This window comes from Neisseria sp. P0021.S006, from assembly GCF_051956895.1.
Genome location: NZ_JBQCWZ010000018.1, coordinates 1 through 42,308 on the forward strand (window position 1 = coordinate 1; position 42,308 = coordinate 42,308).

The following is a 42,308-nucleotide window of genomic DNA, read 5'->3' on the forward strand; positions in this document are numbered from 1 at the left end:
TGCTTCAAGGAGTTTTTATGCGTTTGGTTATTGCCGCGCCGGCCAACGGCGCAATATTGAAAGACGCGCTCAAAGCGCATCTGCAAAACGACCCGCGCGTCAGCAGCTTGGTCGATTTATCCTCGCCCGAAGGGACCTATCCGCAACTCTCGTTTGCCGCGGCCGAAGAAGTCGCGGCAGGACGCGCCGACCGTGCGCTGTTGATTTGCGGCACCGGCGTGGGTACGGCAATCGCCGCCAATAAGGTGCGCGGCATACGGGCGGCAACGGCGCATGATTTACTCACGCTCCACGGCTCGGTGGAAAACTATGATGCGCAGGTTTTATGTATGGGGCAAAACGTGATTGCCGCTCCGGCTGCTTGGGCATTGGTCGATATCTGGTTGGACTTGCGTCACGACACAAACAGCGGCTATGCACCTAAAGTCGGTGAAATTGAAGCATACGAGCGCGGAAAATAAATACATGTTGCTCCATATATTTTCAGACGGCCTTACAATTGCCGCAAGAATGCTTGGATAAACGCAATCTTATCCAATTCCGGTATGGCGTTGAACGCTTCGCGATGTTCGCGGATGTGGTCGATTAAAGGGTAAAACTCTTCGTCGACGTGGCGTTTGTCGAGCTTGCGTCCGATGTTGCCTTCGTTGCTTCGTCCCAGAAACTTGGAAATCAAGTAATACGGCGATTTGAGTTTGAACAGCATTTCGCCGGTTTGGGCATCAAACACCATAAAACCTTCGTGCTCCACATTTTTCAGACGGCCTTTCAGCTCGCCGAACGTGATGTTTTTCAGCGTTTCTGGACGGCGAACGCCGTATTGTTTGCCGATTTCGTCCAATTCCGCTTCAGAAAATTGACGGCCGGTCGCCACATCAATGCAGCCGATTAAGGTTTCGCCCAATGCTTCGCGGATGATGTGCACGTCTTTCGCATCTGTGATTTCAAACAAAAAAGTATGGTTTGGATAAGCGTGGAACAGGGTTTCGTATTGAGCGCAATGTGCGGCGGTCATGTCGGCAAACGCACTATCAAGCGAGCCGGTAGTCGAATACAGCACTTTGCCGTCAAACGTCGCGCCGTGGGACGGATGGTCGTCTGAAAGCGATACGAAAGTACAGCAGCCGAGGAAGCCGTTTACTTTCACCACCGCATCTACCAGTCTCTCGTCGCCGATTATGATCGGATAACGGCTGCATTTGGCAATACGTTCCGAATAATTGAACACTTTTTTAAACGGACGCACGATGATGCGGTTGTGCGCGTCGATAATCAAACCGCGCATTTCCAGCAAAGCATCATCAAAGCAGTTGTTATAGAACACGCTGCGTGCGTATTTCAACACGCGCAATTCAGGATAACGCTTGGATGCTTTGGCAGTAAAGTTACGGCTGCCGTGTTGCAGATAATGATCGGTCACAAAGGTTTGCTGCGCCTCATCAAACAGCAGCGGCTTATGCTCGATAGCCTGCATCTGTTTGATTTTTTCTAACTGCTCTGTATTTGCCGGCTGCACAGCCTCGATATGGATTTCGTTTGCCACACGGTTTTAGTTCAGCTTGATATACGCCGCCAACACATCATGCTCTTTCACGCCGTGCAGATTGGGATAGAAATTGTGCAGTCGATAAATTTCTGTTTCAAAACCGCTTTTCTCCGCCTGATCCAATAAATGACGGCAACGCGAAGCTTTTTGGTTGGTATTGGAATTAATGATCAAAATATTTCGATTCGGATTTTGGCGTCCAAGTCTCAAGGTTTCAGTCATCAAGGCATTGCCGCATTTCTGCGCCTTATCCACCGCTTCGCCCGACCAACGATATTCACCGTATTCATCGGTAATAAACAAATCGTTTTCAATACGGACAACTTCCGCATCCTGATACTGCGCTTTAAATTCGGCGGCTTTTTGTTCGGCAAAAGTCGATTTTCCCGAACCCTGATGACCGCGTATTAAGATAAATTTTTGCATTTTGTTTCCTTATTCTTGTTCTCAGCTTGTCCTGAATAAATAGGCCGTCTGAAAAAATATTTCTACCCTTTTTTCAGACGGCCTTAGCTTCAGTTCACAGCTGCCAGCGGCGTTTTCTCAATCTCATCTACCCAGAAATCTGTACCCATACCTCGTTCGGCAAAGGAACCAATCAGGGCAAACACTTGGTCGGAGAAGCCGCCGATGTTCAAGATATCGTGACGGTTTCGTGCTTGAGCCTTGGTGTAAGGCTGGATATCCAGGCAAACGAGTTTGGCTTCGGGACAGCGTTTTTTCAGGATGTCCCATTCTTTCATCAGACTGGTTTTACCACCCCATCGTTGGCTGTCATCTGCCCAACTTTCGTTGTCTGACACGATGACGACCAAATCCACTTCAGCTTTTTCACGGTTCAACATGGCAAGCGGTGCGCTACATGCTGTTCCGCCTCCACCGATATTGGCGAGTTTTTCGGCGTTGGTCATGATGCTGTCGCGTGGGTTGAGCTTCACGTTTACCGTGATTTGCTCAAACGGTATCACGCGGGCTTGCGGATTAGTACGCAACATGGCAGCGGACACAAGTGCGGCAATGTCGATGCAGCGGGTTTTGGTGGACGCACTGCCGCGATAGCCGGTAACCGGGCTGTGCATGGAGCCGGATACATCCGGGCAAACCACGACTTTGCCTTGGATTGCCGGTACGTTTTGTACGGCAGTTTCCATCGCATCTTGCAGGGCTTCGCGGATTTCAAACGGCATTTGGTCAGATGTTGCCTGATACGCGGTCAGCAATTGGTAAGGCAGGACGCGGGCGCGGGCAATGGCGGTTTCGTCACGCAGTTTTTCTGCCACCATTTTGATGTTTTTGCTTTTGGCAAATACTTCATGGCGCAGGAAAGTGTTCAGGTTTTGGCGAACCTGCTGCCATGAGCCGTTGCGGGCGATTTGCGCCCAGTCACCGCAGTTCAAGTCTAAAGCTGTAAGCATTTGGAAAGGAACGTTGGGCAATTCGCCTTCTCGGCTTTGTTTGTAATCTTCAAAAGCACGGGTAATGGGCGACAATGCTTCGCGATCGTACGGTTTGCCGATCAGCCATGCAAACCATGCGGCACGCCATGCTTCACGCGGTTTTGGGTGCACCATTTTGACCACGTCTGCCAGCGACGGCGAATTTCCGACAGCGGCGTTCAACAGTTGTTTTTCGGTGGCGGTCAAAAGCCAAGTCTGCATCAGTTTTTTCGGACGGTTGCCGAAGGATTTTCTGCCGACTGCGCCGCTGCGGATAATTTGTGCGAAGTTACGCAACATTTTACCGTTGTCCACCACTTGGTCGAATACACGAGCGAGCATGTTCACGTCTTTTTGCGCCAACACGGCAAGCAACAGCGCAGGCATATCTTTCATAAAACCTTTTTGACGGGCATATACGGCAGTTTTGGCAATAAACTCGGCATCCAGGCTTTCTGCCAATTTCAGCACTTGGTCAAGTTGGCTTTGTGCATCAGCATAGAAGGTATTATTCAGACAACCGGTAGCCGCAAGCTGTGCCAGCTGTTGTTTGGGCGTCAGCGTGTAGGCGATGCCGCCGGCTTCATTATGGGTATCGGTTTTAGTAAAACGGTTTTTAATAGATTGAAACAAATTAGTATTAGCCATTTTCATTTTCTTTCATATTGTTGGTTTGAGGCCGTCTGAACTTGTTTTAGCTTTGTTTTTCAGACGGCCTTGAATGGGTGGCAGCGTGGCGGCTAAAGATGAAGAGAAGCGTTTTTAACTGAAAGCTAATGTATTCTCTTCCGGGCATCCGCCTACTGCCGTAGGGCGACCAGTTTAATTAGGATCATTCGGGTTTGTAGCAAGAAAGGAATGTAATCCTAATAGCATTCGCCCATAAGGGGTGGCACATTGGGCAACAAAGAGTGGAGAAATTTTTACGCGCTCTATCCTCTGAGCTACTCTGCCATAGTTGGCGACAGAGACGGGACTCGAACCCGCGACCTCGAGCTTGGTAGGCTGTAATTCCTCCGGTATTTGCCAAATATACCGAAAACGGTTTTTATATCAGCCCGCCTGAATATTTCAGACGGCCTCGAATGGATGGCAGCGTAGCGGATAAACATGAAGAGAAACGGTTTTAACGTGAAAGGTTAATGTACCCTCTCCGAGCATCCGCCTGCTGCCGTAAAAGTAATATGGCACGCAACAAGTTTTTAAGGGAAACATGCCTTTACTCTACCAACTGAGCTACTCTGCTATTTTGGATAACAGAGACAGGACTCGAACCTGCGACACAAGGATATCCATGTTGTAGTTTCCCCAGGCATTTGCCTGCCATATTGAAAAGGGTGAGCGACTAAATAAACAAGACGTTCAACGTCTATCAGACGAGACAGGATTCGAACCTGTTAATCCAAATGTAGTCTTGTTGGCATTCGCCCTGTAACCACACAGCAACTAAATTTACGGAAAATTTTTCTCCGGTAACTGTATTTCCCGAAGCATCTGCTGTATCGTTACATTCACAACATAGCCAACAGCGTGCCAAGAATAAAATTTTTATAAAAATAATTTTTAATTAATTGAATATAAAGAAAATATATTTTAAAGTGGCTTTTATCGCCAAATAGCGTATAATACTAAAAAATATATTTATAGATAGTTATATAGAAAATAAAATATACAAGGATATATGATGCGATTCGATGATTTGGACAAACACTTGCGGCTAAGTAAACGGAAAATTTGTCCTGGAAAAATAATTTAAAGACCCTCTGAAACATGAATACCATCCCCAAAAAACAAGTCGCCGTCAGCTTTCTTGGTACAGTGCTGGACAAAGGTTTCGGTCAGGGCCGTTGGTTGAAATGGCGGCCAAACGTCGCCATGAATCAGCGTCAAGATTTTCATCTCGACCGTATGGAGCTGTTTTATGCGGAGAAATACCGCGAACTGGCGGATCATGTAAAAGCCGATATTCAGCAGGTGTCGCCGCACACAGTCGTCAATCTCGTGCCTATGGAGCTGGCAAACCCGTGGGATTTCTCCGAGGTTTATACCAAACTGCACGATTGGGCAGCAAACTATCCATTTGATACAGAAGAAGAAACCTATCTCACCCACATCACGACAGGTACACACGTTGCCCAAATCTGCCTGTTTTTATTGGTGGAATCACGTCAAATCCCCGGCGTACTGTTGCAAACCGCTCCGCCCAAAAATCAAAGACGCAGTATGGAGGACGGCAATGTCGGTAGTTATGAAATCATCGATTTGGACTTGGCGCGTTACGACGTGCTGGCCGAACGCCTCGCCGCCGTGCGCGATGACGCAGTGCGCTACCTGAAAAGCGGCATTTCTACCCAAAACGCCGCCTTCAACCGCATGATTGCCGAAATTGAACAAGTCGCACTCAACTCTCCTTCCCCCATTCTGCTTTCCGGCCCGACAGGCGCAGGTAAATCCATGCTGGCACGCAGGATTTTTGAATTGAAAAAAGCGCGCCATCTGATTAAAGGCACATTTGTCGATGTAAACTGCGCCACCCTTCGCGGCGACGGCGCAGCATCTGCCCTGTTCGGCCACAAAAAAGGCGCCTTTACCGGTGCTGCAGAAAAGCGTGAAGGCTATTTGAAAACCGCCGACGGCGGTGTATTGTTTTTAGATGAAATTGGCGAATTGGGCTTGGACGAGCAAGCTATGTTGCTCAAAGCCATTGAAGAAAAACACTTTTATCCCGTCGGCAGCGACAGCGAAGTCAAAAGCGACTTCCAACTTATCGCCGGCACCAACCGCGACCTACGCCACGAAATCCGCGCCGGACGCTTCCGCGAAGACCTGTTCGCCCGCATTAATATCTGGAATTACCCACTACCTGCACTCGCCAACCGTCGCGAAGACATCGAGCCCAACGTCGAACACCAGCTCGCCTTAGCCTCGCAAGAACTCGGCCGAACCACCCGCTTCAACAAAGAAGCCCTGGCCACCTACCTCGACTTCGCCCACTCCAACCAAGCACCATGGCGCGGCAACTTCCGCGACCTCGCCGCCAGCATCATGCGCCTGGCCACACTCGCGCCGCAAGGCAGGATACAAGTAGAACAAGTCCAAGCCGAAATCGAACGCCTCAAATGGTTATGGTCGGAAGAACCCTTTTCAGACGGCCTCCTACATAACAGGCCGTCTGAAAAAGCACAAGACTACCCCGATAAAATCGATTGGGACACATTGGATTTATTCGACAAACTACAACTGCAACACGTTATCGACGAATGCCGCAAACATCCCAACATGGCCGCCGCCGGCCGTGCATTGTTCAACGTCTCCCGAACAGAAAGGGCAAAAGTCAATGACAGCGATCGACTGAGAAAGTATTTGCAACGGTTTGGACTGGAATGGGGGGATATTTAAATAGAGTGGGCAGACTAGTTCATTTTGAGAGCATTATTTTTTATCATTTATAAAAAACAAAAGGCATCAATCTGATGCCTTTTTATTTTCGTTAACATAAAAAATTAACGTTCATACCAACGTTTGGTCGATTCACGAATCACTTCTTTGGTTTACTTCAAAAATGCCGCATGATAGGCAATATGCTCGCCAACAAAACTGGCGATGAAGTAATAGCTATGATCATAGCCTTTGTGGAAGCGCACATCGACTGGTTGATTTGCCGCACGACAGGTTTCAATAAAATCTTCGGTACGTAATTGTGTTGGCAAAAACTCATCTTCCAAGCCCTGATCAATGCGCATACCTTGTACTTTATAGCCTTGTTGAATGAGTGAGCTGGCATCATATTGCTGCCATTTTTCGCGATCTTTTCCTAAATAGGCAGAAAAGGCTTTTTCTCCCCAAGGCACGAGGCTAGGCGATAAAATGGGCGAAAAGGCAGAAACACTTTGATAACGTTCTTGGTTTCGCAGCGCCAATACCAATGCGCCATGTCCGCCCATTGAATGTCCCATAATCGAACGTTTGCCGTTGGTAGGGAAATTTTCCTCAATCAGACTAGGCAACTCATTCAAAATATAATCATACATTTGATAATTCGTCGCCCAAGGCTGCTCGGTCGCATTCAAATAAAAGCCCGCACCTTGCCCTAAATCGTAAGCAGCATCATTCGGCACTTGCTCTCCGCGAGGGCTGGTATCGGGAGCAACCACAATTACTTGATGTTCTGCCGCGTAACGCTGAAAGCCTGATTTGGTAATGAAATTTTGTTCCGTACACGTTAAGCCGGAAAGCCAATAAATCACACCAAGCGGTCGATTCTCCGGATTATCCGGCAAATAGACGGCAAATTTCATTTCGCATTGCAGCGTTTGGGCATGGTGTGCCCACACTTGTTGCGAACCACCAAAAATTTGATGTTGTTCAATCAGTTTCATCGCGTACCTTAGTAATGAATAACAGCGCGGATCGATTTACCTTCATGCATTAACTCAAAGGCTTCATTAATTTGATCGAGCGTCATTGTGTGGGTCACAAACGGTTCTAACTCGATATCGCCTTTCATTGAATCTTCCACCATTTTCGGCAGTTCAGAGCGGCCTTTCACGCCACCAAACGCCGTGCCTTTCCAAACACGACCGGTTACCAACTGGAACGGGCGAGTTGAAATTTCTTGCCCTGCACCCGCTACGCCGATGATAATGGATTGTCCCCAACCACGGTGTGCGCTTTCTAATGCTTGACGCATCACGTTTACATTGCCGATACATTCAAAGGTATGGTCAATACCCCATTTATTGATGTCTAACAACACATCTTTGATTGGTTTATCGTAATCGTTAGGATTTAAACAATCCGTTGCACCAAATTGTTTTGCCAGCTCGAATTTTGCAGGATTGGTATCAATAGCAATAATACGACCCGCTTTAGCTTGACGTGCACCTTGCACCACAGCTAAACCAATCGCCCCTAAACCAAACACTGCAACAGAGTCGCCTTCTTGCACTTTTGCCGTATTATGTACCGCACCAATACCTGTGGTAACGCCGCAGCCGAGTAAACATACTTGTTCGTGGTTTGCTTCCGGGTTGATTTTCGCCAGTGAAACTTCGGCAACAACTGAGTATTCACTGAAAGTCGAACAGCCCATATAGTGATAGATCGGCTGACCTTGATAAGAAAAACGCGTCGTGCCATCTGGCATTAAGCCTTTACCTTGTGTATCACGCACTGAAACGCATAAGTTGGTTTTACCTGAACGACAAAACTCACATTCGCCACATTCAGCGGTGTAAAGAGGAATGACGTGATCACCTGGTTTTACGCTTGACACACCTTCGCCCACAGCAACGACCACACCCGCACCTTCGTGTCCAAGCACCACAGGGAATACGCCTTCAGGATCGCTTCCTGACAACGTAAACGCATCAGTATGGCACACACCAGTGTGAGTGTTACGAATTAACACCTCGCCTTTGCGTGGCATTTCTACGTCGATTTCCACAATTTGTAAGGGTTGATTTGGGGAGAATGCCACCGCCGCACGAGATTTGATGGTTGGATTGGTTTGTTTAATTTCCATTATTTTTGCCTTTTAATTCATTAATAAAGTTATCTAGCCTACGAAAGATAACCACAGTTTATACTTTGGAACCCACCCTGAAGCAAGCATTTTTGCAATTTTGGCTCCGGCGATAGCTTGATCGACTAAAGGGCTGCCATGTAATTGGCGGTTAAAGGCTTCCGAATATTTCCCTTAGTCATGAAGCTGTCCAGTATGGCAGGCACCGAATACCCGAGCAAACTCCACCGCCATTTCCCCAACATTGACCAAATGGCTTTGTAAGGTTTGCCAATGTTCGTAAGGCAAGAGATTACCGAGTTTGTCTTGGGCAGAATGGGCGTAGTAAATTAGGGTTTTCATATTGAAATTCTAAAAAATTTAAACTGATATTATGCAATGATAATATGATATTAAATTTAATATGCAAATAGAAAAAATGCTGTCTGAAACTTTTTCAGACGGCATTGTTATTGATTACCCTTTATGACTTGCTTCTAATATCCTTCACAGCTTTCACTAAAGCTTCGGAAAGCGAAGGATCAAAAGAAGAGCGGTCTGCTTGGACAATATTTGAACATACAGCCCCTCTTCCTTACTTAGACATGAGATACGGTGGCAGAGTTTCAACACACAGCCGCCCGAAGGCGGCTGGGGCCGGTAAAGGCGGCGAGTAGAGGGTTTTGCTGGTTTCAACACACAGCCGCCCGAAGGCGGCTGGAGCCGCGATAGTGATTGCTGACACGGCCAAAACACTGCGTTTCAACACACAGCCGCCCGAAGGCGGCTGAAGACCAAGACACCGTCTACGACGACAGCGACCTGTTTCAACACACAGCCGCCCGAAGGCGGCTGCTTTTTAGCCAAAATGGGCGAATCCATCGCGCCTGTTTCAACACACAGCCGCCCGAAGGCGGCTGATTGAAAAATGCGGATATTTCAATGGATCGCATAAGTTTCAACACACAGCCGCCCGAAGGCGGCTGGATTTGGGTCAACAGGCCGTCAAATTCCAAGATAGTTTCAACACACAGCCGCCCGAAGGCGGCTGCATCGTAGTTATCGGCAAGGGCGCGTAATTGCGTGTTTCAACACACAGCCGCCCGAAGGCGGCTGCATCGTAGTTATCGGCAAGGGCGCGTAATTGCGTGTTTCAACACACAGCCGCCCGAAGGCGGCTGCCACCACCGCCACCGGCAGGCGCGTGAGCTTTGGCAGTTTCAACACACAGCCGCCCGAAGGCGGCTGAATACTGTTCTTGCGAGATTCCAGCGTGTTTTGGTTTCAACACACAGCCGCCCGAAGGCGGCTGTTAACCATTCCGTCAATATTAATTACTCTTTCGATGTTTCAACACACAGCCGCCCGAAGGCGGCTGCATTGTAAAGGCGGCCTCTATCAATACATAGGCGTTTCAACACACAGCCGCCCGAAGGCGGCTGAATTAACAATCCATGCTTGCTTGCTTTTAATCCGTGTTTCAACACACAGCCGCCCGAAGGCGGCTGGAAAACATTAGGCCGTCTTCGTCCAAAAAGTTGAGTTTCAACACACAGCCGCCCGAAGGCGGCTGACATTGATGCCGGTTCTGCGCAGTCGGCGTTTGCCGTTTCAACACACAGCCGCCCGAAGGCGGCTGCTCTTGTATTTTTTGTGTGATTTCTTGAGTTTGCGCGGTTTCAACACACAGCCGCCCGAAGGCGGCTGGTCGTTGGTGCAGGTGCGGTTGCCCCAAACGCGGTTTCAACACACAGCCGCCCGAAGGCGGCTGCGCCACCGTCTCGATGGGACGATGTGTAGCAGTCGTTTCAACACACAGCCGCCCGAAGGCGGCTGAGCCGCATTTTATGGCTCAGCAGTCCGGTTTAGTGTTTCAACACACAGCCGCCCGAAGGCGGCTGCTTTATCGTCTTCAGCGGTCAGCCACTGCTTGCCGGTTTCAACACACAGCCGCCCGAAGGCGGCTGTTTTCTAATTTCTCGACTTTTTCGGCCAGCTCTTGTTTCAACACACAGCCGCCCGAAGGCGGCTGAATCAACGCCTGCCCTGTTTATGACACAGATGTACTTGTTTCAACACACAGCCGCCCGAAGGCGGCTGCATCATATCTTCCGCGCTGACGGCTTTGATATTGAGTTTCAACACACAGCCGCCCGAAGGCGGCTGGTACACCGACGCGCCGGTTTGTATATCTCAAATGTTTCAACACACAGCCGCCCGAAGGCGGCTGCTTCCAACACCGTCATGACGTGCTTGAACGGTACGTTTCAACACACAGCCGCCCGAAGGCGGCTGGAGCGGGTACAACGCTCAATGCTGAACAGGTCAAGGTTTCAACACACAGCCGCCCGAAGGCGGCTGAATAAATCCAAGCGCGCCGTTTCTAGGCCGTCTGTTTCAACACACAGCCGCCCGAAGGCGGCTGATCGGCAGCCTGCGCGGCCAATAAATCGTTAAGCGTTTCAACACACAGCCGCCCGAAGGCGGCTGACTTTGGACTGGCAGTAGATACCATCGGGGGCGTAGTTTCAACACACAGCCGCCCGAAGGCGGCTGCGCACTTATTCCGCAGGCGTTTGGTTTGGCGTGTTGTTTCAACACACAGCCGCCCGAAGGCGGCTGTTAAAAATAATTCTAATCAGACGCTAATTTTCAATGTTTCAACACACAGCCGCCCGAAGGCGGCTGGTAGTTGCTGGTGTGCCAGTATGGGTGGGTGCTGTTTCAACACACAGCCGCCCGAAGGCGGCTGAAAATCCAACGGCAACACTTTCCAAAATTTGCCGTGTTTCAACACACAGCCGCCCGAAGGCGGCTGCGATCCTGCGCGGCGTCGTCGAGCTTGAAACGGGGGTTTCAACACACAGCCGCCCGAAGGCGGCTGATCACTTAGCCTGCGGCATTGCTCACAAGGTGATCGTTTCAACACACAGCCGCCCGAAGGCGGCTGCATCAAACTGGCGGAGGATTTCAATAAGAATCCGGAGTTTCAACACACAGCCGCCCGAAGGCGGCTGTATCCTCACAGGTATAGCCGTTATGTAAAGGGTTGTTTCAACACACAGCCGCCCGAAGGCGGCTGTTTCATTACAAAACTGAGGATAAATAGATATGATGTTTCAACACACAGCCGCCCGAAGGCGGCTGGGGGGATATTTTTTTTGCCTAGTAGTCCATTTTGAGTTTCAACACACAGCCGCCCGAAGGCGGCTGCGCCGTTTTATTTTTCGGCGCGTGGTGTGGACGGCGGTTTCAACACACAGCCGCCCGAAGGCGGCTGCACGTCTAACCCTCTAGTTATAAATTTTTAGTTAGTTTCAACACACAGCCGCCCGAAGGCGGCTGTGAACCGGAAAATTGCAGATGGGCTACCCCTGTTGTTTCAACACACAGCCGCCCGAAGGCGGCTGCATAAAACAACAAGGCTTCCTTTAACAAACTCAAGTTTCAACACACAGCCGCCCGAAGGCGGCTGGTTATTGATACCATATCCCAATCGCGGGTCGGAACGGTTTCAACACACAGCCGCCCGAAGGCGGCTGGTTTGTGGCTTGCTATAAATGCCATCGGGGGCGCGGTTTCAACACACAGCCGCCCGAAGGCGGCTGGAAAAAAAAAAATCGACGGTTAAAAAATCCGTAGTTTCAACACACAGCCGCCCGAAGGCGGCTGGGGATATATTGCACACGTATAAGCGGTACATTAGGGTTTCAACACACAGCCGCCCGAAGGCGGCTGTTCGCAATCACGCCCGACAGATTCGCCAAGAACCAGTTTCAACACACAGCCGCCCGAAGGCGGCTGGCCGTTTTATTTTTCGGCGCGTTATGTGTGAGCGGTTTCAACACACAGCCGCCCGAAGGCGGCTGATTCTAACGTGGTACTTATATAACTGCCCTGTTAAGTTTCAACACACAGCCGCCCGAAGGCGGCTGTCCGCAATACTTCTATGATAAGTGTGGGTATAATGGTTTCAACACACAGCCGCCCGAAGGCGGCTGCAATCAGCATTTCAAAGACGGGTAACACATCGTAGTTTCAACACACAGCCGCCCGAAGGCGGCTGTCAAAGAAGTTACCAAAACTGAAGAAGAAATCATTGTTTCAACACACAGCCGCCCGAAGGCGGCTGAACCGACTATTACACATACGGCGGCTATGAAATTGTTTCAACACACAGCCGCCCGAAGGCGGCTGGCCGATAAAGGGGAGTTTACATTTAAAGGCATTGTTTCAACACACAGCCGCCCGAAGGCGGCTGTCTACCTCGATTTACAATCAAACGAAATTTTTCAGTTTCAACACACAGCCGCCCGAAGGCGGCTGGATAGCGGCGAAAAGGTATGACGGCAAATGTAAAGTTTCAACACACAGCCGCCCGAAGGCGGCTGATAGACTGGACGCATGAATCAATTTCACTTTCAAAGTTTCAACACACAGCCGCCCGAAGGCGGCTGTTTTTTGGTATATGCAAAGCTAGTCAAGCATTTGCGTTTCAACACACAGCCGCCCGAAGGCGGCTGTACAACTTCCTGTTGTTCCGTACCAAGCACCGTCCGTTTCAACACACAGCCGCCCGAAGGCGGCTGTTCTTCATGGTTTTGTCCTTTCAGGATAATAAGAGTTTCAACACACAGCCGCCCGAAGGCGGCTGGTATGCGCCCCACCAATCTTGTAACCCATCGGCAGGTTTCAACACACAGCCGCCCGAAGGCGGCTGTCAAAATCTGATAAATGGCGGCAGGTCGTATGGGTTTCAACACACAGCCGCCCGAAGGCGGCTGAAATGTTTCCTCGTCCAGTTTAACCAAGCAATCGGGTTTCAACACACAGCCGCCCGAAGGCGGCTGCATCTGCGCCATGTCGATTTGGTATTGCTTAAATTGTTTCAACACACAGCCGCCCGAAGGCGGCTGTGAAGCAGGCGAAAAAACAGGATTGCAAAACGGTGCGTTTCAACACACAGCCGCCCGAAGGCGGCTGGCCTTGTTCATGCCTGCCATTGTTGCCTACCGTATGTTTCAACACACAGCCGCCCGAAGGCGGCTGGATAGCAGGGAGATAGCAGGGTAGATACTGGGTAGGTTTCAACACACAGCCGCCCGAAGGCGGCTGACTTAACAAAAGTGCTAGTACAATGCGAAGCCATGGTTTCAACACACAGCCGCCCGAAGGCGGCTGAAGTTAGCACCGCCAGCATCTTTGCTAATAGCCTGTTTCAACACACAGCCGCCCGAAGGCGGCTGGTATAGAGAAAGGATTAATCATGGACTTTGTATGGTTTCAACACACAGCCGCCCGAAGGCGGCTGTCTGATACTGGAACTACTGGAACTACATGGTTAGTTTCAACACACAGCCGCCCGAAGGCGGCTGCGCGTATTCACTGCTGACGTAACAATCCTGCAGGTTGTTTCAACACACAGCCGCCCGAAGGCGGCTGCGTCTCTGCCCTGATTGATAAAGCAGGCAGCAAAGGTTTCAACACACAGCCGCCCGAAGGCGGCTGAGCCTCTCTTAAAAGCCTTGTTCCATCAGGTTTCGCAGCCCCGATTTCGCTAAGCTCCTAAGAAAAGCGTGAACGCGAGTATAACACAGCCTTTTCCGTTACGCCCGCATTCGCAATATCCTGATTATTAAAGAACAATCCCAATTCGCCAACCCTGCCGCATTTTCATGAGAACCGCAGGTTGGCGATTTACACAATCAACGTATCCTTAAACACATCCACCGCCGGTTTTGCGCCGTGATGTTCTACTTTCCGCCGCCATTTGCTGCCCAGATGGTAAAAGCGCAGGCTGTCAGTTTCAGGGTTGTAGGTTTTCAAAAGTTTGTCCTTTAAAACAACCCACTGATCGGGCGCGATATCGCATTCGAACACCGAATACTGCACGCGCACGCCGTAGTCCAAACACAATTTCGCCACGCGCCGTAGCCTTGCCTGTCCGTCCGCGTCTTCCAACGAAATATCGTAAGTAATCAGCATTAGCATTTTGTATTCCCATATACAGGCTGCTTTAAAGGCCGTCTGAAAATATCCGATCCGTTTTCAGACGGCCTGCAAACCTATCTCATCAAAAACGGCGGGTATTCCGCCAAATCTCCGCGTAAGTGCCGTGCCAACAACATTGCCTGAATATACGGCAGCAGCCCAATTTCCACTTCCTCGCCTAAAAACGGATGAACTATTTTCTCCTGCTTTTTCGCCTGCAAGGCTTGGAACAGCAGCTTACGCGCCTCCGCTTTCAAGCTCACCGCGCCGCTTGCCTCGGTAACAAAATCCTGCGGTTTGATTTGCCCGCGGTTAATCAGCGACAACACCAGCCTGTCTGCCCACCACGCGCGGAATTCTTCCAAAATATCCTGCGCCAAACTGTCGCGCCCCGGGCGGTCGGCGTGCAAAAAGCCCACCTGCGGATCCAGCCCCACACCTTGCAGCGCGCCGCTGATGTCCTTGCCCAACAGACTGTACACAAACGACAACAGCGCATTCACCCCGTCTCTAGGCGGACGGCGGTTGCGTCCGTCAAAAGAAAAACCGCTTTTTTCGCTCAAAAGCTGCCCAAATACGCCGAAATAACGCGCCGCCGCATCGCCCTCAATACCGCGCACCACGTCCAGCTCCGCCACGCCCTTCAACTGCCACAGCGAAATGTTCAAAGCATCGACCGCACTTTGAATCGCCGCATTCTCGCCGTAATTGCGAATCTGCCGCTGAAGCACCCGCTTGCTCGCCTGAATCTTCGCCGCAATGATATTGCGCGCAATCGGCACAGGATTTTGCTCCGACCCCCGATACTGCGCCCGACGCAGTAGCACATTGCCGCTTTGCCGCCCCTGAAGCCGCCCCAAATAACGTCCGTTTTCGGTAAAAAACGCCAAATTCACATTATTTTCACCGCAAAACCCTAACAAAAACGGCGATACCAGCACATTGCCAAAACAGAAAATATGCCCAATAGAATGCACCGGCAACTGCGCCACCTTCTTACGCTCCTGCGCCACCACCAGCGTCTCCCGCTCCTTATGCAGATAGCTGCCTTGGGTGGTGATATACAGCGTGTTTTGCAGTTTGCGCATGGGAAAACTCCTTAGGTTTTGACCGTGCTTTTGGGGTTAAACGGGGGGGCTAGCTAAAAATTAGATTTTATCTTCTGCCGGATCAACTTTATACCAATGCTCACAATTTCTTTTACACTCTAATGCTGGCGTAGTTCTTGTTACCCTTCTTTTCTTGCTACCATCAGAATAACGTATATTCTCCCACTCGATTGGCTTATTATAATATTTCATTTCTCCACCGCACTGTGGACATTGAGAAATACTAATTTTCTCTAGACTTAAACGATGCCCCATACCGCTAATAGCATAATTAAAAACTAATGGGTATCTAGTTTGATACTTAGTAATTCTGCGTAATGTAATGGTGATAAGAAATAATACAGCAATAGCTATTAAAATAAATATATAAGTATTATTTATTTCACTTTGTATTATAGTTTTACCATTTACTAAATATAATATGGGTTTAACTATACAATTATAAATAGGTAATAGCCCTGCTAAAGAAATCAGAAAACTAGCCCATGTCAGCCAAGCCATCGTAATGGGACTTCTCCAAATTGGTTCTGGGGTGTATGTAGCTATTTTCTTTTCATTTATTAAATCTGGTGCATCTTGAGTATGTACATTATGAACATCACCATTAACTATTTGTGTATTCCCATAAAAATTAGCATTTTTAAAATCATTTTTTTGTGTCATGTTTTTCCTTAGATATCTTGGATATCTTGAAACTTCAATAGAATATTATTCAGAATTAAATAATATTAAATATGCCCTGAGGTTAGCAGGTTGGGTAAAACAGCATAACCCAACCTGTATGTATTGAATCTATTCTATAACAACAAGTATACTAATCGTCTTCTAAACCCAGTCTTTCTCTTTCTTCTCGTATTTCCTCTAAATCATCTTCACTAAGCTCTCGTTCAAGGTGATAAAATATTATATTTGCATTATCCAGTATTTCATCAATTTCATCTGAATATCTATCTGCAAAATCACCTTCTTCAAGCTCGTCGATATGTTTCGACAATAAGTCTTGTGGCAAACCGCTTTTTAACCCGAGAAAGTCATCATGAAAAGTATAAACTCGGTCATCATGTCCAATATCCACTAAAATATCTACGACATTCTCTACAGTAGGATTTTCTAACTCTAGTTTTTCACCAACATCAGATAGATTGCTAAATTGATGTTCTATATTTCTTGTCATTTACGACTCCTTAAAATGTGTAATTACAATTGAGCATGATTACTCGTCTTCAGAAATTGCGATTAATTTAGAAGATTCAAGTTAATTAACGTAATAATTTTTTTTCAAATAAAATATTACTCCCCAAACAACCTCTCCACATACCCCACGCTCCTATCCCGTTTCCCCAATAACTCCGGCTGGCAAATCTCCACCAGCGAGCAGGCTTTGCAGCGTTTGCCGTAGTCGGGTGGCGGGGTTTGTCCGCTGTTTAGAAGTTCACGCACGGCAGCGATGGTGGCGAGTGTTTGGGCGCGTAGGTCATCTGAAAACGCGACAGGGACGCGGTGGCGGGTTTGCATATACCACAATGCGCCCTCAGAGACGGTTTGCCCCGTCATTTCTTCTAGGCACAAGCCTTGGGCGCAAAGCTGGATTTCATCCATCGGGTCGGGTTTTGGCTTGCCGCGTTTGTATTCCACGGGTTTCAGACGGCCTGTTTTCGTATCCACTTCCACCAAATCCAATACGCCGCTGATGCCCAGTTTCTCCGCCGACACATGCACCGTCCGCTCAAAGCGTACGCCCTTGCGCGTTTCCGGCTCGCCCGAATCCACCCGCTCATGCAACGCCTTGCCCTGCGCGGTCAAATAATTCTCCGCCCACGCCTGCTCGTTGTGAATCAACGCACATTGACGCGGGCAGAAGGCATAGTGTTGCAAGGCAGAAAGGGGAATCAGGCTAGTGTCCTGATTTTCCCCTTGGGTTTTGGTTAAAAGTGCGGTCATTTTTTTGAACGTTTTTTAAAGCAACTCTTCCACACTCACGCCATTTAAGCCGTCTGAAAGCACGCTGATTTTGTAATCGCCAAAACCGCTCGCTGGCGTACCTGATTCGCCGTTCACGCGTTCGACTTTCACGGCGTCAAACAGTTTATGTGCAGGCTGGCTGCCGAGTGCACTGTCGTGTTTAAAAACAATCAGTTTGCGCGCCGCCATTTCACCACGAGCGGCGGAGCGGTCGTGTTCAAACATCAGCGTCAGGGCTTGCCAGAGTTTGGCTAAGTCGTCGTCTGAAAAACCGGTTTTGGCGGCAAGGTTGGCGGAGATAAAGCCGTGCACGCGGTAGAGCGCGTAAGGGACGATGTATTTGCGCCCCATGGTGCGTTCTTTTTCCAAGTCTTTTTCGTTGGTTACCGCCATGCGGGTGATGGAAACTTCCAGCGGCACAATCGGGTCGATGGATTGGGCGAACGCCAGTTGTACAGGGCCGCGCACTTGTCCGCTGTTGACTTCGGTGGTCATCACGGCGCCGAAGGTGCGGATATCGAAGAAGTTTTTGCACATCCACGCGGTAATGTCGCGGGCTTTGGCTTCGTCTTTGGGCAGTTTTTTGGGTTCAGATTCAATGCCTAGTGCTTCATAAGCGCGTTTGTTTTGCAGGTTTAACACGCTTTTTTCTTTCACGTAGATTTCGTAACCGGCTTCGTTTTCGCTGCTGATTTCGACAAAATTACGGATTTTTCGTTTCAGGCAGACATCGGTTACCAAGCCTTTACTGGATTCGGGATCAAGGCGCGGCATATTGCCCGCATCGGGATCGCCGTTGGGGTTGCCGTTGGTAACATCAAAAAAGTAAACAAATTCATAGCGGTTTTGAATGGCAGACATTTTCTGGCTCCTTAGTTTTCAATGGTTTCAGCGGTTTCTTTTTTAGCAAAATAGCTTTGTTTTTGATGGTAATAGCCGATGGCGAAGCGGCCTTGCTCGTCAATGCTCAAATGGCGCGGAAAGGTTTCGGGCAGTTTGGCAATGATTTTGCCCAAATCTTTATCCAAATTCACCGCCATGCCGGCTTTGTCTTTACGCAAGCGCGATAAATGGTGTTTTGCACCCGACAAAAGGCGCGGAAAAACCGAAAACGGCACGGCAGATGCAGAGCCGTAATAGCGGTCGGCGATACCGGCGTTTAATTCGCCCAACGCCTGATATTGAATGCGCTCCAACACGGCAAACAGCCGCCCTAAAAGATAGGCGCGATTCGGACTTTCATTGTTCAAACTCATAGGAACTCCTTCTTCGATAAAACTTTTTCTAAAACGCCGCTCCAATACGGCTTTCATCATTGCCACGCGCAGGCCGTTCACGTCGCCGTCGGCACGGATTCGGGTAATCAGTTGCGACAGTAAACTCAAAGGGTACGGCGTGCCGCAAATCACGGCGCGAGTCATTTCTCCTGCTAAAACGGGTGAGATATTTTCGCTTTTGCCTAGCACGGCAGTTTGCAATAAGAGTCGCCAAATAGACGGCGGCGTTTTCCATGCGCAAGGCTCAATGGCTAAATCTTGCCAATGCTGCGCCAAATTTTCCGCCAACTGCCCAAAGGTCGTATCCAGCCAAAACCGAACAGAAATCCGCGCGGCATTAGGGGCAAGCCCTAAGATATAAAAACGGGTATTGGGAGAGAGTTCGGGCGCAATTTCTTGCAGCGGGCGACCTTTGTTACTTATTTGTTTCAATACGTTGAAAACTTTGGCGCTTTCTTGTTCATCATCCGGCGGCGTGAACACGTGCGCGAAAAAGCCTTCGGCAGCCTGCGCCGTAGCGCTATCGTCCGCTTCCGCCCAAAAAACCGTGCTGGCGTCGCCGATGGTCAGGCAGTGATTATTTTCGCGGCGCAACAGATAGTTCAGCGCGGTGGTGTAGGCAAAGGCGGATTGTTCGGAAACGGGCGCATTTGCGCCTTGCTCCTTGCCAAAAGAGGCAAAGGCTTCTTTGTTAAACGAGATAATCGAACCGCCGGAGCTTTGCCCGCCAAATACGCCTTTAATCGCCGGATGCAGCCGCGCAATCGGGGCAGTGTCGCCGCTAATCAGGCACAAGCCCTCAAGCGCTTCGTCACTTTTCAGGCAGCCTGCCCACAAGGTTTGCGCAGCTTCACGTTTATGGATAAGTGTGGTCGGTTTTTCAAGAGAAAATGCGATGTTGGCATCGAGCATTTCGGCAGGCAGATTTTCGGTAGCAAAATGTGCAGGCTGCCAGTTTTGCAGAAAACGGCACAAGGCTTGCAAGCCTTCATCTTCGCTGTTTTGCAGTAAATCGAGATGGTATTGCTTAAAGGCATCAAAGGTTTTTTCAGACGACGTAAACGGTTTTTCTTTCGCTTCGGCTTTGTTTTTATTAGCTTCAACGCCAAGCGCATAAGAAGTTTTATCCCACAGAAAAAATGGCTTGGGTGTAGTACCTGGGCGTTTGAAGGATTGAGGCACGCTCATCAGCTTCGGTTGCGGCTTTTTATCAGCTGTCAGATTCGGCACAACGGTTTTCAGACGGCCTTCTTTGTCCAATACCAAAATCCAGCCGATTTTTTCCTCGCTAAAGCCATAAGGCGGCACTTTCGGGTTGCCCATTTCATCGGTTTCCGCTGCCAAACGGCGGTAATAGCGGGCAAGGGACGCAAGAATCATGCTTTCACCTCCTCGGCGTAAAACGGCGGCACATCAATCACGCCGTCTTTCATTTGTGCGCGGAAAAAATGTGGTGTGTTGCCGTGGTCAAAATCAATATCGTGCAGCATCCAGCCCAAATCGCGGCTTGCCTCGCTTTCCAATAATGCCGACGGCGGCAGCGACTCGCCCTCGTCAATCAACGCAAAATCGGCAGGGAATTCACGCACGCCCAAACAAGGCTGCTGAAAGCATTGCCCTTTTTTCGCACGGCGTTTGAACATCTCAATATGCTTGGTAACAGTCTCATCCGCCCCCGCTTTTGCCGTCAGCACCGCATGAGCTTCAATCACATAAGCCACGTCTTTGAGCACCGTCGCCGCGCGCTGCTGGCGGTCGTCTTCAATCAGCGTATATAAATCGGCAACGCTCTTACGCTTCATCGCGCCGCTGACCTTGCCCGCCGAAATCTTGCCACCTAACTCATTGCGCCGCACCGACTCAAACCGAATCGGCTTCAACACATAAATCTTGTCTATCACCCACCGAATCGCCGGCTTCCAATGCACCGCCGCCAAAATCCCGCGCGCCGCCGACGGTGTGATGACATCATAAGACACCCGCTCCACCTTCATCTCCGGACGGGTAAAACAGGCATAATCGCCCCAAATGTGTAGGCGGATTTGGTTTGCCATACAAACTCCTTAACACACAGCCGCCCGAAGGCGGCTGATTTTTTTAATACTGATAACCTATCAGCTTTAGTTTCAATACACGTATTTTAAGAATACGATACTATAAATTATTTTCGATAAACCATATTTAAATGTTAAAAAATAGAAGATTATAATTTAGTTATGTTCTTTCACTTAATATCTTCTGATATTCAGTTTTAATCATTGTTCTAATTTTCTCTGATATATCATTTTCAATATTCTTTCTGCTCGAAGCAGTTGGCTGATTTTCATAGTTAGATCCTGCTATCACAAAAGTAAGTTCAGCATCTTTATCAAATGATAATTTTTTTCTTGACGACGAACTAAAGAAAAAACATATTTTCAAGGTTCCTGAGTTTGAAGCACCAGAATACTTATAGGTTACAAGCATATTATGAATATAGTAATACTTATAATATATTTCATCTGACATTAAAAAGATATCATGTAGCCTATTTCCATCAATTTTCATTAATGTAACTGTGTTATTCATCCAAGAGACTTTAGGATCATTAGGTAGTAGGGTTTTCGAACCTTCCCTACTAATAACTATTTCATTCACATTATCTAATTTTAAATATTCTCCTAATCCACCTGTTAATCTTTTGAAAAACTTAACTCTTTCTATATCTTTAAAACTATCAAAAGTAATTCTCTCTTCTACATCACTGTTAGTAACACCTGATTGTCTTAGTTCTTTCGCGATCGCAATACCAAGCCTACGGTTTATGAGTTCGGTCTCACTAGATGTATGAGTATAAATAGATTCTAAGCTAATTCCATCATTTTGCTTTTCAATAATAATTTCTCCAGAAAAATCAAGCTCTCTATTCAAAAAATCTTTACTAAAATCTTTTCTCTTTATCTCGTATTGAATTTTAGCTTTATTAGCTCCAATAAATGTAAGTTTTGGTTTAGTATTTATTTCAATATTAGGAATATCTTGAAAAATATCAAAATCAGAAGAAAATAAATTTTTTAAAGGTTCTTTCCAATTTGCATCTTCATTAGACAACTCTAATTTTGAAATTTTACTTTTAGGCTTTAAATTTCTTGCAATTGATTTATCAATAATATTAGAGTATTCATTTGATGTTAACAGTGTAGCGACAAGAAGGGGAACAGAAAAAATTTTATCACCATTCCCACAAAATACACCTTTATTTTTTAAGGTATTATTTATTTCACCTTCAGAAATATGTTTGCTATTGAGAAGAACTCGTAATTCATTTCCAGATGGAATCAAACCTTTTAGATCTAATTTATTTTCCATTGTTTACTCCTGAAGCAAATCTAAAATTGAACTATTGTAAGAAAAAGGAATGATCTCTTCTCTTCTATCTTTAAATAAAGAACGAATCATTTTAGCCATATCTTTATTGATGACCGAATTGTAATCAGGAAATCCAATATAAATTTTTGCAACTAAGCCAGCAGAAAAATTTAAAGCATAGGCCATAAGATTTTTATACGCTATATCGCTGAAACTTTCCCTACTATATAAGTAAAATTGATTTTGACTATCTGCTGAAACAATAACTGGTATAATATCTGAAACAATTAACTCTATAGGTAAAAAATGACCTTTTCTATCTGATTCAACTGAAATAGAAGTTCCGATCTTAGGATAATAAAATTGATACTCTCCTTTATTAGATCGTTTTTCTAAATCATTTATTACTTTTAAAAGAAAGCTTGCTCTAGCGCTATCTATAATATAATAGGGGGTATCGCCCTTTAAATCTGGTCTAGACTTTGCAATAATAGGCAAAATGCTTCGATCAATTTCATTTTTATTACTATGTAACCAAATCAGTATCCCAATATCTTTTCGATTCTTTTTGATGGTAGTCAGCCCAATCAATGAATTGAATTCTTCATCATACTTTGCACATGCAATAATTTCCTCAAGCCCTTTAATATGACTCCTGAATTCGCTAGTAACAGCAGACTCACTAGTTCCATATCCTTCCATTTTATGTTTAACAGAAATATGAGCTATAACCGTCGTATCATCATGAAATGGAGTATCATATAAATATATTATATCCTCTCCATGACTTTTCTTTTGATTTCCTGAACTATTTACATGATTATCATCAGAGCATGCAATCGAAATATTATGAATTTGTTCTTTCCACCCTATTTTCTCTAACAATTTTTCAGCAATCTTCTCACCAATATCACCAGATTTTTTTGAAATTTCACCTGCCATATTATTTTCCTTCTTTAATATCAACGATTGCTTTATAACCAAAATCAGTCTTTTGAACTTCAAATGACATAATTTTTGTATTAGGATTTGAAATCACAATTTCTATGCCATCTAATAACGGAATTTTCTTTGATATTACTTTGATATATTTTGATAGTCTTGATTTATCAACTGAAAAATCCACATCTAAATCAACCCCATGTTTAATACCAAATCCATCTACAATAGAATTAATATCTTCTTCACGAAGAAAATTACTAGATATTTTTTTTAACTGATTAATTGAGAATGAATCTTCATTTGCTAAAGATTCTGAAAATTTCAAAATATTTTCTGGATTCGTAATTTTCTTGGAAATTGCAGCACTAATGCCACCGATTATTTGTGTATATTTTTTAGGAGTATTTTTAGGAGTTGCTTTTATAAATGACTCTAACCAATATTTGGTTTTCTTTCCTAAGCTATCAATAATAAAAGTAATATCTTCAATAGATAAAATTACAGCGCCTTTTTGAATAGAATCGATAGCAATACCATCTCGTTTAATAATCTCAATGATTCCATTGTGATTTTCAATATCTAAATAACTGTTTTTGGTCTCAATTCTAAATAAGCCAATAGCCTGAATATATTGTTCAGCATATTTTATTCCAGTAAATAATATTTCAATAAATTCTCCTCCGCCAATATTTGGGTGAGATGAGCAAATATATAAATGTTTTGCTATAGCCAAAGAAGCATTAAAGAAATTTTCATTATCTTCAAATATCAGCGATGTATAATGCTTAACTAAATTAAGATTGATATTAGATTCATGAGTTAGAGTATATTCATTTTCACTCCTTAAAACAGGAAGAAGAAAATGTTTTAATAAAAGTTCATCTAACGCTGAGTGGCTTTCTAGTTCAGCATCTGATAACTGCATACCTTCATCTCTGAACTGATTCCCTATTTTATGAACAATTACTTTTTCAACTTTTGCTTCACTTAAATCAAATTTCTCAGTCATTATCTTATCTCCACCAATCACTCGTAATTTTCATTACGAGTCAATTATCTTCCTACTTTTAGGAGAATGCAATATTTTTTTTCTAAAGCTGTTAAGTTAATCAAAACACCAAACTCTCTCCCTTCAAAAACGCTGTATCCTCCCAAGAAAGCCCCGCCACATCATCATACAAATCAAGTCCAATCAGCGTATAAAACTGTTTGCCGAAGTTTTTCTCGTTAATCGGTTCGATACGTCCCGCTTTATACAAAGCGGCGAGGGCTTTTTCGGGGATTTGGACGGTGTAGGGTTGCAATTTGCGTAGCAGTCCGCCAATGTGGTCGGCGTGGTGCAGGCTGCTAATGAGGTTTTCGGCATCAACATCGAACGGAATAATCAGCGGCTGCATATGGCTTTCGATCATGCGGAACTTGTCGGCGATGGTTTGGAATGGGAAATCGAGGCTTTGCCCTGCATCGTTGTGCATTTTCAGGATTTTTTTATTGTCCAGTTCGCTGCCTTTTAATTGATAAAGCTCGGCGAAGTAGGCGGCGACGGCTTGGGTAGATAAGAGATCGTCTGAAAAGCTGTCGGCGGTCAGACGCATGACGGCTGCTTGGGCTGCAAGTTCTGGAGGGGCTTTCCATTGTTCTTCGGGCGCGAATATCCAGACAAAACTGTTTTCAGACGGCCTTTTGCCTTCGCGGTTGCAGCGTCCGGCGGCTTGGGCGACGCTGTCCAAGCCTGCCTCAGCGCGCATCACCAGCGGAAAATCCACATCAACGCCGGCTTCGATTAAGGAGGTGGCGATAACGCGGCAGGGTTTGCCGTTTTTCAGACGGCCTCGGATTTCATCGAGCTTTTGGCTACGGTGTTTGGCGCACATTAAGGTAGTCAGGTGGAATGTGCCCTCAAGGTATTTGGCTTGGTCGTAGAGGCTGCGGGCGTGGCGGCGGTTATTGACGATGACGAGCATTTGCGGGTGTTCGCCAAGTTTGGCGAGCAGGTCGGCGTCGGTTTGTGTGCCAATGTGTTGCACGCTGGTGCGGCGCAGTTTGTCGAAAAGTGCGGTCGGTTTTGGGGCTATTTCGCGCACGTTTTCAAAGCCGCGATAGAAGCCGTTTTCGGCTTGCACGGCTGGCTGGGTGGCGGTGCACATGACGACGCTGCAGCGGTAGTTTTGCGCCAATTCTTTGATGGCTTGCATGATAGGCAGCAACAGATTGAGCGGCAGCATTTGCGCTTCGTCGAGGATGATGACGGAGCCTGCGATGTTGTGCAGCTTGCGGCAGCGCGAGGAGCGGTCGGCAAAGAGGGATTCAAAGAATTGCACGGCAGTGGTCACGACAATCGGCGCGTCCCAGTTTTCCGAGGCAAGTCGCAATTTGTCTTTGGTGGCCTCATTTTGCAGTTTGCCATCGTCGAAGGTGCTGTGGTGTTCCAACACGGCTTGTTCGCCCAATTCGCCAAAGGCTTTGCGGAATTCAGCGGCATTTTGTTCGATGATGCTGGTGAACGGGATGACGTAAATCACGCGCCGCATACCGTGCCGTTTGGCGTATTCCAGCGCAAATGCCATGGAAGTGAAAGTTTTGCCGCCGCCGGTCGGCACGGTGAGCGTGAACAGCCCTTGCGGTTGTGCCGCTTGTTCTACGGCATGATCGAGAATTTCGCTGCGCAGGCGGTTTAAGGCGGCATTGCGTTTTTCAGCTTCGGTTTGCTCTGAAGCTTGGGCGACACGTCGTCGGAAAGCGTTGATAAATTGATTGAAATTGTGTTGTAAGGCGTTTAAATCGGGATAACCGCCGCGCTCGACGGCGTTGTTTTCTAGGTTTAAATAAAAGGCTTCGGTATCGAGATAATCGGCATCCACTAAACAGGAATAGAGCATTCGGGTAAAGAAGGCGTAGGAGAAAAAAGGATGATGCGCATCGGCTTTGAGTGGTGGGGCGGACAGGTTTTGAGGGAGCTTGATTTCTTGTTGCCATAGGTTATCGAGGGTGGGAATATCTGCGCCGAACTGCAACGCCAAACGCTGTTTTAACGTGCGGCGGTTATCGCCTTCGCCATTTCCATTTGCCAGCCCGGCATGATGCCCCGCAATGCAAAACGCCATCAGCTTGCCGATAACATTTCCCCAACGCTCGATGGCAACTTTGGCTCCGGCAGTAGCATGATCGACTGATGGGCCACCATGCAATCGGTGATTAAAGGGTTCCGAATATTTCCCTAAGTCATGAAGCTGTCCCGTCTGGTAGGCAATTTCCTGCGCCCCGAATACCCGAGCAAACTCCGCCGCTATTTCCCCAACATTGACCAAATGGCTTTGCAAGGTTTGCCAACGTTCATAAGGTAAGAGATTACCGAGTTTATCTTGCGCGGAATGGGCGTAGTAAATTAAGGGTTTCATATTGAAATTCTAAAAAATTCAAACTGATATCATGCAATGATAATATGATATTAAATTTAATATGTAAATAGAAAAAATGCCGTCTGAAACTTTTTCAGACGGCATTGTCATTTATTACCTTTATAACTTACTTCTAATATCCTCCACTGCTTTCACTAAAGCCTCGGAAAGCGAAGGATCAAAAGAAGAGTGGCCTGCTTGGACGATTCTCAATTCCGCTTCTGGGAAGGCTTGCGAGAGTTCCCACGCGCTTTGCATCGGGGTGCATAGGTCGTAGCGGCCTTGGACGATGATGGTTGGGATATGGCGGATTTTGTCGATGTTTGCCAAGATAGCTTTATCGCCCTGCAACCAACCTTCGTTCACGAAGTAATGGTTTTCCATTCTTGCGATGGCAAGGGAGGCTTGCGGGTCTTCATCTACGTCTTTAGGTTCAAACCGAATAAGGTAGCTTTCCCAATCTGCCCATGATTTAGCTGCTTTGAGGCGCGTAGCTTCATCTTCGCTGAACAGCATTTCATGGTAGGCTTTAATTAGGGCTTGGCGTTTGTTTTCGGCTACGGGGGCAATGAATTTTTGCCATTGAGCCGGATAAATTTGGCTTACGCCACCTGCTTCGTTCAACCATGCCATTTCAGACGGCCTGCACAGGAAAATACCGCGCAAAACTAAGCCGCTGACGCGATCGGGATGGGTTTCGGCATAAGTCAGCGACAAGGTGCTGCCCCATGAGCCGCCGAAAACCAGCCATTTTTGAATGCCGAGCATTTCGCGTACTTTTTCAATATCGGCAACCAAATCCCATGTGGTGTTGTCTTCAATACAGGCATACGGTTTAGAGCGTCCGCAACCGCGTTGATCAATGATGACGATGCGGAAATGCTCTGGGTTGAAAAAGCCGCGACAGGCCGGTGATGCGCCTGCTCCGGGGCCGCCATGCAGGAAAATCACGGGGTGGCCATCAGGATTGCCTGACTCTTCCCAGTAGATTTCGTGAATGTCGGATACGCGCAAAAGGCCGCTATTTCGTGGTTCTTGAATCGGATGCATGAGCTTTCTCCTTTGTCTGATGAATAGGTTGATTGTAACACTTTACCTGCTGATTTTTCAGACGGCCTACATAGGTTTATCGCCACAAATGGCGTAAAATAGCACTTTTTTGACAGGATTATTTATGACTGACAACAAACAAACACATGCGGCACCCGAAGGACAACTTTTATTGCGTACGGTAGCCATGCCGCGCGATACCAACCCTAATCAGGATATCTTCGGCGGCTGGATTATGTCGCAAATGGATCTAGGCGGCGGTATTTTGGCGGCAGAAATCGCACAGGGACGAATTGTAACCGTAGCCGTTCAAGAAATGAATTTCATCAGACCGGTAAAGGTCGGCAACGTCGTGTGCTGCTACGGTCATTGTGTCCGCGTAGGCAATACTTCTTTGCAACTGAAAATCGAGGTATGGGTTAAGACTTTGATGAACGATATGGTAACGGAAGACCGCCAACTGGTCACCGAAGCCGTGTTCACTTACGTCGCTATCGATGCACAAGGCAATCCGCGCCCTATTCCTCGCGAAGGCAATGCAAAGCTGGCACATTTGTAAGTTTAAAAATCAAAACAAGGCCGTCTGAAACCTCAATGTTCAGACGGCCTTTTTTCATACAGAAGCAAAATGTAACCAGCAATATGATGATCATGTCTTTAGGCAGATTGGCCGGACGGATTTCCTCCAAAATGCTGCTGCGCAACTGGGTTATCGTCTGCATGGGCAATTTGGTGGGCACACTGGCAATGGCTTTTTTCCTTGGGTACTATGTCGGTATGATTGAAGGCAGCATGGCAGAAAAAACCATTGCTGTGGCGGAGGCAAAAGTCCATATGGATTTCGGCCGCGCTTTTGTATCGGCAGTAGCATGTAACTGGATGGTCTGCATGGGCGCGTGGCTGCATTTTGCCGCTAAAAACACAACCGGACGAATGCTGGCCATTTGGTTCCCCGTCATGATTTTCGTATTAAACGGCTTCCAACACCTTGTCGCCAATATGTTCGTTATCCCAGCGGGTATTCTGGCAGGCGCAAACATCACATGGGGGCAATTTTTCTTTAACATGATTCCCGTATTCTTGGGCAATGTCGTCGGTGGTGCATCCTTTGTCGGCGCGTCTTATCTTTATACTTATAAAGACACGCTGAAAGATAGTGCCGAATAGCCCTGCTTTAGAAACAACAAAACCTGCTTTGAGAAAGCAGGTTTTGTTTCAGACGGCATTGGTATTAAGTTTTAAAATCCATTCGGACACATTATTCAGATAAATCATCCAAACGAAAAAAGAGCCGTTTTTAAAACGACTCTTTCCAATTTTTTGGTCGGAGTGAAAGGATTCGAACCTTCGACCCCTTGCACCCCATGCAAGTGCGCTACCAGACTGCGCCACACTCCGACTCGATAAGCTGTGAATTCTAGTTTCAAACGCTGATTTTGACAAGTGCTTTTTAGAAAGGGAAATTTACTCGTTTGAAAACATTTAAATTATTTGTAAACAAAAAAAGGCCGTCTAAAATCATTCAGACGGCCTTTGATTATCCAGGCAAATATCAAGCTTCAACCGGAATAATACCGATTTTGGCCTGCCATTGTTTTGGCGCAATGGCGTGAACCGATTCACCGTTGCTATCCACCGCAACGGTCACAGGCATGTCTTTGACTTCAAATTCGTAAATCGCTTCCATACCCAATTCTGGGAACGCCAAGACTTTAGATGCTTTAATGGCTTTGGCAACCAGATATGCCGCGCCGCCGACAGCCATCAGGTAAACGGCTTTATTATCGGCAATGGCTTGGCAAGTTGCTGCACCGCGTTCGGATTTACCGATCATACCCAGGAGGCCGGTTTGTTCCAGCATTTGGCGGGTAAACTTATCCATACGGGTGGAAGTAGTCGGACCGGCCGGGCCAACAACTTCGTCACGGACTGGATCAACCGGGCCAACGTAGTAAATCAGTTTGTTGGTGAAATCTACCGGCAATTCTTCGCCTTTGTTGAGCATATCAACCAAACGTTTGTGCGCGGCATCGCGTCCGGTCAGGATTTTACCGTTCAGCAACAACACGTCGCCGGTTTTCCATGTTGCCACTTCTTCTTTGGTCAGATTGTTGACATCGACACGTTTGCCGTTGTCCGGGCTGTAAGTCAAATCCGGCCAGTCTTCCAAAGATGGGGCTTCCAGTTTGGCCGGGCCTGAGCCGTCCAATTCAAATTCGATGTGGCGGGTAGCCGCGCAGTTTGGAATCATGGCAATCGGTTTGGAAGCCGCGTGGGTTGGGTAGTCAAGGATTTTGACATCCAGCACGGTGCTCAAACCGCCCAAACCTTGTGCGCCGATGCCCAAGGCATTTACTTTTTTGTAGAGTTCCAAGCGTAGGGCTTCGGTTGTAGACAATTCTGCACCGGAATCGGCTTTTTCTTTGAGTTCCTGAATATCGATATGGCTCATCAGGCTTTCTTTGGCCATCAACACTGCTTTTTCAGGCGTACCGCCGATGCCGATACCCAAAATGCCCGGAGGACACCAGCCGGCACCCATTTGAGGAACGGTTTTCAATACCCAATCAACGATATTGTCTGAAGGGTTGAGCATGGCAACTTTGGTTTTGTTTTCAGAACCGCCGCCTTTGGCTGCGCAAGTGACTTCGACTTTGTCGCCCTTTACGATTTCCATATGTACAACGGCAGGGGTGTTGTCTTTGGTATTTTGACGTTTACCAGCCGGATCGGCCAATACAGAGGCGCGCAGTTTGTTGTCAGGATAGGTGTATGCACGGCGTACGCCTTCGTTAACCATTTCCTGTACGCTCATCTCGGCATCCCACTGTACATCCATGCCCACTTTCAAGAATACGGTCGCAATACCGGTATCCTGACAAATCGGACGATGGCCTTCAGCACACATACGGCTATTGACCAAAATCTGCGCCATCGCATCTTTGGCGGCAGGGTTTTCTTCTTTTTGATAAGCCTTATACAAAGCCTGAATGTAGTCTTTAGGATGGTAGTAGCTGATGAATTGGAAAGCATCGAAAATACTTTGGATAAAGTCTTCTTGCTTGATGACGGTCATGATTGTGTTCCTTTTCGGGAGTCATGGTAGGAAGGGTTTGTTTATTTTTTAAGAGACCGATTTTTTCAGACGGCCTTCAATAGTGTAATAGTGCTTTCAAATGAATAATTCAGACAATATCATTTTCATACCTTATTGATTTAAATAGAATTTAATATCGTATTAAATCACTTGGTTATTGATAATATATATCCACTGACCATTCACTTACACAGAAATAAAATTACATTATTTTTAAATGATATTCTAATTACAAGTCCGTCTGAAAATGTTTGCTTTAAGTATCTGAGAAAGAAATTTAGTAGCTTGTATTTAAAAGGAAACTACCTAAATTTCAGACGGCCTTTCTTATTTTCCAATACGATACACAATTGTAAAATCTGTGTCATTTTCTCCCTCAATCTTCTTGACTGATATCAAACTCATTTAATTTTCTGAAATTTTATAACAATCTTTTCACTTACTTACCTATAAGAATATTATTCAATATATACAACAATCTATGTAAAATTGTCTAACATATAATAATGATTTTTACTAGTAAATATACGAATATTTTAAAATTTATAATAAAAAAGTAATTTTATTTTACTTTTAAAATCAAGTTGTTGTAATAAATTTGTCTAAATAATAGGCATATTTTGTTTGCAATCCTCCTTCTATAAAACCTTAGGTTACCCCTATCATCAAAACCACTAAATTCTGATACACTTCGACTCATAAAGATAAACATTGATTTTAAAAGAATTTCCGAGTAAATCACTTGGATATTTTCCTCATACGCAATAAATGTAATAAAAATACAATTAATCAAATTACCCACTATTCCAACTTCCAATTTCACAGGAACAAACCATGAGTGAAAATTTGTTAACCCTGACCATAGACGGCCATGAAGTCAAAGCTTCCGCCGACTCGTCAATCATCCAAGCCTATGCCCGTTCAGGCAATGCGATTACTGCCAATGTCGGCTGTATGGGTCAAGGCGTATGCGGTTCCTGCCGCTGCATGATTCGTAAAGAAGGCGAGCGCGAAGTAACCACCGCACTGGCATGCGAGACTAAAGTTGAAGAAGGCATGCATATCAGCTTCTTGGACTACTTTATTCCCGAGCATATCCAATATTACGACGTCGGGGAAATTGGTGACGGCTGGAACTGGTTGGACGATACCGCCAAAGCCTTCCCAGAAGCGCAAAACTGCCGTCATTGCGGCGGCTGCAATCGCGCCTGTCCTAAAGGTTTGCAAGTAGAAAACGGCGTAGCGCAGGTAGTTTCCGGCGATTTCGGCGCAGCTGCGCTGACCTTTGACCAATGCGTGATGTGCAACCTCTGCACCCTCTCCTGCCCAGAACACATCCGTCCGAACCACTTGGGCCTGTTCGCCCGCCGTATGAAAGCGGCGCGTACGTTGCGCCCTGTGGATTTGATGCGCCGCCTACGCGAAATCGACAGCGGCAAAATGAAAGTCGAATTTGAAGAGGAGTCAGTGTAATGGTTAACAAAATCCAAGGCATAGACTACGAAACCGCCCTTGCCAACCTGCGTGCGTCCTCATTGGAGCTGCGTGGCGATTTACCTGAAAAGAACGAATTACTGAGCCAATTTCACCCTGACTATCAGGCAAATGCGCGTGTGAAACTACCTATCGGTCCAAACCAAGGCGATTACTGCCATCCTGATTTGGCGAAACTGCTGATCAGTCATCCACTGATTGACGACTATGATTTGTCGGGCGCGGAACATTTGAACACTGACGTGCTGGTTATTGGCGGCGGCGGTGCGGGCGCGGCAGCGGCATTGTCTGCGACTGAAGCCGGCGCACGCGTCATCATGGCGAACAAACTGCGTATCGGCGACAGCAATACCGTGATGGCCGAAGGCGGCATTCAAGCAGCGGTCGGCGCAGAAGACAGCCTGCAACAACACTTTGACGACACCATCAAAGGCGGCCACAACGTCGGCAAAAAAGAATTGGTGGCACAAATGGTTACCGATGCGCCGTCCGCCATCCGCTGGCTGATTGGCTTGGGCATGACCTTCGACCTTGCCAAAGGCGCGGACAGCAACGGCATGTTGAGCCGCAAACGCGCAGGCGGTACGACCGTACCGCGCATCCTGAGCTACCGCGACTTTACCGGCCTCGAAATGATGCGCGTACTGCGCGAGGCTGTCGAACTCGACGAAAACATCACCCAGCTCAACCGCCACCCCGCCATCGAATTATTGTCGGACGAACACGGCCGCTGCGTCGGCGCGATTTTGTACGATTTGGAAAAACGCTCTTTGGTGTTGGTTCACGCCAAAGCCGTGGTATTGGCAACCGGCGGCAGCGGACGCCTGCATTTGCAGGGTTTTGCCACTTCCAACCACTATGGCGCGACTGCAGACGGCCTGGTAATGGCTTACCGTATCGGTGCCAAACTGCGCGATGTCGATTCTTTCCAATACCACCCGACCGGTGTTGCCCACCCTCCGCACTTGGCAGGCGCGCTGATTTCCGAAGCCGTGCGCTCCGCAGGCACCAAGCTGGTCAACGGTTTGGGCGAACGTTTCGTTGACGAATTGCAACCGCGCGACGTTGTTGCCGCTGCGATTCTGCGCGAATGCCGCGAAGGCCGCGGCGTGGTACGCGATGGTCAAGTCGGCGTGTTCCTCGACACCCCGCGCCTGATTGCTAACGACCCTGACGTATTGAACCGTCTAGTAACACTCGGCCATGTTGCCCACAAATGCGGCATCGACCCTGCTGTTGAGCCGGTCATGATTCATCCGACCCTGCACTATCAAAACGGCGGTATCGAAATCAACGGCAACGGCGCGACCTGCGTCGAAGGCCTCTATTGCGCCGGCGAAGTAACCAGCGGCATTCACGGCCGCAACCGTCTGATGGGCAATGCACTTTTGGACATCATCAGCTTCGGTCGCCGTGCCGGTAAAGCCGCGGCAAATTGCGGCCTGCCGCTGAAAAAAGTACGCGGCGGTGTCGGACACGTCCACGACCTGCAACGCGAAATGACCCGGGCCGGCCTGACCAGCGACATCAAAGCCCCCGTTTTATATCCCGACTACGGCAAATTCGATTTGCGCGAACACGCCGGTTTGCAGGAGCAACAATCATGAATCAAGCCAATCAAAACTTACTGCATCCTTCCCGCCAAGTCGGCGCAGATTTAGCCGCGTGGCGCAAAGTCGGCGGCGGCGAAGGCCTGCTGGCTGCGCTTGCCGATCCTCAAAGCATTGTTTCCAAACTGCAAGATGCCAATCTTTGCGGTATGGGCGGTGCAGGTTTCCCGACTTGGCGCAAATGGGAGGCCGCCGTTGCCGCCCAAAGCAAAAATGGCGACAAATACGTCGTCTGTAATGCCAACGAAGACGAACCGGGTACATTTAAAGACCGCGTACTGCTGGCAAATACGCCGCACCAAGTCATCGAAGGCGTCCTGATTGCCGCCGTTGCCTGCCGTGCCAATAAAGCAATTTTGTACGTCAACCCTCATCAAACCGAATCCATCGCTTCCATCACACCGGCCATCGAGCAATGGAAAAACAGCGATTTGTTTATCCGCATCGAAAACTACTTGGGTAAACCTTTGGACTTGCAACTGGTTGAAACTTCAGGCCGTTATATCGGCGGCGAAGAAACTGCCGTAATTTCATGGCTGGAGGGCGGTTTCCCCTTCCCCCGCCGCAAGCCGCCTTTCCCCGCCGAAAGCGGTGTCAACGGTGAGCCGACCCTTATCAACAATACCGAAACCTTCGCCAATATTCCGCAAATCCTTGCCAAAGGCGCGGAATGGTACAAATCTTTGGGTTTGGGCGATGCGGCCGGTACAAAACTCTACTCTCTCTCCGGCGACGTATTGAATCCGGGCCTGTACGAACTGCCAATGGGCACGACCTTGCAATCGCTGATTTACGATCACGGCGGCGGTATGCTCGAAGGCCGTACGTTTAAAGCCGTATTTACCGGCGGCCCGTCAAACACGCTTTTGACCGTAAAAGATTTGGATGTGCCTTTGGACTTCGTGTCCGTACGCGAACGCAAATCCAGCCTCGGTACCGGCGCGATGATTGTGATTTCCGAAGGCACCAGCGTGGTGCGCAAAGTGGCCGAGTATGTGGAATTTTTCGCTTCCAACTCATGCGGTCAATGCCCGCCTTGCAAAGGCGGCACATTCCAGCTTTCCCGCCTGCTCAACCGCGTGGACACCGGTATCGGCACTTCCGACGACCTGCGCGCCCTGCAAAGCCTGTGCCAACTGTTGCCACGAAGCGGCCGTTGCGGTTTGATTGACGGCGCAGTTACCGTGTTGCAAAGCTCGCTGCGTACCTTCCCCGAAGAGTACGGCCTGCCGCAAGAACAGGAGTAAAACGGCGTTGTTTTCAGACGGCCTGTTACTATAAAGGCCGTCTGAAAAACGATACCCGACTCCCATTCTCTTCTTTCCAAGATGGAAGAGAAACCCAATAAGAAAAATACCTTCCGAACCTACCAAAATACGTTCAGACAGGCTTAAGCGACACTCAGGCCGTCTGAAAACAGATTTCCCAATACTTTAATCCTCAAATTAGGAGATTCAAAATGGGCTTCAAGCCAATTCCTGCTGCGGTCGCACTTGTGCTGACGCTGCTTATCTGGTTCGTTATCCCCGTTCCTCAAGGCGTATCGCCTGACGCATGGCATCTTTTGGCATTGTTTGTCGGCATCATTGCCGGCATCATCGGCAAAGCCATGCCTATCGGCGCCATGGCGATTTTGGGCATTACCTTGGTTGCACTGACCGGCGTGACCAATGAAAAAGCCGCCGACGCAACCAAAGACGCTTTGAGCAGCCTCAACAACTCACTCATCTGGATGATCGGTATCGCCATCATCATCTCGCGTGGCCTGTTGAAAACCGGCTTGGGTATGCGTATCGGCTACCTCTTGATTTCCCTCTTCGGCAAACGCACGCTGGGCGTAGGTTACAGCTTAGCGCTTGCCGACTTGGTCATCGGTCCGGTAACGCCGAGTAATACCGCGCGCGGCGGTGCCATCGTACATCCGATTATGAAATCCATTGCCTTGAGCTTCGACTCCGACCCTGAAAAGGGTACGGAAGGCAAAATCGGTAAATACCTTTCACTGGTCAACTTCCACTCCAATGTAATTACCTGTCTGATTTTTATCACCGCCACCGCACCTAATCCACTGGTGGTCGAATTGGTTGCCAAAGCCACCAATTCACAAATCCAACTCTCTTGGGGTACTTGGTTCTTGGCAATGATCGTACCCGGCCTGCTTGCTATGCTACTGATGCCGCTGGTGCTGTATTTCCTGTATCCGCCTGAAATCAAACAAACCCCTAACGCCACTGCATTGGCAAAAGAGCATTTGACCCAAATGGGACCGATGAAGCGTGAAGAAAAAATCATGCTCGGTATTTTCCTGGTTCTGCTGCTGTTGTGGGCGGGTATTCCTGAGATGCTGTTTGGCGTGAAAGTGGACGCTACTGCCACCACCTTCCTCGGCTTGAGCCTGTGCCTGTTGACCGGCGTACTGACTTGGGACGACGCGCTGAAAGAAAAAAGCGCGTGGGATACCATTGTTTGGTTTGCTGCCTTGGTGATGATGGCAAACTTCCTCAACAAACTGGGCCTCATCAGTTGGTTGTCCGACTCCATGCAAGGCGGTATCGCCCACATGGGTTTGGGTTGGGAAGCCGGTTGTGCCCTGTTGATGCTGGCCTACCTCTACGCCCACTACGTTTTCGCCAGCGGTACGGCACACGTTACCGCCATGTTCGGCGCATTCTACGGCGCAGGCTTGGCCTTGGGCGCACCACCGATGCTGTTTGCCCTGATTATGGCAGCCGCTACCGGCATCATGATGTCGCTGACCCACTACGCTACCGGTTCTGCACCTGTCATTTACTGCTCCAACTATGTAACCATGACCGAATGGTGGAAAGCCGGCTTCATCATGAGCGTGCTCGAAATCCTGATTTTCGGCACTGTCGGTATCTTGTGGTGGAAAGTTTTGGGCTACTGGTAACCTTCTGGCTTATTTAAAACTCAGGCCGTCTGAAAACTCCAATTTCAGACGGCCTTTTGTTACAATTTCATTTTTACCGAACACACTCAATTACCGTGAAAATACTCATCCTCGGCAGCGGCCAAGTCGGCTCGACCGTCGCCCAAAACCTTGCCTCCGTTCCCAGCAACGACGTTACCATCATCGACATCGACGAAAAAGCGCTCAACCGCATCAGCAGCCGCCTCGATGTCCAAACCATCGTCGGCAACGGCGCATCGCCCTTTACCCTCGAACAGGCAGGCGCGGCAGACTCCGACCTCCTGCTTGCCCTGACACGCAGCGACGAAACCAACATTGTCGCCTCCAAAATCGCCGCCGACCTATTCAACATCCCCAGCCGCATCGCACGCGTGCGCTCAAGCGAATACCTCGAATATCCGGTTGCCGGCAGCGACAACCCCGAAGAAGGCAGCCTCAACATCTTCGGCATTACCGAAACCATCAGCCCCGAACAACTGGTTACCGAACAACTCGTCGGCCTGCTCAACTACACCAGCTCATTGCAGGTACTCAGTTTTGCCAACGATAAAGTGCGCATGGTGATTGTTCAAGCCCGCAAAGGCGGTTTGCTGATCGGCCGTGAAATTGCCGACATCAACCAACACCTGCTCGAAGGCGTGGACTGCCAAATCTGCGCCATCTACCGCAACAACCGCCTGATCGTCCCCACCCCGCAAACCGTCATCATCGAAGGCGATGAAGTCCTGTTTGCCGCCGACATCAACAGCGTGGAAGCCATCATGCGCGAATTGCGTCCGAAAGAAGCGCGCACCCGCCGCATCATGATCGCCGGCGGAGGCAACATCGGCTACCGCCTCGCCAAACAGCTCGAGTCCAAATACGACATCAAAATCATCGAATACAAACCCCACCGTGCCGAATGGCTGGCCGAAAATCTGGACAACACCCTCGTCCTGCAAGGTTCCGCCACCGACGAAACCCTGCTGGACGAAGAATACATCGACGAAATCGACGTCTTCTGCGCGCTGACCAACGACGACGAAAACAACATCATGTCCAGCCTGTTGGCGAAAAACCTTGGTGCCAAACGCGTGATTACCATCGTCAACCGCTCAAGCTACGTCGATTTGCTCGAAGGCAACAAAATCGATATCGTCGTTTCCCCCCATTTGATTACCATCGGCTCCATCCTCGCCCACATCCGCCGCGGCGACATCGTTGCCGTCCACCCTCTGCGCCGCGGCACGGCCGAAGCCATCGAAGTGGTGGTACACGGCGACAAAAACACTTCTGCCATCGTCGGCCGCCGCATCAGCGGCATCAAATGGCCGAGCGACTGCTACATCGCCGCCATCGTCCGCGGCGCAACCGGCGAAGTCATCATGGGACACCACACCGAAACCATCCTCCAAGACGGCGACCACATTATCTTCTTCGTCTCACGCCGCCGCGTCCTGCCGGAGTTGGAAAAACTCATTCAAGTCAAAATGGGCTTTTTCGGTTAAACCCAAAATCCGTTTGCTTGAAGCCATAAAAAGGCCGTCTGAAAACCTTTTCAGACGGCCTTTATTCTTGTTTCATTTACGCTTTGGCAACATTGTTTTTACGGCCAAACCAAACGAAACCAATCACGCCCAATACAATCATCGGCACGCTCAACCATTGACCCATGGACAAGCCCAAAGTCAACAGGCCGAGATAGTCGTCAGGCTGACGGGCAAATTCGGCGATGAAGCGGAACAATCCGTAACCGCCCAAGAACAATGCTGCCGTTTGTCCGGCCGGACGTGGTTTTTTCGAGAAAATCCAAACAATGACAAACAGGCAAATGCCTTCAAGGGCAAACTGGTAAAGCTGAGACGGATGGCGCGGCAGCATGCCGTATTGTTGCAGCCATTCTGCCCACAAAGGATTGTGCGCCGCGGCTTCCGCATCTTCGTAACGCGCTTGCGGAAAACCCATCGCCCAGAAAGCATTGAGTTCGGTCACGCGTCCCCAAAGTTCGCCGTTGATAAAGTTGCCGATACGGCCGGAAGCCAAGCCCAGCGGCACGAGCGGCGCAACGGTATCCATCAATTTCAAGATACTGATGTTGTGCTTGCGGCCAAACAGCCACATGGCAACGACCACACCCAAGAAGCCGCCGTGAAACGACATGCCGCCTTCCCACACTTTGAAAATATCCAACGGGTTGACCAAATAGTCGGAAAATTTATAAAACAAAACGTAGCCGATACGGCCGCCCAAGATGACGCCCAAGATACCCCAAGTCAGGAAATCGTCGAGTGTTTCTTTGGTAAACACAGAATTGCCCTGCGCGATACGGCGGCGGCCCAAAATCGTAAACAGGATAAAGCCGACAATATAGCTCAAGGCATACCAGCGGATGGCAAGCGGGCCGATGCTGATCAGCACCGGATCAAACTGGGGATGTATCATCATAATGTGTGTTCCTTATCTCAAAGGCCGTCTGAAAGCCTGAACTTTCAGACGGCCTGTATGCAGTGTCGGACGGTTTAACGCAAATCGCTAACCACATTCAAAATAGCAGACAACATGGCCTCACCCAAGCGCAGCGAGCGTTGGCCGTTCCAGCCGAAATCGTCGTCCGGCAGATTGGCATTGTCTTTAAACGGCATTTCCAAAGTATAGGCAAGGCAGTTGAAATGATTGCCGACCCAGTTGGTCGCCAAAGTCATGTTCGCCTGACCCGGCGCATCTTTGTCATAGCCGTAATCGTCTTGGAAATCGGGGCTGGCATTGAGCAACGCGAGTTTGAATTGGTCTTCCAAGGCTTCGATGCGCTCGTTGTAGTTCGGCACGCCTTCGGTACCGGCCACAAAGACAAACGGCAGACCTTCATCGCCGTGAATATCCAAGAACAAATCCACGCCGGTTTCCATCATTTTTTCGCGGACGGTAAAAACTTCGGGGCTTCGCTCCAAAGTCGGGTTTTCCCATTCGCGGTTGAGGTTGGCGCCGGCGGCATTGGTGCGCAAATTGCCCAATACCGAACCGTCCGGATTCATGTTTGGCACGATGTAGAAAGTCGCACGGTCAAGCAGCATGCGCGCGGTCGGATCTTGCGGATCAAGCAGGCGGCCCAGCAAACCTTCGACAAACCATTCTGCCATGGTTTCGCCCGGATGTTGACGGGCGATAATCCAGACTTTCATGTCGCTTTCGACTTGGTTGCCGATGGTCAAAAGATTAATATCACGGCCTTGAACAGTGCTGCCCAAGTCGTCGATACGGCACAAACCGCTACCCTGCGCATCGCCCAAAAGGTTCAAATGCTGCTCGTTGGAATAAGGCTCGAAATAGGCGTAGTAAACGCTGTTGGACAAAGGTGTATGGTTGATGGTCAACACGCCGTTTTCGTAGCTGGTTGGCACGCGGAACCAATTTTGGCGGTCGTAAGAAGCGCAAGCCTGATAGTCCTCCCAGCCCAAAGGATACGCAGCGTCCTCCGCATTTTCAAAATGCATCACGCAGTTTTGATAGGCCGCACCCTGCAAACGGAAGTAAAACCATTGGGCAAACTCCGAAGCATTGTCGGGACGCAGGGCGAGACGGATATCGGCAGGGTTGCTCAAATCTTTGACAACGACCGAACCGGCATCGAATTGGGTGCTGATTTTCATCATGGGTATCCTTAGTAATCGGCAAAGAGGCCGAAGCAAACCGTCATTTTACCGTTTGCATGAGGCTGGTTTCAACCATTTAACTGATTTAACAGGATTTCAAGCGCTTGGAAATATTGTTTCAGACGGCCTTTGGGATTAAGATAAAGGCCGAAATCATGAAACAAGGTTGAAACCATGACTCAGCAACAATCTGTCTCCTCTGCGATCAAAGCTCGCGTCCTTGCCGAATCTTTACCTTATATCCGCCGTTTTTCCGGCTCCATCATCGTCATCAAATACGGCGGCAACGCCATGACCGAGTCGGCCTTAAAGGAGGGCTTCGCACGCGATGTCGTCCTGCTCAAACTGATCGGCCTGCATCCCGTCATCGTTCACGGCGGCGGCCCGCAAATCAATGAAATGTTGGAAAAAGTCGGCAAAAAAGGAGAATTTGTTCAAGGCATGCGCGTGACCGACAGCGAAACCATGGACATCGTGGAAATGGTTTTGGGCGGACACGTCAATAAAGAAATCGTTTCCATGATTACCACCTTCGGCGGTCGCGCCGTCGGCATTACCGGCCGGGACAACCACTTCATCAAAGCGGAAAAACTCCTGATCGACACGCCTGAACAAAAAGGCGTGGACATCGGCCAAGTCGGCACAGTGGCCGACATCGATACCCGTTTGGTGGAAGGCTTGGTTGAGCGCGGCTGCATTCCTGTCATTGCACCCATCGGCGTAGGCCAAAACGGCGAAGCGTTCAACATCAATGCCGACTTGGTTGCCGGTAAACTGGCGGAAAAACTTCAAGCCGAAAAACTGCTGATGATGACCAATATCCCCGGCGTACTGGATAAAGAAGGCAAATTATTGACTACCCTGACGCCAAGCCGCATTGACGAACTGATTGAAGACGGTACGCTGTACGGCGGCATGCTGCCTAAAATTGCCTCTGCCGTCGAAGCCGCCAAAAGCGGCGTCAAAGCTACGCATATCATAGACGGCCGCGTTCCCAACGCCCTGCTCTTGGAAGTGCTGACCGATGACGGTGTAGGCTCGATGATTTTGGGCGAGGGCTAATCTGGTTTTCAGACGGCCTTATGCCTTATTTAATCAGCTTTTCACCCTAAAAAGGGTAAAAAATGTTACACTATACGGCTTATGTTTGTTTGAGCGATATTGACGTGAAACAAACTTACAGTCGGTTTCATACTGACTCCGATGCCATACCTGGCAAAGACGGTATAATGTCTGCATTCATCAGACTTTGGCAATCATCCTCAAGGCCGTCTGAAGCGTAACAAAGCTACTTTTCTTTTACCATCCTATTTGGAGATATTCATGAGCGCAATCGTTGATATTTTTGCACGCGAAATCTTAGACTCTCGCGGCAACCCTACTGTAGAGTGTGACGTATTGTTGGAATCCGGCGTTATGGGACGCGCAGCCGTACCAAGCGGCGCATCAACCGGCCAAAAAGAAGCTTTGGAACTGCGTGACGGCGACAAATCCCGTTACTTGGGCAAAGGCGTATTGAAAGCCGTTGACCACGTCAATAACCAAATCGCGCAAGCCCTCATCGGTATCGATGCCAACGAACAATCTTATATCGACCAAATCATGATCGAATTGGACGGTACTGAAAACAAAGGCAACTTAGGTGCCAACGCCACTTTGGCCGTTTCCATGGCCGTAGCACGCGCAGCCGCTGAAGATTCAGGCCTGCCGCTGTACCGTTACTTGGGCGGCGCAGGCCCAATGGCTCTGCCTGTTCCGATGATGAACGTAATCAACGGCGGCGAACATGCCAACAACAGCCTGAACATCCAAGAATTCATGATCATGCCTGTCGGCGCAAAATCTTTCCGCGAAGCTCTGCGTTGCGGCGCCGAAATTTTCCACGCACTGAAAAAACTGTGTGATGCCAAAGGCTTCCCAACTACCGTGGGCGACGAAGGCGGTTTCGCACCTAACCTGAACAGCCACAAAGAAGCCCTGCAAC

30 protein-coding genes, 1 tRNA gene, 3 pseudogenes and 1 CRISPR repeat array are annotated in these 42,308 nt (G+C 48.4%); of the genes and pseudogenes, 12 read left to right on the forward strand and 22 right to left on the reverse strand.

Annotated features, from left to right (window positions below; all coding sequences use genetic code 11):
- Window positions 1-17: 17 nt before the first annotated feature.
- Window positions 18-461 carry an RpiB/LacA/LacB family sugar-phosphate isomerase gene (locus ACTHUM_RS05515; protein WP_039862203.1) on the forward strand — a complete coding sequence of 148 codons (444 nt, stop codon included), beginning with the start codon at window positions 18-20 and terminating at the stop codon, window positions 459-461.
- Between the two features lie 32 nt (window positions 462-493).
- Here the strand turns inward: ACTHUM_RS05515 and ACTHUM_RS05520 are convergent.
- Window positions 494-1,972, reverse strand: a pseudogene (locus ACTHUM_RS05520) (RNA ligase).
- An 89-nt stretch (window positions 1,973-2,061) separates the two neighbouring features.
- Complete coding sequence (locus ACTHUM_RS05525) at window positions 2,062-3,636, reverse strand: vWA domain-containing protein (protein ID WP_049336823.1); 1,575 nt, start codon at window positions 3,634-3,636, stop codon at window positions 2,062-2,064.
- Between the two features lie 1,116 nt (window positions 3,637-4,752).
- Between ACTHUM_RS05525 and rtcR the strand changes: the two genes are divergently transcribed.
- Window positions 4,753-6,381 (forward strand): RNA repair transcriptional activator RtcR, encoded by a 1,629-nt coding sequence (gene rtcR, locus ACTHUM_RS05530; protein ID WP_004520021.1) that lies wholly within the window; start codon window positions 4,753-4,755, stop codon window positions 6,379-6,381.
- A gap of 152 nt (window positions 6,382-6,533) precedes the next feature.
- On the opposite strand, the gene fghA is transcribed toward rtcR, so the two are convergent.
- The 16 genes and pseudogenes from fghA to pip all read right to left on the reverse strand — a co-directional run bounded on the left by fghA (window position 6,534) and on the right by pip (window position 27,562).
- Window positions 6,534-7,361 (reverse strand): S-formylglutathione hydrolase, encoded by an 828-nt coding sequence (gene fghA, locus ACTHUM_RS05535; RefSeq protein ID WP_440361126.1) that lies wholly within the window; start codon window positions 7,359-7,361, stop codon window positions 6,534-6,536.
- 8 nt (window positions 7,362-7,369) lie between these two features.
- Window positions 7,370-8,506, reverse strand: coding sequence for an S-(hydroxymethyl)glutathione dehydrogenase/class III alcohol dehydrogenase (locus tag ACTHUM_RS05540; RefSeq protein WP_004520025.1), 1,137 nt, complete (start codon window positions 8,504-8,506; stop codon window positions 7,370-7,372).
- 93 nt (window positions 8,507-8,599) lie between these two features.
- Window positions 8,600-8,848: pseudogene (locus ACTHUM_RS05545) on the reverse strand (CRISPR-associated helicase/endonuclease Cas3); the annotation flags it as partial.
- Between the two features lie 260 nt (window positions 8,849-9,108).
- Window positions 9,109-13,993: a CRISPR direct-repeat array (repeat unit 31 nt; unit sequence GTTTCAACACACAGCCGCCCGAAGGCGGCTG).
- A 189-nt stretch (window positions 13,994-14,182) separates the two neighbouring features.
- The gene (cas2, locus tag ACTHUM_RS05550) at window positions 14,183-14,476 is read right to left on the reverse strand and encodes a CRISPR-associated endonuclease Cas2 (protein WP_049349119.1); all 294 of its coding nucleotides are present in this window, start codon (window positions 14,474-14,476) and stop codon (window positions 14,183-14,185) included.
- Between the two features lie 74 nt (window positions 14,477-14,550).
- Window positions 14,551-15,564 carry a type I-C CRISPR-associated endonuclease Cas1c gene (gene cas1c / locus ACTHUM_RS05555; protein ID WP_070625731.1) on the reverse strand — a complete coding sequence of 338 codons (1,014 nt, stop codon included), beginning with the start codon at window positions 15,562-15,564 and terminating at the stop codon, window positions 14,551-14,553.
- A 60-nt stretch (window positions 15,565-15,624) separates the two neighbouring features.
- Entirely contained in the window at window positions 15,625-16,248 is a 624-nt protein-coding gene (locus ACTHUM_RS05560) for a hypothetical protein (protein WP_070625733.1), read from the reverse strand.
- Window positions 16,249-16,399: 151 nt separating this feature from the next.
- On the reverse strand, window positions 16,400-16,759 hold the full coding sequence (locus tag ACTHUM_RS05565) for a hypothetical protein (RefSeq protein WP_070625737.1): 360 nt from the start codon (window positions 16,757-16,759) through the stop codon (window positions 16,400-16,402).
- A 116-nt stretch (window positions 16,760-16,875) separates the two neighbouring features.
- Window positions 16,876-17,526 (reverse strand): CRISPR-associated protein Cas4, encoded by a 651-nt coding sequence (cas4, locus tag ACTHUM_RS05570; protein ID WP_070625740.1) that lies wholly within the window; start codon window positions 17,524-17,526, stop codon window positions 16,876-16,878.
- A gap of 15 nt (window positions 17,527-17,541) precedes the next feature.
- Complete coding sequence (gene cas7c, locus ACTHUM_RS05575) at window positions 17,542-18,408, reverse strand: type I-C CRISPR-associated protein Cas7/Csd2 (RefSeq protein ID WP_070625742.1); 867 nt, start codon at window positions 18,406-18,408, stop codon at window positions 17,542-17,544.
- An 11-nt stretch (window positions 18,409-18,419) separates the two neighbouring features.
- Window positions 18,420-20,204: a type I-C CRISPR-associated protein Cas8c/Csd1 gene (gene cas8c / locus ACTHUM_RS05580; protein WP_150540506.1), complete on the reverse strand. Its 1,785-nt coding sequence runs from the start codon at window positions 20,202-20,204 to the stop codon at window positions 18,420-18,422.
- Window positions 20,201-20,878, reverse strand: a complete 678-nt coding sequence (cas5c, locus tag ACTHUM_RS05585; RefSeq protein ID WP_070625746.1) for a type I-C CRISPR-associated protein Cas5c — start codon at window positions 20,876-20,878, stop codon at window positions 20,201-20,203. Before cas5c ends, cas8c begins: the two co-directional genes overlap by 4 nt.
- 160 nt (window positions 20,879-21,038) lie before the next feature.
- Window positions 21,039-22,172 carry a GapS4b family protein gene (gene gapS4b, locus ACTHUM_RS05590; protein WP_070695385.1) on the reverse strand — a complete coding sequence of 378 codons (1,134 nt, stop codon included), beginning with the start codon at window positions 22,170-22,172 and terminating at the stop codon, window positions 21,039-21,041.
- A gap of 3 nt (window positions 22,173-22,175) precedes the next feature.
- Window positions 22,176-23,114, reverse strand: a complete 939-nt coding sequence (gapS4a, locus tag ACTHUM_RS05595) for a GapS4a family protein (RefSeq protein WP_070625750.1) — start codon at window positions 23,112-23,114, stop codon at window positions 22,176-22,178.
- Window position 23,115: 1 nt separating this feature from the next.
- On the reverse strand, window positions 23,116-24,144 hold the full coding sequence (locus tag ACTHUM_RS05600) for a nucleoid-associated protein (protein WP_070625752.1): 1,029 nt from the start codon (window positions 24,142-24,144) through the stop codon (window positions 23,116-23,118).
- A gap of 79 nt (window positions 24,145-24,223) precedes the next feature.
- Window positions 24,224-26,512 (reverse strand): CRISPR-associated helicase/endonuclease Cas3, encoded by a 2,289-nt coding sequence (locus tag ACTHUM_RS05605; protein WP_070695383.1) that lies wholly within the window; start codon window positions 26,510-26,512, stop codon window positions 24,224-24,226.
- Between the two features lie 120 nt (window positions 26,513-26,632).
- Window positions 26,633-27,562, reverse strand: a complete 930-nt coding sequence (gene pip, locus ACTHUM_RS05610; protein ID WP_004520759.1) for a prolyl aminopeptidase — start codon at window positions 27,560-27,562, stop codon at window positions 26,633-26,635.
- A 124-nt stretch (window positions 27,563-27,686) separates the two neighbouring features.
- Between pip and yciA the strand changes: the two genes are divergently transcribed.
- Together yciA and ACTHUM_RS05620 are read left to right on the forward strand one after the other, a co-directional pair.
- A complete protein-coding gene (gene yciA / locus ACTHUM_RS05615) occupies window positions 27,687-28,121 on the forward strand; it encodes an acyl-CoA thioester hydrolase YciA (protein WP_004520760.1) in 435 nt (144 codons plus the stop codon).
- 71 nt (window positions 28,122-28,192) lie between these two features.
- Window positions 28,193-28,729: pseudogene (locus ACTHUM_RS05620) on the forward strand (formate/nitrite transporter family protein); the annotation flags it as partial.
- Window positions 28,730-28,883: 154 nt separating this feature from the next.
- Here the strand turns inward: ACTHUM_RS05620 and ACTHUM_RS05625 are convergent.
- Window positions 28,884-28,960: transfer RNA gene (locus ACTHUM_RS05625), tRNA-Pro, on the reverse strand.
- A gap of 154 nt (window positions 28,961-29,114) precedes the next feature.
- A complete protein-coding gene (locus ACTHUM_RS05630) occupies window positions 29,115-30,638 on the reverse strand; it encodes a fumarate hydratase (protein WP_003746217.1) in 1,524 nt (507 codons plus the stop codon).
- Window positions 30,639-31,493: 855 nt separating this feature from the next.
- Here ACTHUM_RS05630 and ACTHUM_RS05635 point away from each other — a divergent pair.
- The 5 genes from ACTHUM_RS05635 (at window position 31,494) to trkA (ending at window position 38,182) form a co-directional block, all read left to right on the forward strand.
- A complete protein-coding gene (locus tag ACTHUM_RS05635) occupies window positions 31,494-32,132 on the forward strand; it encodes a 2Fe-2S iron-sulfur cluster-binding protein (protein ID WP_004520763.1) in 639 nt (212 codons plus the stop codon).
- Window positions 32,132-33,760, forward strand: a complete 1,629-nt coding sequence (locus ACTHUM_RS05640) for an FAD-binding protein (RefSeq protein ID WP_440361127.1) — start codon at window positions 32,132-32,134, stop codon at window positions 33,758-33,760. The genes ACTHUM_RS05635 and ACTHUM_RS05640 overlap by 1 nt, the downstream gene beginning before the upstream one ends.
- Window positions 33,757-35,010: a complex I 51 kDa subunit family protein gene (locus ACTHUM_RS05645; protein WP_049335869.1), complete on the forward strand. Its 1,254-nt coding sequence runs from the start codon at window positions 33,757-33,759 to the stop codon at window positions 35,008-35,010. Before ACTHUM_RS05640 ends, ACTHUM_RS05645 begins: the two co-directional genes overlap by 4 nt.
- A gap of 212 nt (window positions 35,011-35,222) precedes the next feature.
- Window positions 35,223-36,674, forward strand: coding sequence for a DASS family sodium-coupled anion symporter (locus tag ACTHUM_RS05650; protein ID WP_049335870.1), 1,452 nt, complete (start codon window positions 35,223-35,225; stop codon window positions 36,672-36,674).
- Window positions 36,675-36,769: 95 nt separating this feature from the next.
- Window positions 36,770-38,182, forward strand: coding sequence for a Trk system potassium transporter TrkA (gene trkA / locus ACTHUM_RS05655; protein ID WP_049323440.1), 1,413 nt, complete (start codon window positions 36,770-36,772; stop codon window positions 38,180-38,182).
- A gap of 76 nt (window positions 38,183-38,258) precedes the next feature.
- Here the strand turns inward: trkA and lgt are convergent, their stop codons facing one another.
- Together lgt and ACTHUM_RS05665 are read right to left on the reverse strand one after the other, a co-directional pair.
- Window positions 38,259-39,119 (reverse strand): prolipoprotein diacylglyceryl transferase, encoded by an 861-nt coding sequence (gene lgt, locus ACTHUM_RS05660; RefSeq protein WP_070695382.1) that lies wholly within the window; start codon window positions 39,117-39,119, stop codon window positions 38,259-38,261.
- Window positions 39,120-39,193: 74 nt separating this feature from the next.
- Entirely contained in the window at window positions 39,194-40,324 is a 1,131-nt protein-coding gene (locus ACTHUM_RS05665) for a M14 family metallopeptidase (protein ID WP_070695381.1), read from the reverse strand.
- 174 nt (window positions 40,325-40,498) lie between these two features.
- On the opposite strand from ACTHUM_RS05665, the gene argB reads away from it, so the two are divergent.
- The 3 genes from argB to eno all read left to right on the forward strand — a co-directional run.
- Window positions 40,499-41,386, forward strand: coding sequence for an acetylglutamate kinase (gene argB / locus ACTHUM_RS05670; RefSeq protein ID WP_070695380.1), 888 nt, complete (start codon window positions 40,499-40,501; stop codon window positions 41,384-41,386).
- A 62-nt stretch (window positions 41,387-41,448) separates the two neighbouring features.
- Window positions 41,449-41,607, forward strand: coding sequence for a hypothetical protein (locus tag ACTHUM_RS05675; RefSeq protein ID WP_159069373.1), 159 nt, complete (start codon window positions 41,449-41,451; stop codon window positions 41,605-41,607).
- Window positions 41,608-41,647: 40 nt separating this feature from the next.
- Window positions 41,648-42,308 (forward strand): phosphopyruvate hydratase (gene eno, locus ACTHUM_RS05680; protein ID WP_440402799.1); only part of this gene is annotated, 661 nt, incomplete at its 3' end.

Bases quoted from the DNA above. Each gene is read 5' to 3' on its own strand.
- cas7c (WP_070625742.1), bottom strand. From the start codon at position 18,408: ATGTCTGCCATTCAAAACCGCTATGAATTTGTTTACTTTTTTGATGTT.
- ACTHUM_RS05645 (WP_049335869.1), top strand. From the start codon at position 33,757: ATGAATCAAGCCAATCAAAACTTACTGCATCCTTCCCGCCAAGTCGGC.
- cas4 (WP_070625740.1), bottom strand. From the start codon at position 17,526: ATGACCGCACTTTTAACCAAAACCCAAGGGGAAAATCAGGACACTAGC.
- ACTHUM_RS05635 (WP_004520763.1), top strand. From the start codon at position 31,494: ATGAGTGAAAATTTGTTAACCCTGACCATAGACGGCCATGAAGTCAAA.
- ACTHUM_RS05665 (WP_070695381.1), bottom strand. From the start codon at position 40,324: ATGATGAAAATCAGCACCCAATTCGATGCCGGTTCGGTCGTTGTCAAA.
- cas2 (WP_049349119.1), bottom strand. From the start codon at position 14,476: ATGCTAATGCTGATTACTTACGATATTTCGTTGGAAGACGCGGACGGA.
- cas5c (WP_070625746.1), bottom strand. From the start codon at position 20,878: ATGGCAAACCAAATCCGCCTACACATTTGGGGCGATTATGCCTGTTTT.
- lgt (WP_070695382.1), bottom strand. From the start codon at position 39,119: ATGATGATACATCCCCAGTTTGATCCGGTGCTGATCAGCATCGGCCCG.
- gapS4a (WP_070625750.1), bottom strand. From the start codon at position 23,114: ATGGCAGGTGAAATTTCAAAAAAATCTGGTGATATTGGTGAGAAGATT.
- ACTHUM_RS05605 (WP_070695383.1), bottom strand. From the start codon at position 26,512: ATGAAACCCTTAATTTACTACGCCCATTCCGCGCAAGATAAACTCGGT.
- gapS4b (WP_070695385.1), bottom strand. From the start codon at position 22,172: ATGGAAAATAAATTAGATCTAAAAGGTTTGATTCCATCTGGAAATGAA.
- cas1c (WP_070625731.1), bottom strand. From the start codon at position 15,564: ATGCGCAAACTGCAAAACACGCTGTATATCACCACCCAAGGCAGCTAT.
- ACTHUM_RS05675 (WP_159069373.1), top strand. From the start codon at position 41,449: ATGTTACACTATACGGCTTATGTTTGTTTGAGCGATATTGACGTGAAA.
- cas8c (WP_150540506.1), bottom strand. From the start codon at position 20,204: ATGATTCTTGCGTCCCTTGCCCGCTATTACCGCCGTTTGGCAGCGGAA.
- argB (WP_070695380.1), top strand. From the start codon at position 40,499: ATGACTCAGCAACAATCTGTCTCCTCTGCGATCAAAGCTCGCGTCCTT.
- pip (WP_004520759.1), bottom strand. From the start codon at position 27,562: ATGCATCCGATTCAAGAACCACGAAATAGCGGCCTTTTGCGCGTATCC.
- fghA (WP_440361126.1), bottom strand. From the start codon at position 7,361: ATGAAACTGATTGAACAACATCAAATTTTTGGTGGTTCGCAACAAGTG.
- ACTHUM_RS05640 (WP_440361127.1), top strand. From the start codon at position 32,132: ATGGTTAACAAAATCCAAGGCATAGACTACGAAACCGCCCTTGCCAAC.
- ACTHUM_RS05515 (WP_039862203.1), top strand. From the start codon at position 18: ATGCGTTTGGTTATTGCCGCGCCGGCCAACGGCGCAATATTGAAAGAC.
- ACTHUM_RS05650 (WP_049335870.1), top strand. From the start codon at position 35,223: ATGGGCTTCAAGCCAATTCCTGCTGCGGTCGCACTTGTGCTGACGCTG.
- ACTHUM_RS05565 (WP_070625737.1), bottom strand. From the start codon at position 16,759: ATGACAAGAAATATAGAACATCAATTTAGCAATCTATCTGATGTTGGT.
- ACTHUM_RS05525 (WP_049336823.1), bottom strand. From the start codon at position 3,636: ATGAAAATGGCTAATACTAATTTGTTTCAATCTATTAAAAACCGTTTT.
- ACTHUM_RS05630 (WP_003746217.1), bottom strand. From the start codon at position 30,638: ATGACCGTCATCAAGCAAGAAGACTTTATCCAAAGTATTTTCGATGCT.
- rtcR (WP_004520021.1), top strand. From the start codon at position 4,753: ATGAATACCATCCCCAAAAAACAAGTCGCCGTCAGCTTTCTTGGTACA.
- ACTHUM_RS05560 (WP_070625733.1), bottom strand. From the start codon at position 16,248: ATGACACAAAAAAATGATTTTAAAAATGCTAATTTTTATGGGAATACA.
- ACTHUM_RS05540 (WP_004520025.1), bottom strand. From the start codon at position 8,506: ATGGAAATTAAACAAACCAATCCAACCATCAAATCTCGTGCGGCGGTG.
- yciA (WP_004520760.1), top strand. From the start codon at position 27,687: ATGACTGACAACAAACAAACACATGCGGCACCCGAAGGACAACTTTTA.